37 protein-coding genes are annotated in these 40,500 nt (G+C 71.8%); 21 read left to right on the top strand and 16 right to left on the bottom strand.

Going from position 1 to position 40,500, the window contains the following annotated elements:
* The coding region (locus tag AC13HU_RS01715) for a hypothetical protein (RefSeq protein WP_483039882.1) at positions 1 to 333 on the bottom strand (333 nt) is incomplete at its 3' end.
* Between the two features lie 53 nt (positions 334 to 386).
* Complete coding sequence (gene nucS, locus AC13HU_RS01710; protein ID WP_483039881.1) at positions 387 to 1,049, bottom strand: endonuclease NucS; 663 nt, start codon at positions 1,047 to 1,049, stop codon at positions 387 to 389.
* Positions 1,050 to 1,278: 229 nt separating this feature from the next.
* Here nucS and AC13HU_RS01705 point away from each other — a divergent pair, with 229 nt between their 5' ends.
* The gene (locus AC13HU_RS01705) at positions 1,279 to 1,671 is read left to right on the top strand and encodes an SCO5389 family protein (RefSeq protein WP_483039880.1); all 393 of its coding nucleotides are present in this window, start codon (positions 1,279 to 1,281) and stop codon (positions 1,669 to 1,671) included.
* A gap of 162 nt (positions 1,672 to 1,833) precedes the next feature.
* Here the strand turns inward: AC13HU_RS01705 and AC13HU_RS01700 are convergent, their stop codons facing one another.
* Complete coding sequence (locus tag AC13HU_RS01700; protein WP_483039879.1) at positions 1,834 to 2,859, bottom strand: LLM class flavin-dependent oxidoreductase; 1,026 nt, start codon at positions 2,857 to 2,859, stop codon at positions 1,834 to 1,836.
* 312 nt (positions 2,860 to 3,171) lie between these two features.
* Here AC13HU_RS01700 and AC13HU_RS01695 point away from each other — a divergent pair, with 312 nt between their 5' ends.
* Positions 3,172 to 3,483, top strand: coding sequence for an ATP/GTP-binding protein (locus AC13HU_RS01695; protein WP_483039878.1), 312 nt, complete (start codon positions 3,172 to 3,174; stop codon positions 3,481 to 3,483).
* Between the two features lie 80 nt (positions 3,484 to 3,563).
* Here AC13HU_RS01695 and AC13HU_RS01690 read toward each other — a convergent pair whose 3' ends face one another.
* From AC13HU_RS01690 to mce, 5 genes are all read right to left on the bottom strand, one after another.
* Positions 3,564 to 4,337 carry an ABC transporter permease gene (locus AC13HU_RS01690; RefSeq protein WP_483039877.1) on the bottom strand — a complete coding sequence of 258 codons (774 nt, stop codon included), beginning with the start codon at positions 4,335 to 4,337 and terminating at the stop codon, positions 3,564 to 3,566.
* Position 4,338: 1 nt separating this feature from the next.
* Positions 4,339 to 5,520 (bottom strand): ABC transporter ATP-binding protein, encoded by a 1,182-nt coding sequence (locus tag AC13HU_RS01685; protein WP_483039876.1) that lies wholly within the window; start codon positions 5,518 to 5,520, stop codon positions 4,339 to 4,341.
* Between the two features lie 109 nt (positions 5,521 to 5,629).
* The gene (locus tag AC13HU_RS01680; RefSeq protein WP_483039875.1) at positions 5,630 to 6,568 is read right to left on the bottom strand and encodes a cellulose-binding protein; all 939 of its coding nucleotides are present in this window, start codon (positions 6,566 to 6,568) and stop codon (positions 5,630 to 5,632) included.
* 105 nt (positions 6,569 to 6,673) lie between these two features.
* Complete coding sequence (gene scy / locus AC13HU_RS01675; protein ID WP_483039874.1) at positions 6,674 to 10,231, bottom strand: polarized growth protein Scy; 3,558 nt, start codon at positions 10,229 to 10,231, stop codon at positions 6,674 to 6,676.
* Between the two features lie 239 nt (positions 10,232 to 10,470).
* Positions 10,471 to 10,920, bottom strand: a complete 450-nt coding sequence (mce, locus tag AC13HU_RS01670) for a methylmalonyl-CoA epimerase (protein ID WP_483039873.1) — start codon at positions 10,918 to 10,920, stop codon at positions 10,471 to 10,473.
* A 137-nt stretch (positions 10,921 to 11,057) separates the two neighbouring features.
* On the opposite strand from mce, the gene AC13HU_RS01665 reads away from it, so the two are divergent.
* Both AC13HU_RS01665 and meaB read left to right on the top strand, forming a co-directional pair.
* The gene (locus AC13HU_RS01665; protein ID WP_483039872.1) at positions 11,058 to 12,269 is read left to right on the top strand and encodes an acetyl-CoA C-acetyltransferase; all 1,212 of its coding nucleotides are present in this window, start codon (positions 11,058 to 11,060) and stop codon (positions 12,267 to 12,269) included.
* 195 nt (positions 12,270 to 12,464) lie between these two features.
* On the top strand, positions 12,465 to 13,403 hold the full coding sequence (gene meaB / locus AC13HU_RS01660) for a methylmalonyl Co-A mutase-associated GTPase MeaB (RefSeq protein WP_483039886.1): 939 nt from the start codon (positions 12,465 to 12,467) through the stop codon (positions 13,401 to 13,403).
* Positions 13,404 to 13,480: 77 nt separating this feature from the next.
* Here the strand turns inward: meaB and AC13HU_RS01655 are convergent, their stop codons facing one another.
* Positions 13,481 to 14,800: an MFS transporter gene (locus AC13HU_RS01655; RefSeq protein ID WP_483039871.1), complete on the bottom strand. Its 1,320-nt coding sequence runs from the start codon at positions 14,798 to 14,800 to the stop codon at positions 13,481 to 13,483.
* Positions 14,801 to 14,870: 70 nt separating this feature from the next.
* Between AC13HU_RS01655 and AC13HU_RS01650 the strand changes: the two genes are divergently transcribed.
* Positions 14,871 to 15,857, top strand: a complete 987-nt coding sequence (locus AC13HU_RS01650) for an ArsR/SmtB family transcription factor (RefSeq protein WP_483039870.1) — start codon at positions 14,871 to 14,873, stop codon at positions 15,855 to 15,857.
* Between the two features lie 71 nt (positions 15,858 to 15,928).
* Here the strand turns inward: AC13HU_RS01650 and AC13HU_RS01645 are convergent, their stop codons facing one another.
* Positions 15,929 to 16,222 (bottom strand): MTH1187 family thiamine-binding protein, encoded by a 294-nt coding sequence (locus AC13HU_RS01645; RefSeq protein WP_483039869.1) that lies wholly within the window; start codon positions 16,220 to 16,222, stop codon positions 15,929 to 15,931.
* Entirely contained in the window at positions 16,219 to 16,599 is a 381-nt protein-coding gene (locus AC13HU_RS01640) for a DUF3817 domain-containing protein (RefSeq protein ID WP_483039868.1), read from the bottom strand. The genes AC13HU_RS01645 and AC13HU_RS01640 overlap by 4 nt, the downstream gene beginning before the upstream one ends.
* 248 nt (positions 16,600 to 16,847) lie before the next feature.
* On the opposite strand from AC13HU_RS01640, the gene AC13HU_RS01635 reads away from it, so the two are divergent.
* From AC13HU_RS01635 to AC13HU_RS01595, 9 genes are all read left to right on the top strand, one after another.
* Positions 16,848 to 17,711, top strand: a complete 864-nt coding sequence (locus AC13HU_RS01635) for a DUF2127 domain-containing protein (RefSeq protein WP_483039867.1) — start codon at positions 16,848 to 16,850, stop codon at positions 17,709 to 17,711.
* A 3-nt stretch (positions 17,712 to 17,714) separates the two neighbouring features.
* Entirely contained in the window at positions 17,715 to 18,353 is a 639-nt protein-coding gene (locus AC13HU_RS01630; protein WP_483039866.1) for an AIM24 family protein, read from the top strand.
* Positions 18,353 to 19,003, top strand: a complete 651-nt coding sequence (locus AC13HU_RS01625) for an AIM24 family protein (protein WP_483039865.1) — start codon at positions 18,353 to 18,355, stop codon at positions 19,001 to 19,003. The genes AC13HU_RS01630 and AC13HU_RS01625 overlap by 1 nt, the downstream gene beginning before the upstream one ends.
* Before the next feature lie 20 nt (positions 19,004 to 19,023).
* A complete protein-coding gene (locus AC13HU_RS01620; RefSeq protein ID WP_483039885.1) occupies positions 19,024 to 19,731 on the top strand; it encodes an AIM24 family protein in 708 nt (235 codons plus the stop codon).
* A gap of 116 nt (positions 19,732 to 19,847) precedes the next feature.
* The gene (locus AC13HU_RS01615; protein ID WP_483039884.1) at positions 19,848 to 20,330 is read left to right on the top strand and encodes a MarR family winged helix-turn-helix transcriptional regulator; all 483 of its coding nucleotides are present in this window, start codon (positions 19,848 to 19,850) and stop codon (positions 20,328 to 20,330) included.
* A gap of 98 nt (positions 20,331 to 20,428) precedes the next feature.
* A complete protein-coding gene (locus tag AC13HU_RS01610; protein ID WP_483039864.1) occupies positions 20,429 to 20,935 on the top strand; it encodes a MarR family winged helix-turn-helix transcriptional regulator in 507 nt (168 codons plus the stop codon).
* A 225-nt stretch (positions 20,936 to 21,160) separates the two neighbouring features.
* Complete coding sequence (locus AC13HU_RS01605) at positions 21,161 to 21,505, top strand: DUF3817 domain-containing protein (RefSeq protein WP_483039863.1); 345 nt, start codon at positions 21,161 to 21,163, stop codon at positions 21,503 to 21,505.
* Positions 21,506 to 21,625: 120 nt separating this feature from the next.
* Positions 21,626 to 23,353, top strand: a complete 1,728-nt coding sequence (gene icmA / locus AC13HU_RS01600; protein WP_483039862.1) for a coenzyme B12-dependent isobutyryl-CoA mutase large subunit — start codon at positions 21,626 to 21,628, stop codon at positions 23,351 to 23,353.
* A 122-nt stretch (positions 23,354 to 23,475) separates the two neighbouring features.
* Positions 23,476 to 23,646: a DUF397 domain-containing protein gene (locus AC13HU_RS01595; RefSeq protein ID WP_483039861.1), complete on the top strand. Its 171-nt coding sequence runs from the start codon at positions 23,476 to 23,478 to the stop codon at positions 23,644 to 23,646.
* A gap of 137 nt (positions 23,647 to 23,783) precedes the next feature.
* Here AC13HU_RS01595 and AC13HU_RS01590 read toward each other — a convergent pair whose 3' ends face one another.
* Positions 23,784 to 24,416 carry a TetR/AcrR family transcriptional regulator gene (locus AC13HU_RS01590; protein WP_483039860.1) on the bottom strand — a complete coding sequence of 211 codons (633 nt, stop codon included), beginning with the start codon at positions 24,414 to 24,416 and terminating at the stop codon, positions 23,784 to 23,786.
* 283 nt (positions 24,417 to 24,699) lie between these two features.
* On the opposite strand from AC13HU_RS01590, the gene AC13HU_RS01585 reads away from it, so the two are divergent.
* The 4 genes from AC13HU_RS01585 (at position 24,700) to AC13HU_RS01570 (ending at position 28,995) form a co-directional block, all read left to right on the top strand.
* A complete protein-coding gene (locus AC13HU_RS01585) occupies positions 24,700 to 25,674 on the top strand; it encodes a co-chaperone YbbN (protein WP_483039859.1) in 975 nt (324 codons plus the stop codon).
* A 610-nt stretch (positions 25,675 to 26,284) separates the two neighbouring features.
* The gene (locus tag AC13HU_RS01580) at positions 26,285 to 26,926 is read left to right on the top strand and encodes a DUF6230 family protein (protein WP_483039858.1); all 642 of its coding nucleotides are present in this window, start codon (positions 26,285 to 26,287) and stop codon (positions 26,924 to 26,926) included.
* Positions 26,927 to 27,041: 115 nt separating this feature from the next.
* Positions 27,042 to 27,656, top strand: a complete 615-nt coding sequence (locus AC13HU_RS01575; RefSeq protein ID WP_483039857.1) for a DUF6114 domain-containing protein — start codon at positions 27,042 to 27,044, stop codon at positions 27,654 to 27,656.
* On the top strand, positions 27,646 to 28,995 hold the full coding sequence (locus AC13HU_RS01570) for a hydrogenase expression protein HypF (RefSeq protein WP_483039856.1): 1,350 nt from the start codon (positions 27,646 to 27,648) through the stop codon (positions 28,993 to 28,995). Before AC13HU_RS01575 ends, AC13HU_RS01570 begins: the two co-directional genes overlap by 11 nt.
* 111 nt (positions 28,996 to 29,106) lie before the next feature.
* On the opposite strand, the gene pyk is transcribed toward AC13HU_RS01570, so the two are convergent.
* From pyk to pta, 3 genes are all read right to left on the bottom strand, one after another.
* Positions 29,107 to 30,525 (bottom strand): pyruvate kinase, encoded by a 1,419-nt coding sequence (gene pyk / locus AC13HU_RS01565; RefSeq protein ID WP_483039855.1) that lies wholly within the window; start codon positions 30,523 to 30,525, stop codon positions 29,107 to 29,109.
* Between the two features lie 64 nt (positions 30,526 to 30,589).
* The gene (locus AC13HU_RS01560) at positions 30,590 to 31,774 is read right to left on the bottom strand and encodes an acetate kinase (protein WP_483039854.1); all 1,185 of its coding nucleotides are present in this window, start codon (positions 31,772 to 31,774) and stop codon (positions 30,590 to 30,592) included.
* Positions 31,771 to 33,852 carry a phosphate acetyltransferase gene (gene pta / locus AC13HU_RS01555; protein ID WP_483039853.1) on the bottom strand — a complete coding sequence of 694 codons (2,082 nt, stop codon included), beginning with the start codon at positions 33,850 to 33,852 and terminating at the stop codon, positions 31,771 to 31,773. Before pta ends, AC13HU_RS01560 begins: the two co-directional genes overlap by 4 nt.
* Before the next feature lie 269 nt (positions 33,853 to 34,121).
* On the opposite strand from pta, the gene AC13HU_RS01550 reads away from it, so the two are divergent.
* From AC13HU_RS01550 to AC13HU_RS01540, 3 genes are all read left to right on the top strand, one after another.
* Positions 34,122 to 35,120, top strand: coding sequence for a 2-hydroxyacid dehydrogenase (locus AC13HU_RS01550; RefSeq protein WP_483039852.1), 999 nt, complete (start codon positions 34,122 to 34,124; stop codon positions 35,118 to 35,120).
* Between the two features lie 85 nt (positions 35,121 to 35,205).
* On the top strand, positions 35,206 to 36,231 hold the full coding sequence (locus AC13HU_RS01545) for an ATP-dependent 6-phosphofructokinase (RefSeq protein ID WP_483039851.1): 1,026 nt from the start codon (positions 35,206 to 35,208) through the stop codon (positions 36,229 to 36,231).
* 147 nt (positions 36,232 to 36,378) lie between these two features.
* On the top strand, positions 36,379 to 38,058 hold the full coding sequence (locus tag AC13HU_RS01540; protein ID WP_483039850.1) for a glycosyltransferase family 2 protein: 1,680 nt from the start codon (positions 36,379 to 36,381) through the stop codon (positions 38,056 to 38,058).
* Between the two features lie 30 nt (positions 38,059 to 38,088).
* Here the strand turns inward: AC13HU_RS01540 and glgB are convergent, their stop codons facing one another.
* Positions 38,089 to 40,242 carry a 1,4-alpha-glucan branching enzyme gene (gene glgB, locus AC13HU_RS01535; protein ID WP_483039883.1) on the bottom strand — a complete coding sequence of 718 codons (2,154 nt, stop codon included), beginning with the start codon at positions 40,240 to 40,242 and terminating at the stop codon, positions 38,089 to 38,091.
* Positions 40,243 to 40,500: the final 258 nt, after the last annotated feature.

Genomic DNA, 40,500 nt, shown 5'->3' with positions numbered 1-40,500 from the left:
GCCCACCACTCCGCCGACCACGCCCCCCACCACTCCGCCGACGACACCGTCCGAAACCGACAGTCGGACCGCCGGCGCGCCCGCCACCGTGCCGGACACGCCCACACCATCCGACACGCCCTCCGACCCGACCTCGGCCACCTTCGAGTCGCCGACCCCGTAGCCGAAGGACCGTCCCGCCCCGGGGCAGCGCACGGCGAGCAGCCCCGACAGGGGCGCGGGGAACTGCGCGACAAGCCCTCCACCGGCGGGTGGTCCGGGAGCCGACAGGACGGGGCAGCCCGGGCGGGCCGGGTGGACCACTTCCGGGGAACTGCGCGACAAGCCCTCCACCGGCGGGTGGTCCCTGAACCGGCGGAACCGCCCACCCTGGCGGGTCAGGGGCCCTAGAACAGGCGGAGCTTGTCGTCCTGGATGCCGCGCAGCGCGTCGTAGTCCAGCACCACGCAGTCGATCCCGCGGTCGGTGGCGAGGACCCGGGCCTGCGGCTTGATCTCCTGTGCCGCGAACACGCCCTTCACGGGCGCGATGCGGGTGTCGCGGTTGAGGAGTTCGAGGTAGCGGGTGAGCTGCTCCACCCCGTCGATCTCGCCGCGCCGCTTGATCTCGATCGCCACGGTGGTGCCGTCGCCGTCGCGGCAGAGGATGTCCACCGGGCCGATCGGCGTGGGGTACTCGCGCCGGATCAGGGTCCAGCCGGCGCCGAGGACCTCCATCCGATCGGCGAGCAGCTCCTGCAAGTGCGCTTCGACGCCGTCCTTGATGAGGCCGGGATCGACCCCCAGTTCGTGCGACGAGTCGTGCAGGATCTCCTCGATCGAGATGATCAGTTGCTCGCCCGCCTTGTTGGTGACCGTCCACACACCGTCGTCGCCCTCCTTGAGCGAGCACGGCGGGGACATCCAGTTGAGCGGCTTGTAGGCGCGGTCGTCCGCGTGTACGGAGAGGCTGCCGTCGGCTTTGAGCAGCAACAGCCGTGTGGCGGAGGGGAGATGGGCGGAGAGCCGACCGGCGTAGTCCACGGAGCAGCGGGCGATCACGAGGCGCATGGTGCGCAACGCTATCCGACCCCGCCCCCGCCCGGAAAATTGGCCGGTTGTGGGTGCTGCCGCCTGGTGCGGCTGCGCAGGTGACGCCTACGGTTGATGTACCGGGGCCGACATTCAGCAGCTTGGGGCGGCCTCCGGGCAACAGGTCCTCCCGCACGGCGCTTCCGGCCGTGCGTGGTGCCCGCAGACCCCCGTCCCCTTCGGACGCGTGGTCACGAGAGGAGTATCCATGTCGCTCGACGTCTCACCGGCCCTTCTCGAACAGGCCGAGCGAGGCGAGGTCGACGAGCAGGAGTTCGTCGACTGCGTCCGGACGTCCCTCCCTTACGCGTGGGAGATGATCAGCTCGCTGGTGGCGCAACTGAAGGTCGACGGAGGGGAGTTCGCCGACAACCAGGTGCCGCCGCCGAGTGAGAAGGAGCGCGGCCAGTTGCTTCGCGCGCTGGCCAGCGACGCGATACGCGGCGCGCTGCAAAGGCACTTCGGGGTGCGGCTGGCCTTCCAGAACTGCCACCGGGTGGCGGTGTTCCCCTGGGACCCGGCGGTGGAGCGCAGCTACGACAAGTTCACCTCGTTGCGGTCCCAAGTGCTCAACCAGTCGCCGGAGCTGCGGGACTGCTGAGCCGGCCGCGCTGATCGGCCCGTTCGCGGGGCCGGTCGGCGTCCCGCCCGCCGCTGGTGGGCGGCCCGGCCGTGAACGATCGACCAGGGGGCGGCCGGCCCGAACGATCAATGGCGCCGTGCACAACCAGGCGTGCTCCCGTGACCGGCTCTCCGCACCGGATCAGGCCAGTTCCGGGAGCACGTCGCCGCCCAGCCGGGCGACGTTCTCCATGGTCGCGTCGAGGTCGCCGGAGCCCTCGGCGAGCAGCGCGAATCGGGTGATGCCGGTGCGTTCGGCGGTGGCGGCCAGCCGGTCGGCGCACAGCCGCGGCGGCCCCACCGGGTGCAGGGCGCAGAGCAGTTCGGTGTATCCGTGCGGGTCGCGCATCGCGCGCGGGCTGCCGTCGTAGGTGAGGTGCGCGGACAGGCCCTGCTGGAGCCAGCCGGGCATCGCCTTCGCCAGCACCTCCACGGCGTCCGCGCGGGTGTCGGCGACCTGCACCACTCCCGCGGAGACGTGGTCGGCCGCCGTGACCGCGTCCGGCGGGTGCCCGGCGGCGAGCGCCGCCTGTTGCCACATCGCGACCATCGCCGCCTTGTCGTCGTCGCCGCAGTGCATCCCCAGCAGCATGGGCAGGCAGCGCCGGGCGGCCTCCCGTACGGTCCCGGGGGAGGTGCACGCCACCACCACGGGTGGGCCCGGCCGCCCGTCGAGTTCGTCCGGCCGCGGCACCACCGCCACCTCGCGGAAGGCGTACCGCGGGCCGCGGGCCTCCACTGCGGGCTCGCGCAGCCAGCGCATCAGCAGGTCGAGCGACTCGGGGAAGCCGCTCTCGAAGGCGTCCAGCCCGGTGCCGAAGACCTCCAGGTCCACCCATGGCCCGCCGCGTCCCACCCCGAGGGTGAAGCGGCCGCCGGAGGCGAGGTGCAGCAGCGCCGCCTGCTCGCCGAGCGCGACCGGATGGACGTTGGGCAGCACACTCACCGCGGTGCCGACCCCGATCCGGGAGGTGCGGCCGAGCATGATCCCGGCAAGGGTGACGGCCGACGGGCAGACGCCGTACGGCACGAAGTGGTGCTCGGCCAGCCACACCGAGTCCAGCCCCGCAGCCTCCGCCGCGTCGGCCGTGGATATCGCCCGGCTCAGCGCCTCGCCCTGGCCCTGACCGGGGAACTGGGCTGCGAGTACGAACGTCCCAACGCGCATCACGCACTCCCTCTTTTCCCGTCCAACGCCTGGCACGTGCCAAGGGCACGGCCTCTGCCGGGAGTTTTCATGATTTTCGGCAGCCGATGCGCGGGCGGTGAGCGGCGGGAGTGCGGCCGGTGCGCGGGCAACGGGCGGGCGGTGCACGTGCGGTGAGCAGCCGGTGTGCGGGCGGCGGGCCGCGCGCGGGTGTTCCGCCGGGCCCCGGTCGTACGCGTAACCTGGAGGGACGGTTCGGCCCCGGCGGCTCGGACCGGTCCGCTGTCGAACCAGTGCAGCCCGGGGCCTGGCCGGGCAGAGCGCGAGGTGTCCATGTCGCCGCGACGTAACCGCCCGTACAAGTCGGCGCCCGCGCAGGAGCGGGAGTCGGGCTTCGGCAGCGGCCAGACCGAGGAGTGGCAGGGCGAGGAGTGGGTGGTGCGGCCGATCGCCGGCAGCGCCTCCGCGAAGCACTACCGCTGCCCGGGCTGCGACCAGGAGATCCCGCCCGGCGTCGGCCACGTGGTGGCCTGGCGGGAGTACGGCGGGGTGGACGACCGCCGGCACTGGCACCGCGCCTGCTGGAACGCGAGGGACCGCCGCACCAGCAAGGTGCAGCGGTCCCGTAACGCACCGCGGTACTGAGCCAGCTTTCACTCGTTCGGGTGACGCGTCGCGTGGTCTGACGCACCGTCACGAACGCCTGGTGGTGCGCGGACCCGGGCTCAGGCGTCGCGGCGCTTGAGCACCACGTAGCCGCCGAGGAGCACCGCGATCACCCACAGCGCCATGATGCCGATGCCGCCCCAGGGGCCGTACGACGTGTGGTGGTCGGAGTCCGGCACCACCTGCATGATCTTCTGCCCGGCCTGGTCGGGGAAGTAGCGGGCCACCGACTTGACCTTCGGCACCGCGCTGAGGATCGGCGAGACCAGGAAGAAGAACGGCATCAGGATGCCCAGTCCCAGCATCGGGCTGCGCAGCATCGCCGCGGTGCCCACGCAGAACAGCACGACCAGCGTCATGTACAGCCCGGCGCCGAACACCGCGCGCAGCACGCCGTGATCGCTGATCGAGGCGCTGTGCGAGCCGAGCAGCGCCTGCCCGACGAAGAAGGTCAGGAAGCTGGTCAGCATGCCGACGACCAGGGCGAGCAGCCCGGCGACCGCGACCTTCGAGGCGTAGAAGTGACCGCGCTGCGGCACCGCGGCGAGCGAGGTGCGGATCATGCCGGTGCTGTACTCGCTGGAGATCACCAGCACGCCGAAGACGATCAGCGCGAGCTGGCCGAGGGTCATGCCGAAGAAGCTGGTGTTCGTCGGGTCGAAGGTCGCCTTGTCGGACGGCGACATCGAGCTCCACTGGCTGTTGAAGACGGCGCTGATGATCGCGCCCAGCGCGAGGGTGACCAGGAAGGCCAGCGCGAGTGTCCACACGGTGGAGCGCACCGATCGGATCTTCGTCCACTCCGACTGGAGGACGGCGGAGGTCGAGGCCATGTCAGTGCCCCTTCTTCTTGCCGTTGTCACGCCACTGCGCGCCCCACCCGGGGGCCGCGGGAGGTGCCGGCGGGACCGGCGGCGCCGCCTGACCACCCTGGCCCTGCTGCCCGCCCTGCCCCTGCGGTGCCCCCTGCCCGGGCATGGTGGGGGGTGCGTACGGCGAGGTGCCGTAGGGCGAGGCGCCGTACGGTGGCTGGCCCGCGGGCGCACCGGGCTGCCCGGTACCGCCGCCCGGCACCGGAGCCCCGGGCCCGGCGACCGGCCCGGGGCCGATCTGGCCGTGCGCGTGGTACTCCACCGACTCCGCGGTGAGCTGCATGAACGCTTCCTCCAACGACGCCCGCTGCGGGCTGAGTTCGTGCAGCACCAGCTGATGCTGCGCCGCGAGTTCGCCGAGCGCGGCCGCGTCGCCGTCCGTGATCTCGAACGCGCCGTCGCCGGTCTCCACCGCGGTGTAACCGGCCTTGCCCATGATGTCCTTGAACCGCTCCTGCTGCGGTGTGCGCAGCCGGACGTAGGACCGCGAGTTCTTCTCGATGAAGTCGGACATCGACGTGTCCGCCATCAGCCGGCCGCGGCCGATCACGATCAGGTGGTCGGCGGTCAGCGCCATCTCGCTCATCAGGTGGCTGGAGACGAAGACCGTGCGGCCCTGGGCGGCCAAGCCCTTCATCAGGTTCCTGATCCAGTGGATGCCCTCCGGGTCCAGTCCGTTGACCGGCTCGTCGAACATCAGGATCTCCGGGTCGCCGAGCAGCGCTCCGGCGATGCCCAGCCGCTGGCCCATGCCGAGCGAGAAGCCCTTGGAGCGCTTCTTCGCCACCGCGCTCAGGCCCACCGTCTCCAGCACCTCGTCCACCCGGTGCTTGGGGATGCGGTTGGACTGCGCCATGCACAGCAGGTGGTTGTACGCGGTGCGGCCGCCGTGGATCGCCTTGGCGTCCAGCAGGGCGCCGATGTACTTCAGCGGCTCGCTGAGCTGTGCGTAGTGCTTGCCGTCGATCCGGACGTCGCCACTGGTCGGGTTGTCCAGCCCCAGCAGCATCCGCATCGTCGTGGACTTGCCCGCGCCGTTCGGCCCGAGGAAGCCCGTCACCACGCCGGGGCGCACGGTGAAGGTCAAATGGTCGACTGCGGTCTTGTCCCCGTACCGCTTGGTGAGCCCCTGCAACTCAATCATGGGCCCGAGGTTACTTCAGACGGCACAACCCCCGCCCGAGGAGGGGCGGGGGTTGTGGAAAACGTGCCGCCGGCCGGGGCGGAGCCGTCGGCCGGGGCGGAACCGCCGGTCAGCGGGACTGCTGGGCCGGGACGCCGCGCGAGACCGGCTCGTCGTCGGCGGGGGAGGTCGCCGCGGCGACGGCCGCACCCGTGAGCGTGGCCAGCATCTCGCGCACGTTGGTCAGCTGCGCGTTGATGCTGTCGCGGCGGTTGGTGAGTGCCGCCAGCTCGCGCTCGGACTCGCTGCGGATCCGGTCGGCCTTCGCGTTCGCGTCCGCGACGATGTCCTCGGACTGGCGCTGCGCGGTCTCCACCGTCTGGCGGGCCCGGCGCTCGGCGTCGGTGCGCAGCTTCTCCGCCTCCAGGCGCAGCTGTTCCGCGCGGTGCTCGATCTCCGCCAGCCGCTTCTCCGCCTTCGCCTGACGGGACGCCAGGTCCCGCTCGGACTGCTCGCGCCGCTTGGCGAGGTTGGTCTCGAAGTCCGCGGCGGCCTGGGCGGCCTTGGCGCGGGTCTCCTCGAACAGCGCATCGGCCTCCTCACGCTTGGCCGAGGCGTCCTTCTGCGCGTCCGCGCGCAGCTGCGTCGCGTCGCCCTTCGCCTTGTCGACGATCCGCGAGCCCTCGTCCTCGGCCTTCGCCTTCCGGTCGGAGGCGTAGGACTCGGCGTCGCTGCGGACCTGGGCGGCGGCCGACTCGGCCAGCTCGCGGTGCTGCTCGGCCGCGCGGCGGGCCTCCTCGCGCAGGTCCTTCGCCTCCTCCTCGGCGAGGCGGAGGATCTTCTCGACACGGGCACCGAGACCGGCGTACGACGGCTCGGAGTCGGTGACCTGGGCCTGGGCGTTCTGGGTTTCGAGGTGCAGTTCCTCGATTCGCTTCTCCAGCGCGGTGATCCGGGTCAGCGCGCTGTCACGGTCGGCGACGAGCTTGGTGATGCGGTCGTCCACCTGACCGCGGTCATATCCGCGACGCACGAGCTCGAAGCCGAAGGGGGAGGAAGTGTCGCTCATGGGGTTCCTGTCGATGATTCAGACCGGTGAGGTGATAGAGGGAATCCTAGGGGGCGCGGCGGCGTGTCACCGAGCCATTGCGTATTCGGTATGGAGAATGTCCGCTCAATCGAGTGGAGCCTCGTCGGAACGCTTGCCGCTTGTACGGGTGGTGGGTGCGCCCGCGCCGGCCGCGACGGCGCTCTTGCCGGACCCGCCGCCGGGCGCCTCGAACGACTCCAGCGCCTCCAACACGTCCTGGACACGGGAGATTTCCGCGTTGATGTCCTCTCGGCGGCGCACCAGGACCTCCAACTCCCTTCTGCCCTCCGCCACGATGCGCTCGGCCTCGGCGCGTGCCTCGCCCTTGACCCGCTCCGCCTCGCGTTCGGCCGTGGACTTCTTCTGCTCCGCCTCCTTGAGCAGGCCCTCGACCTTCTTCACGGCGGCGATCCGCACCTTGCTCGCCTCGGACGTGGCGGTGCTCTTGATCTCGGCGGCCTTCGCTTCCGCTTCCCCCAACTGCTCGGTCGCGGCGGCCACCAGCTTGTCGACCCGCTCGCCGACCACCTTCATGGCCTCGGCGGCTTCCTTGCGGGCCCGCTCGTGCAACTCCTCCACCTCGGACTCCACCCGGCGGCGCAACTCCGCAGTGCGGTTCCTGGTGTTGGTGGCGTCGTTGCGCGCCTCGCCCAGTAGCGTATCGGCGTCGGTGCGGGCCCGCTCCACCGTCCCGTTGCCCTCGTTGGTGGCCTCGTTGACGATCCGCTCCGCCTCGGTGCGGGCCGCGCCGACCATCGCGTCGGCCTGCTGCTCCGCCGCGGTCTGCGTCTTGACCGCCTCCGCCTGCGCCTTGCCGATCAACTCGTCGGCCTGCTCGGCGGCTTCGCTGCGCCGCTTGTTCGCCGCCTCGCGTGCCTCGTCCAGGATGCGCTGGGCGTGCGTACGGGAGTCCTCGGCGGTCCGTTCGGCGTTCGCGAGCGCGTCCCGGGCCTGGGCGCTGAGGCGTTCGGCCTCCTCGCGTGCCTTGCCGACGAGTTGGTCGGCCTGGTTCGCCGCGTCGGTGCGCATCCGGTTCGCGTCGTCGCGCGCCTCGGAACGCAGCCGGTCGGACTCCTCGATCGCCTCGCCGACCGTACGGTCGGCCAACGCGCGGGCCGCCTCGGCCTCCTCGGCCGCCTCCCGGCGGACCCGGGACGCGTCCTCACCGGCCCGCTCCCGCTCGGAGTTGGCGTCGGAACGCAGCCGGTCCGCCTCGCCCTGTGCCTCGGCGCGCAGCCGCTGGGAGGCGTGCTCCGCGGCCGACCGCAGCCCGGCGACCTCCTCCTCGGCCTCCTGACGCAGCCCCGCGACCGACTCGCGCACCTGCTGCGCGGTGCCCTCGGCGGTGGCCACCAACTCCGCGGCCCGCTGGTCCGCTTCGGCGACCAGCCGGTCCGCCTCGACGCCGGCGTCCTCCACCCGCTTGCGGGCGGCGGCCAGCAACTCCTCGCTCTCCCGGCGGGCTTGGGTGCGCTCCTGCTCGGCCTCGGTGCGGGCCGCGCCCAGCACCTCCTCGGCCTCCCGGCGGCGGCGGGCCGCCTCCTCCTGGGCCGCGCCCAGTGCCTCGGCGGCCTCCACCGCGATCCGCTCGGCGGCGGCCGCGGCCTCCGCGCGCAGCCGGTCCGCGGTCTCCTGCGCCTCGGTCCTGCGCTGCTCGGCGTCGGCGGCTGCCTCGGCCTGCAACCGTACGGCGACGGACTCGCCCTCCGCGCGGCTCTGCGCCGCGTCCGAGGCCGCCTCGTCGCGCAGCCGTACCGCCTCCGCCTCGGCCTGCTCCTGCACGACGCGGACCCGCTCGGCCGTCTCGCCGCGCAGCCGCTCGGCCTCCTCGCCGGCCTCCGCGCGGACCTGGTCCGCTTCGGCGCTGGCCTCGCGCAGCACCTGCTCGGCACCGGCGACCCGCGCCTCGGCCTCCTCGCGCAGCCGGACCAGGTCGCCCTCGGCCTCCTCGCGCATCCGCGCGGTGACCGCCTCGGCCTCGGTACGGGCCTGCTCGGCGGTCCGCTCGGCCGCCTCCTTGGCCGCCTCGGCCTGCCGCCCGGCCTCCGCGTGCAGCTCGTCGGCCTCCGCGCGGGCCTGCCGCAGTGCCTCCTCGGCCTTGGTGTTCAGCGCCGAGGCCCGCTCCACGGACTCCGTGCGCATCCGGTCGGCCTCGGCGGCCGAGCCCTGCCGCACCTCGTCGCCGTCGGCCTTCGCCTTGGCGAGCAGCTCCTCGGCCTTGCTCGCGGCCTCCTCGATCTGCTGTACGGCCTCGCGCCGCGCCTCGCCGCGGATGCGCTCGCCCTCGGCGACCGCGTCGGCCCGCAACTGCTCGGCCTCGCCGCGCAGCCGCCGGGCCTCCTCCTGGAGCTCGACGGTCCTGGCGCGGTACTCCTCGGTGTCGTCCTGGGCGGCGCCGCGCAGCTCCTGCGCCGACGCCTCCGCCTCGGCGCGCAGCCGCTCGGCCTCGTCGGCGGCCTCGCGCCGGATGCGCTCGGCCTCGTCGGCGGCTGCCTTCGTGGTGGAGCGGGCGTCCTCGGACGCCTTGGTCAAGATCTCCTCGGCGGACCTGGCCGCCTGGGCGAGCTGCGCGGCGGCGTCCTCGGTGGCCTTGGCGCGGGCGGTCTCCTGCGCCTCGGTCCTGATCCGGTCGGCCTGCGCGCGGGCGTCGGTGACGGTCTGCTCGGCCGCCTCCTTGGCCGACTCGGCCTCCTTGGTGGCCTCGCCGACCATGCGGGCGATCTCGGCGCGCGCGGTCCTGGTGCGCTGCTCGTTCTCGCTCTCGGTGGCCGCCAGCCGCTTCGCGGCGCCTGCCGCGGCCTCCTCGCGCAGCCGCTCGGCCTCGGTGCGGGCCTGCCGCAGCGTCTCCTCGGCGGCCCTGGCCCGCTCGTCGGCGAGCCGGGACAGCTCGGTGGCGCGGGTCCTCGCCTCGTCGGACTCGCTGCGGGTGGTGGTGCGCAGCTGCTCGGCCTCGGTGGTCGCCTCGGTGGCCTGCGCGGAGGCGGTGGCCAGCAGCCGCTCGGCGTCCGCGCGCGCCCGGCGCAGCAGCTGCTCGGCCTCGGTGCGGGCCGACTCGGCCTCCGCGGTCAGTCGCTGGCTGGTCTGCTCGGCGATCCGGGTCGCCTCGGCCCGGGCGGCGGTCAGCGCCGCCTCGGACTCCGCGCGGGTCTCGTCCAGCAGCCGCCGGGCCTGCGACTCGCTGCGGGCCCGCAGCTGCTCGGCCCAGGCCACGTTCTCGTTGACGTGGGTCTCGACGGTGGCGCGCCGCTCGGCCAGCTCGTCGTCGAGCTGGCGGCGGCGGGCGATCGCCTCGGTGTGCCAGTCCGACTCGAACCTGGCCTGGTGCTCGGCCTGTTCCTGGAGCAGCCGCTGCGTCTGGGCGCGGGCCTCGCGCAGCTCCCGCTCGGCGTCGGCGCGCAGCTGGTCGGCCTGGATCTGGGCGTTGCGCAGCAGCTGGTCGGCCTGGTGGCCGATGTTGTCGTAGGCGGGACGGGTGGCGAGATTACGGCGCGCCTCGTGCAGCTTGGCGCGCAGCACCTCGACCTGGTAGCCGAGGTCGTCGGCGTGATCGACGGCCTTGCCGCGCTCGGTACGCAGCCGGTCCATCTCGGCTTCGAGTCGAGAGAGCTGGTCGTCAGCCCGGTAGCTGTCGTTGCCCCGCACTCTGCGGTCCCATCGGTCTCCTGGCGTACTCACCCGCCAACCGGGTGAGATTCTCCGTAACTCGGTTGAAGAGAACAGAGCTGTACGAAGAATGGTGTCAGATCAACGTCACAGAGCGGGAGCGTACCCAGGAGCGTGCTCCCGGCCGCCCACCCCGGTCGGCCTCGGTCACTCTACCGGGCGGCACCGGGGTTGGGTCAGTGGTCTCGGGCCTGTTCGGCGGTCCCGAGGCCGGATCGCTACGCCTCGTCCTCGGCGTCGGGGGTGCCCGGGGCGGAGGTGACCAGCTCGGTGAGCACGCCGTGGCAGTCCTTGGGGTGCAGGAAGGTGATCCGCGAGCCCATGGTGCCGTGCCGCGGCTGCTCGTAGAGCACCCGCACACCCTTGTCGCGCACCGCCTCGGAGTCGGTGTCGACGTCCCCGGTGCCGAAGGCGATGTGGTGCACACCCTCGCCGTTCTTCGCCAGCCACTTCCCGACCGCGGAGTCCTCCCGGGTCGGCTCCAGCAGCTGGAGGTAGGAGGCGCCGCCGTCGTCCGTCCCGCTGATCCTGATCATCGCCTCGCGGACGCCCTGCTCCTCGTTGACCTCGCTGTGCTCCACCTCGAAGCCGTACGTGGCACGGTAGAACTCGACGGTCGCGTCCAGGTCGAAGCAGGCGATCCCGATGTGGTCGATGCGCGTCAGCATGCACACAGTTCACCGCACCGGCATGTGGTCACGCAACGTGCGCGCCGTCACACGTTCCGCCTCGTGACCCGGCGACTACCGGTCAGTACATTGACGGTAACCCTCGTTAACTTCTCTTCAGCCGAAGGGGCCGCAGCATGACCAGTCAGGAAGCCCGCACCTCCGTGATCGTCGCCGGCGCCCGCACCCCGATGGGGCGGTTGCTCGGCAGCCTGCGCACGTTCTCCGGCGCCGACCTTGGCGGCGCCGCGATCAAGGCCGCGCTGGACCGGGCCGGCATCGCCGGCGACCAGGTGGAGTACGTGATCATGGGGCAGGTGCTCCAGGCCGGCGCCGGCCAGATCCCGGCCCGGCAGGCCGCGGTCAAGGGCGGCATCCCGATGAGCGTTCCCGCGCTCACGGTGAACAAGGTGTGCCTGTCCGGTCTCGACGCGATCGCGCTCGCCGACCAGCTGATCCGGGCCGGCGAGTTCGAGATCGTGGTGGCCGGCGGCCAGGAGTCGATGACCAACGCGCCGCACCTGCTGCCCAAGTCCCGCGCGGGCCACAAGTACGGCGCGATCGAGATGCTCGACTCGATGGCGCACGACGGGCTGACCGACGCCTACGACGAGATCGCGATGGGCGCGTCCACCGAGCGACACAACACCCGGCTCGGCATCGAGCGCGCCCCGCAGGACGAGTTCGGCGCGCTGTCGCACCAGCGCGCCGCGGCCGCCCGGAAGAACGGCCTGTTCGACGCCGAGATCACCCCGGTGGAGATCCCGCAGCGCAAGGGCGAGCCGGTGATCGTCGCCGAGGACGAGGGCATCCGCCCGGAGACCACCGCGGAGTCGCTGAGCCGGCTGCGGCCCGCCTTCGCCGACGCGAACGGGGCCGGCACCATCACCGCCGGCACCTCCTCGCAGATCTCCGACGGGGCCGCCGCGGTCGTCGTGATGAGCCGCGCCAAGGCGGAGGAGCTGGGCCTGTCCTGGATCGCCGAGATCGGTGCGCACGGCAATGTGGCGGGGCCGGACAACTCCCTCCAGTCCCAGCCGTCGAACGCGATCAAGCACGCGCTGCGCAAGGAGGGGCTGACCGTCGACGACCTCGACCTCATCGAGATCAACGAGGCGTTCGCCGCGGTCGCCGTCCAGTCCATGAAGGACCTCGGCGTGACACCGGAAAAGGTGAACGTCAACGGCGGCGCGATCGCCCTCGGTCACCCCATCGGCATGTCCGGCGCCCGTATCGTGCTGCACCTGGCGCTCGAGCTGAAGCGGCGCGGCGGCGGCACCGGAGCCGCGGCCCTGTGCGGCGGCGGCGGCCAGGGCGACGCCCTGATCCTCCGGGTGCCGGGCAACTGACGGGAAAAGGGTGCCCACGGTCGGCTGACGGAAGAACGGTGGCTACGGGCGAGTGAGCCAAAGGTCGCGCCGGTGTCGAAAGGAAGAACACGCGCAGTGAGCGAGGGACGAGCGAGCGAGCATGATCGACCGTCGACACCGGGTCAAAGCGACCGGCGGCGAACCGAGCCACAAAAAGCAGCGGACGTCCAGACGCTGGTGGAGCAGGCGCGGGAGGGGCGGCCACGGGCGGTGGCGCGGCTGATCTCGCTCGTGGAGGGCGGCTCCCCGCAGTTGCGCGAGGTGATGGCGACGCTCGCCCCGCTGACCGGCGGAGCCTACGTCGTCGGGCTGACCGGCTCACCCGGCGTCGGCAAGTCCACCTCGACCTCGGCGCTGGTCACGGCGTACCGCAGGTCCGGCCGCCGGGTCGGGGTGCTCGCGGTCGACCCCTCCTCACCGTTCTCCGGCGGAGCCCTGCTCGGGGACCGGGTCCGGATGTCGGAGCACGCGTCGGACCCGGGCGTCTACATCCGCTCGATGGCCACCCGCGGCCATCTCGGCGGCCTGGCCTGGGCCGCCCCGCAGGCCATCCGGGTGCTGGACGCCGCCGGGTGCGACGTGGTGCTGGTGGAGACCGTCGGTGTCGGCCAGTCCGAGGTGGAGATCGCCGCGCAGGCCGACACCTCCGTGGTGCTGCTCGCCCCCGGCATGGGCGACGGCATCCAGGCCGCGAAGGCCGGCATCCTGGAGATCGGCGACGTCTACGTGGTGAACAAGGCCGACCGCGATGGCGCCGACGCCACCGCCCGCGAGCTGAACCACATGCTCGGCCTCGGCGAGGCCCGCGCGCCCGGCGACTGGCGGCCACCGATCGTCAAGACGGTCGCCAGCCGCGGCGAGGGCATCGACGAACTCCTCGACGCCCTCGACAAGCACCGGGGCTGGATGGAGGAGCACGGCACCCTCGTCGAGCGGCGCCGTACCCGCGCCGCCGGCGAGATCGAGAACATCGCCGTGACCGCGTTGCGCCGCCGGATCGGCTCCGTGCACGGCGACGCCCGGCTGTCCGCGCTGGCCGGGAAGGTGATCGACGGCGCGCTCGACCCGTACGCGGCGGCGGACGAGCTCATCGCGGGGCTGACACAGTCGTAACGCGGGGCCGGCGGACGCGGGGCCGGCGGAGTCGTGGTGCGGCGGGGCCGACGGATGCGTGGCCCCGGCCCAGGGCCCTACGCCGGTTCGCCTGCCGCGGACGCCGCCGATTCCCGCACCGCACCGGTCCTGCGCACCGACCTGAGCACCATGAACACGCCGGCCGTCCCGATCAGCCCGGCGCCGGAGATGACCGCGTACGGCGGGACCACCTCGGCGACCGCGCCGCCGACCATCAGGCCGACGCCCTGGAGCGTCATCAGGCCGGTGCCCAGCAGCGTCATCGCCCGGCCGCGCATGTCCACCGGCACCGCCTGCACGAACCAGCGGTCCATGCCGAGCGCGTAGGCGCCGCACAGCCCGGTGAGCACCAGCAGCCCGACCGACAGCGGCAGCGGGGGATGGACGAAGAAGGCGGCCATCGGCAGCAGCGAGACGGCCGCCAGCGGCAAGGTGATCCGGGCCCTGGCCTCCGGGCCGAGCAGCGACCCGGCCGCCATCTGACCGACGACGGTGCCGGCCGGCATCGCGGCCAGGAAGATGCCGTAGCCGACCGACCCGGCGCCGGTCGCGGCCGCGAACGGCACCGCCACACCGTCGGCGACCCCGAAGAACATCGGCGGCACCCACCACATCAGCAACAGCGCCCTGATCCGCGGGTGCGACAGCAGCCGGCCGCTCGCCGCGAGCGACTCGCGCATCAGTGACGTCCCCCCGGAGCCGCGGGCCGGCCGGCGCAGCGTGCCGAACCGCAGCAGCAGCGCCGAGCAGAGGAACGTGCACACGGTGATGTAGAGGGTCTGCCGCGGGGTGAACCAGGCGACCACCAGACCGGCCACGCCGAAGCCGATGATCTGCGAGGACTGGGAGACCATCGAGATCAGCGAGCGGCCCAGCACGAACAGGTCGCCGGCCAGGATGTCGGACAGGCTCGCCCCGCGGGCGCCGCCGAACAGCGGCGAGATCATCGAGACGCCCATCCGCAGCACCAGCAGCGCGGCGATCGGCATGCCCGGGATCACCATCAGGGCGACGCAGGAGGCCGACAGCAGGTCGCAGGTGACCAGGACCCGCCGGGCGGGGGCGCGGTCGGCGATGCCGGACAGCAGCAGGCCGCTCAGCGCGTACGGCAGCGTGGTCAGCGCGAAGACCAGCGCCGTCAGCAGCGCGGAGCCGGTCTGCCGGAACACCATGACCGCCAGGGCGACTTCGCAGAAGACGGTGCCGAGCATGGAGAGCACGTGGGCGGCGAACATCGCCCGGAACTCCCGGACCGCGAACACGGCGCCGTATCCGGCGCTCGTGTTCTTCTCCCCTTGGGTATCGGGGGAGTTGTCCGAGCCCGCCTGCGAGGAGTGGTTCTCCTCACGAGGCGGGTGCTCGCTGTCCGTTGTCATGACATCACACTGGTGGCACTGGCCCCACCCGTCGTAGTCTTTCGGCTGCCGCCGAATCTTGGGGGATGTGATGTCGTTGCGCGTGCGTTTCGCGGCCGAGGAACTGCTGCGCTGCCGCTTCGCGATATCACCGCTGCGCGAGGCACAAGGGGCGATCAGGGCCCTCTCCCACCCGGACCGGCACGGCTACCACCTTCCGTGGCTGCGCCAGGTCCGTACGGTCGCCGCCGGTCTCGATCTGACCGCGTTCTGGTTGCTCGCGCCGGAGAACGGCCACGGCCCCGACTTCCTCCACCCCGTCCCCGCGATGCCGTTGGCCGCGCTGGAGGACGAGATCGCCGCGATACGGGCCACCGACCCGGAACTCGCCCGGCGGCAGATCGCCGAGGCACTGACCCAGACCCCGGGCGCGAGGGACTCCCGCCGTGGCCGCGCCATGCTCGCCGACCCGGCCGGCACCGTACGGCAGTTGGCGGGGCAGTACGAACACGTGTGGTCCGCGCTGCTCGCGCCGCACTGGCCGCGGCTGCGGGCCGTGCTGGAGGCGGATGTCGCCTACCACGCACGGCGGTTGGCCGACGGCGGCATGCAGCGGCTGTTCACCGGGCTGCACCCGCTGCTCAGTTGGTCGGAGGGGGCGCTGACGGCCGGCGGCGCCCTGCCGGAGGCGCGGGTGCCGTCGTCCAGCGGCCTGGTGCTGGTGCCCAGCGTCTTCTTCTGGCCCGAGGCGGGCAGCGCGTTCGACCCGCCGTGGCAGCCGACCGTCGTCTACCCCGCCCGCGGGGTCGGCGGCCTGTGGGCGCGCACCGGGCCCAGCGCGTCCGACGCGCTGGTCCGGCTGCTGGGCGCCAACCGGGCCGCGATCCTCACCGGCCTCGACGCGCCCACGACCACCACCGCCCTCGCGCACCGGCACGAGCTGGCGATGTCGTCGGTCTCCGCCCACCTCGCGGTCCTGCGCGACGCCGGGCTGCTCAGGTCCCGCCGCTACGGCCATCAGGTGCTCTACGAGCGCACCCCGCTGGGCATCGCGATGGCGACCGGCGGCCTGCTCTGAGCCGAGGGCGCGGCATCACGCCCGCACACCCTCGCACCCTCGTGACGTCACGCGGTCACGCCGTCATGACGTCACTGCGTCAGCAGCCGCTCCACCGTCTCGACCTTCGAGCTGAGCCCGTCCGTCACCGACGGCCGGATGTCGGCCTTGAGCACCAGGGACACCCGGGGCGCGCGGGCCTCGACGGCGGCCACCGCGCGCCGTACGACGTCCATCACTTCATCCCACTCGCCCTCGATCGAGGTGAACATCGCGTCGGTACGGTTCGGCAGCCCGGACGCGCGGACCACGCGTACGGCGTCCGCCACGTATTCCCCGACGTCCTCGCCGACGCCGAGCGGGGTCACGGAGAAGGCGACGATCATGCGGAGGTCACCGGCTCGGCGTCCGAACCGGCCTCGGCCTCGGCTCCGGCCTGCTGGGCCGCCCGCGCCGTCGCCACCGCGCTCTCGCACTCCCGCGCCAGCATCCGCTCCGCGAAGAAGCCGCCGGTGGGCAGCACCGACAGCACCAGGTACAGCGCCGAGCGGCCCAGCGGCCAGCGCGCCCGGTTCCAGGCGTCGGCCCAGAAGAGCACGTAGATGATGAACAGGATGCCGTGCACCATGCCCATCACGGGCACGGCGTTGAAGTCCGTGGTGCTCTTCAGCACCACGCACACCAGCAGGATCACGAAGGACGCCGCCTCGGGGGCGGAGATCAGGCGCAGCCTGCGCAGAGCGGCGGCGGTCTTCAGTTCCACGGGAACCTCGCTGTCGGAACGGTCGTGCGGTGGCGGACGGACGGATGCGAACCTCTTGTGAAGGCGATCACAAACTCTTCTCCATTATCACCGGACCGTATCGATGACCCGTGCCCGGGGTCGGCAACCGTGCGCGGAGCGATAACGTCCCTCTCCACGGAGCGGTGTTCAGCAACGGCGCCGGCGTACCGCCCCGCCACCTGTACCTTCCGTTTCCGAGCGACGATCACCCACGGGGGCCGACACCGATGAGCAGAGACTGGGACCGCAGACACTGCGCCAGCAAGGGCCACATCACCTACGCGCCCGACGAGCCGGGCCTGCGCGAGCGGCTTCAGGCGAGGACCGCCGTAGGCACCGTCTGGCGCTGCCTGCGCTGCGGGGACTTCGTGCTCGGCGATCCGCACGGCTCGGGGCCGGCCGAGGAGGCTCCGCTGGTGCCGCGCGGCCGGGCGCTGCGCGACCTGTTCATCCTGCGCTTCCTCGCCGTCGAGCGGGTGCTGCGCGGGCTGCTGGTGATCCTGGCCGCCTGGGCGGTGTGGAAGTTCTCCAACTCCCAGGACGCGGTGCGCCGGCTCTTCGAGGACGACCTCACCGTCTTCCGCCCGGTCGCCAACCACTTCGGCTACGACCTGGACCACTCCCCGGTCGTCGGCACCATCCAGAAGACCTTCGACTACAAGAAGTCGACCCTGCACGTGGTGGCCGGCGGCCTGCTCGGATACGCCCTGATCGAGACGGTCGAGGGCATCGGGCTGTGGTTCGGCAAGCGCTGGGCGGAGTACCTGGCGGTCATCGCCACCGCCGCCTTCCTGCCGATCGAGGTCTACGAACTCACCGAGAAGATGAGCCCCTTCAAGGTCGGCACGCTGGCGCTGAACGTCGTCGCGGTTCTCTACATCCTCATCGGCAAGCGGCTGTTCGGGCTGCGGGGCGGCCACGCGGCGTTCGAGGCGGCCCGGCGCGGGGAGTCGCTGATCGAGGTCGAGGCGGCGGCGGGCGCGGTGGACACCGCGGGCACGCCGGTCGGCGGCGGGGCGGTCGGCGGGCAGGGCGACGGCGTCAAGGCGCCGCTTCCGGTCCGGCGCCGGTCGTCGGCCGATACCGTGTGAACCATGGCCAACTTCCGGTTGCAGGGCACCCGCGTGCTCGCCGTCGACCTGGCGGGCGACGCGGTCAAGGCGAAGAACGGCGCCATGGTCGCGTACGACGGCGAGATGACGTTCAAGAAGATGACCGGCGGCGGCGAGGGCCTGCGCGGCCTGATGACCCGCCGCATCACCGGTGAGTCGATGGCCGTCATGGAGGTCAAGGGCCACGGCACCTGCTACTTCGCCGACCGCGCCACCGAGATCAACCTGGTCGGGCTGAGCGGCGAGAAGCTCTACGTCGAGGCGTCCAATCTGCTGGTCACCGAGCCGTCGCTGCGCACCGGCACCACCTTCACCGGGCTGCGCGGCGCCTCCCAGGGCAACGGCCTGTTCACCACCACCGTCGAGGGCACCGGCCAGGCCGCGATCATGTCCGACGGTCCCGCGATAGTGCTGCGGGTCAGCGCGAAGACCCCGCTCGTCGTCGATCCCGGCGCGTACATCGCGCACACCGGGGGCCTGCGGCAGCAACTCCAGGCCGCGGTCGGCTGGCGCACGCTGATCGGCGAGGGCTCCGGCGAGAGCTTCCAGCTCCGCTTCGAGGGCGAGGGCCTGGTGTACGTCCAACCCAGTGAGCGCACCACCGTCGGGGGGCAGCTCTAGTGCCGTTCACCCGGATCAACTCGAAGATGGTCGAGGCCGACATCGTGCCCGGGCAGCGGGTGTTCAGCCAGCGCGGCGCGATGCTCGCCTACCGCGGCCGGGTCGCCTTCACGCCCAGCATCACCGGCGGGCAGGGCGGGGTGATGTCCATGATCGGCCGCCGCGTCGCCAACGAGGCCACCCCGCTGATGACCGTGGAGGGCGCGGGCTCGGTGATGTTCGGCCACGGCGGCCACCACATCCACACCGTGGACCTCACCGGCGAGACGCTCTACGTGGAGGCCGACCGGCTGCTGGCCTTCGACGGCTCGCTCCAGCAGGGCACGATGTTCATGGGCTCGCAAGGCGGCGTGATGGGCGTGATCCGCGGCCAGGTCACCGGCCAGGGCCTGTTCACCACCACGCTGGCGGGCAAGGGCTCGGTCGCGTTCATGGCGCACGGCGGCATCATCGAACTCCCGATCACCGGGCGCGGCCCGGTCCACGTCGACCCGCAGGCGTATGTCGCCCACCGCGGCGACGTCCGCAACAAGCTGACAACCGCGCTCGGTTGGCGCGAGATGGTCGGCCGCGGCTCGGGCGAGGCGTTCCAACTGGAGCTGTCCGGCAACGGGATGGTGTACGTGCAGGCGTCGGAGGAGAAGCTGTGACCTATCCGCCCCCGCCCCCGGTGCCGCCCTCGGCGCCGCCCACGCCGCCGGCCGGGCCGGTGATCCACGACGCGTGGACGCTGCCGTCGAACGACAACGTCAACCCGTACGCCTTCAGCGTGGACCTGGACGGCCAGTGGTTCCTGCAGAAGGGGAAGATGATCGCCTTCTTCGGGCAGATCGGCTTCGAGGCGATCGGCGCGGGCCCGCTGGACCACCTCATCGCGGAGAACTTCCACTCGCCGATGCACGCCGCCGAGTGGGTCGTCGCGCAGGGCCGCGGCAAGATGCTGCTCGCCGACCGGTCGTACGACATCAACTCCTACGACCTCGACGAGGGCAACCTCACCATCCGCTCGGGCAACCTGCTCGCCTTCCAACCCGGCCTGTCGCTGAAGCAGTCGATCATCCCGGGCTTCCTCACCCTCATCGGTACCGGCAAGTTCGTGGCCGCCTCCAACGGCGCCGTGCACTTCGTGGAGCCGCCGATCCGGGTCGACCCGCAGGCGCTCGTCGGCTGGGCCGACTGCCCCTCGCCCTGCCACCACTACGACCACGCCTACCTGCGCGGTGTGCTCGGCGGCATCCGGGCGATGACCGGGATAGGGGGCGCGTCGGGCGAGGAGCACCAGTACGAGTTCGTCGGCGCCGGGCAGGTGCTGCTCCAGTCCACCGAGTCGGTGCTCGCCGGACGCGCCACCGGCGCCGGCCCCGAGCCGGGTACGTGACGACGTGGCGCGTCGTAACCTTCGCGACCACGCACTCGTTCCACAGGGTGACCACTCGGCTACCCTGACGATCATTCGAGGGTGCAACTCCCGGTAGCATGGGGGCCATGGGGACCATGGAGACTGAGACCGCGGACGATGCCATCACCTGGCTCAACGAGGACGAACAGCGGGCCTGGCGGCTCCACTTGGACGTCAGCCGCCTGCTCATGTACCAACTTGAGCGCGACCTCCATCCGTTCGGCCTGACCAACAACGACTACGAGATCCTGGTCAACCTCTCCGAGGCCGCCGACCGCCGGATGCGGATGAGCGATCTGGCGAAGCGCACGCTCCAGTCGAAGAGCCGGCTGTCCCACCAGATCACCCGGATGGAGACCGCCGGCCTGGTCCGCCGGGAGGACTGCGAGTCCGACCGCCGCGGGCTGTACGCGGTCCTCACCGACCAGGGCTGGGCCACCATGCGCGAGGTCGCCCCGCGCCATGTCGCCGCGGTCCGGGAGCACTTCATCGACCTGCTCGCGCCCGGGGCGATCTCCGCCTACCGCGAGGCACTCCAGCCGGTGGCCGAGCACCTCCGCGCCGAACGCTTGCGGTAGCGACGGGCGGGGCCGACCGAAGCCGCCCGGTCAAGGCGGAAGTGCCCACAAGATGGACACCGGTGCCCAGTATGTGACCGACGGGTAGGCTCGGGACCGTGCCGAAGCCGTTGAGCCTGCCTTTCGACCCCATCGCCCGCGCCGACGAGCTGTGGACGCGGCACTGGGGCGGCGTGCCCTCGATGTCCGCCATCACCTCCATCATGCGCGCCCAGCAGATCCTGCTCGGCCAGGTCGACGCGGTGGTCAAGCCGTACGGCCTCACCTTCGCCCGGTACGAGGCGCTGGTGCTGCTCACCTTCTCCAAGGAGGGCGAGCTGCCGATGTCCAAGATCGGCGAGCGGCTGATGGTGCATCCCACCTCCGTGACCAACACCGTCGACCGGCTGGTCTCCGCCGGCCTCGTCGACAAGCGCCCCAACCCCAACGACGGCCGCGGCACCCTCGCCTCCATCACCGGCAAGGGCCGGAAGATCGTCGAGTCCGCGACCCGTGACCTGATGGCGATGGACTTCGGCCTCGGCGTCTACGACGAGGAGGAGTGCGGCGAGATCTTCGCGCTGCTGCGCCCGCTGCGGATAGCGGCGGGTGACTTCGAGGGCTGACGCCCGAGCGGCAGGAGTGGGCGGCCGACGGAGGAGGTCGCCCGCGGAGGCTGTGAGCAGGAGGACCGGGCGACAAGGGGTGTGGGCTGACGCCCGAGCGGCAGGAGTGGGCGGCCGACGGAGGAGGTCGCCCGCGGAGGCTGTGAGCAGGGGGACCGGGCGACAAGGGGTGTGGGGTCCGCCCCGGAGTCGGGGGGAGCTTCCGGGCGGTTTACGCTCGTACCCATGAAATCCAGCGTGTTGACCCGCTACCGGGTGATGGCCTACGTGACGGGTGTGCTGCTGATCGTGCTCACCCTCAGCGTCATCGGGGAGTACGTGCTCCACATCGACGGCGCGAGCACCGCCACGGGCATCGTGGGCTTCGCCCACGGCTGGCTCTACGTCGTCTACCTCATCTTCGCCTTCGACCTGTGCACCAAGGCGAAGTGGCCGCTCAGCCGGATGGCCTGGGTGCTGCTGGCCGGCACCGTGCCGACCGCGGCGTTCTTCGTCGAGCGGCGCGTCACCCGCGAGCTGACCCCGAAGGTGATCCACGCCGAGAAGGCCGCCGAGCCGGTCGAGGTCTGATTGATTTTTCGCTCTGACCTGCCGCTTCGCCGCAGGTCAGAGGCACATCCCTCGGGGTTCACCCGGGTGCTGGGCGGCTTCTCGTCGACATTTAGTAGGACGTCCAAGTAAATTTGACGCATGGACGCCCACGAGATCGAGACAGGCCGCCGGCGCTGGCAGGCGCGCTACGACTCAGCGCGCACCCGGGACGCCGATTTCACCACCCTCTCCGGCGACCCGGTGGAGCCGGTGTACGGGCCGCCGCCCGGCGCCGACGTGCCCGGGTTCGACCGCATCGGCTGGCCGGGGGAGTACCCCTTCACCCGCGGCCTGCACGCCACCGGCTACCGCGGCCGGACCTGGACCATCCGCCAGTTCGCCGGCTTCGGCAACGCCGAGCAGACCAACGAGCGGTACAAGATGATCCTGGAGGCGGGCGGCGGCGGTCTCTCCGTCGCGTTCGACATGCCGACGCTGATGGGCCGCGACTCCGACGACCCGCGCTCGCTCGGCGAGGTCGGCCACTGCGGGGTGGCGATCGACTCCGCGGCCGACATGGAGGTCCTCTTCGGCGGCATCCCGCTCGGCGACGTCACCACCTCGATGACGATCTCCGGCCCGGCCGTCCCGGTCTTCTGCATGTACCTGGTCGCCGCCGAACGCCAGGGCGTCGACCCCGGCGTGCTCAACGGCACGCTCCAGACCGACATCTTCAAGGAGTACATCGCGCAGAAGGAGTGGCTCTTCGCGCCCGGCCCGCACTTGCGGCTGATCGGCGACCTGATGGAGCACTGCGCGAGCTCCGTCCCCGCGTACAAGCCGCTGTCGGTGTCCGGCTACCACATCCGCGAGGCGGGGGCGACAGCCGCGCAGGAGCTGGCGTACACCCTCGCCGACGGCTTCGGCTACGTGGAGCTCGGCCTCTCCCGCGGCCTGGACGTCAACACCTTCGCGCCCGGGCTCTCCTTCTTCTTCGACGCGCACCTGGACTTCTTCGAGGAGATCGCCAAGTTCCGCGCCGCCCGCCGGATCTGGGCCCGCTGGATGCGCGACGTGTACGGCGCCACCTCGGACAAGGCGCAGTGGCTGCGCTTCCACACGCAGACCGCGGGTGTCTCGCTCACCGCCCAGCAGCCGTACAACAACGTGGTGCGCACCGCGGTCGAGGCGCTGTCCGCGGTGCTCGGCGGCACCAACTCGCTGCACACCAACGCGCTGGACGAGACGCTGGCGCTGCCCAGCGCGCAGGCCGCCGAGATCGCGCTGCGCACCCAGCAGGTGCTGATGGAGGAGACCGGGGTGGCCAACGTGGCCGACCCGCTCGGCGGCTCCTGGTACGTGGAGGCGCTGACCGACCGGATCGAGGCGGACGCGGAGAAGATCTTCGAACGGATCAGGGAGATGGGCGCCAAGGCGGCGCCGCTGGGGGCGACTTCCGGGCGAAGCTCCGAGGCGGAGTACTCGATCGGGCCGATCACCTCGGGCATCCTGCGCGGCATCGAGGACGGCTACTTCACCGGGGAGACCGCCGAGTCCGCCTTCCGCTACCAGCGGGCGCTGGAGAAGGGCGAGAAGAAGGTGGTGGGCGTCAACTGCCACACCGGCTCGGTCACCGGCGACCTGGAGATCCTGCGGGTCAGCCACGAGGTGGAGCGCGAGCAGGTGCGGGTGCTGGCCGACCGCAAGGCGGCCCGCGACGACGCGGCGGTGCGCGCCGCGCTCGACGCGATGCTCGCCGCCGCCCGCGACGGGTCCAACATGATCCAGCCGATGCTGACCGCGATCCGGGCCGAGGCCACGCTCGGTGAGGTCTGCGGTGTGCTGCGCGACGAGTGGGGTTCGTACACGGAGCAGGCCCGCTTCTGATCGAGCGTCACCCGAACAGATCAACGCCCCCTTCCTCAAGCCGAGTTGATCACGGGATGCTACTGGCGGCAACGCCCGTAATCTCGTACGCACTCAACCGGCATCTCCGAGGAAGGAACCTCGTGTCCCTCGAAGCGACCGTCGGTGACGACGGGATGATCTACATCCGCGAGACAGAGCGGCCCGAGGTGGTGGCGGTGACCACTCCCGTGAAGTGGGAGGCGTTCGTGAAGGGAGTCAAGGCCGGCGAGTTCGACCACTTCGTCGCCGGTGTGGAGGTGGAGGCGGGCTGACGGGTGCGTTCGGCGGCCGGGCGGGATCGGCGGTCGGGCGGCCGGACTCGGGCCGGGCGCCGGGCGCTGGTTGGCAGTTGGCGGTCGCCGCGCCCCGGGCGCGGGACGAACCGGCCGGACGGCCGGCTCCGCCGGGTTCAGCAGCCCGGCTTCGCGGTCAGGCCGTCCACCAGCAGCCGGGCCAGCCGGTCGGCCCACTCCTGGTCGACCGGCTCCGAACTGACCATCACACGGTGCACCACCGCGCCCGCCACCACGTCGAAGATCAGGTCGTCGCGAGCCGGGTCCGCGGTGCCGTCGTCGCCGGGCAACTCGCCGCGCGACTGCGCGCGGGCCCGGCCGAGCAGCACCAGATGCTTCTGCCGGTCGACGATCGCCTCCCGGATACGTTCGCGCAGCGCCTCGTCGTGGCCCGCCTCGGCGACCACCGCCATCAACGAGGTCCGGGTCTCCGGGCGGTTGAGCAGTTCGGCGAAGCGCAGCACCACGCCCTTGATGTCGGCCCGCAGGCTGCCGCGGTCGGGCAGTTCCAACTGCTCCTCGAAGAGCGCCGCGAGCGCGTCCACCACCAGCTCGTTCTTGCCCGCCCAGCGCCGGTACAAGGTGGTCTTCGCCACGCCGGCGCGGGCCGCCACGTCGCCGAGGGTCAACCCGCCGAAGCCCAACTCCACCAGCGCCGCGCGGGTCGCGTCCAGGATCGCGCGGTCGGCTCGGGCACTTCTGGGCCGGCCGGTGCGTTTGTTGGAGTGGGCCGGCGGAGTGGGGGACATAGGCCGGACCATACCGGCCAGTAGCCTTCGTGGACCGGGTGATCGTTGTCACAACACCCGCCACTGCACGGCCCCTGCCCGGCAGTTACGCTACGACTCGTAGCGAAAGGGTGGACCGTGCAGGCCCACCGACGCGACAACCACACCGTGCGGACGGGGATTCCGTACCGAGCGCATACCGCGGCGGCGTACCCGCCGTGGCGGGGACCATCACCCGCACCCGCAATCCGGCGGGTCCCGGGGTCTGTACACGCTTTGCTCCGCGAGGGGGGAGGATTGCCTCATGCAGCCACGGAACATGTCCATGAGCGGCGTGGTCGACCTCGCCGCCGTGAAGGCGGCCACTGAGGCCAAGGCGAAGGCCGAGCAGGCCAGGGCACAGCGCCAGGAGGCCGGCCCGGGCGCCACCCCCGCCTCCCCGCTCGTCATCGAGGTGACCGAGGAGACCTTCGAGAGCGATGTCCTGCAGCGCTCCGCCGAGGTCCCGGTCGTCATCAGCTTCTGGGCCGATCAGGCCGAGCAGAGCAAGCAACTCAACGCGGTGCTGGAGCGGCTGACCGGCCAGTACCGGGGGCGCTTCGTCCTTGCCACGGCCGAGGTCTACGCCAACCAGATGCTCTTCCAGCAGTTCGGCGTCCAGGGGGTGCCGGCGGTCTACGCGGTGCTGGCCGGGCAGGCGATGCCGCTCTTCCAGGGCGCCGCCCCCGAGGAGCAGATCACCGAGGTGCTCGACCAGGTGATCGCGGTCGCCGAGCAGCGGTTCGGCATCGTCGGCGCCGAGGTGGACCCGGGCGACGTGGTCGAGCAGCCCGCCGAGCCGGCCCCGCCCCGCCCCGCCACCCCGCAGGAACTCGCGCTCGGCGCGGCGCACGAGGCGCTGGACGCGGGCGTCCTCGCCGGTGCCATCGAGGCGTACAAGAACGTACTGGCCGGCGAGCCGGCCAACGCCGAGGCCAAACTGGGCCTGGCCCAGGCGGAGTTGCTGCAACGGGTGGAGGGTGCCGACGCGCAGCAGGTGCGGCAGGCGGCGGCCGGCGCGCCCGGTGACGTCGACGCCCAACTCGCCGCGTCCGACCTCGATCTGGTCGGCGGTCACGTCGAGGACGCCTTCGGGCGGCTGGTGGACACCGTGCGCCGCACCGCGGGCGAGGACCGCGACCGGGTGCGGCTGCGGCTGCTGGAACTGTTCGAGGTGATCGGCCCGGACGACCCGCGGGTGGCCGCGGCGCGTACCGCACTGGCCAGGGTGCTGTTCTGACCCGCGCGGTGGGCTTCGCGTACTCAGGGTTTTAGCGACACGGCGGCCGCACTTTATCAAACCGTGACAATGGGCGGCCGCTGTTACTTCCGGTAGGAAGCCCACCCCCCTTTGCCAGTTGTTGTCCGGTGATGCCGGATTAGCTCTCCCCAGATTTGGTTACGCAGCGTCATATTAATCGGTCTGGCGATCATGTTGGTGACGCTCTGCCGTTACTCGCTGGTAACGAACCCCCTTGTGCACCGGCCCCGAATGGACCACGATCGGCCAAGCTCGGTCCCGTAACCGTGCGTCCGGTCGCCAGCCGGTGCGACGGCAACGGGTCCCCACCGGGCGGGGTGCGCGGTGATCGCCGCTGCCCCGGGACAGGGGGGTCTCCGTCCACGGATGGAACCGGATGGAGCCTGTCCCGCAAGGTTGCGCGAGAGCGTGGCCAGTGGTTGTCGCTCGGGGGTGATCGCCGACGTTCGGACACCGCCGTCCGTAACTCCCCTGGGAGGGACGGCCCGCCGACCACCGGCGCTCTCCTTTCCGAGGACGTAGCACTTCTCCCATCCCGGGCCGGGCTCGAACGATCCGGCCGGAGATGTACGTCCGAGAAGGAGGAAGTATGGAGTCGCTCGTTCGTGGCGGTACCAGATGGCGGCGGTTCGCCGTCGTCATGGTGCCGAGTGTCGCGGCCACGGCCGTGATAGGCGTGGCACTGGCTCAGGGGGCGCTGGCCGCGTCCTTCAGCGTGTCGGGCCAGGAGTTCAAGGTGCACGCCGACACCTTGAACGGCAAGGGGTTCGTGCAGTACGGCAATGTGGATGTGCAGCACGGCGGTAAGTCGGCCGTGCCGGTCGCCGTTTCGGCCTTCAAGTCGGCCACCATCACCGGCCTGTGCCAGTCGGTGGTCGTCCCGGCGCCGATCATCGGCGACGTGACGCTGAAGCTCACCGCCGGCAACCACGGCAAGAAGGTCCAGGCGAGCAACCTCTACATCGACCTGAACCAGCTCGATGCGGACGCGACCTTCTACGACATCAACATCGGTGTCGCGGCCGGTGACACCGACCCGAGTTACGCGAAGCCCGAGTCGTCGGTCACCAGCACCGAGGCCGGTGCCTCGTCGTTCGCACAGGAGGCCAAGGCGGCTGTCCTGACGAACGTGAACCAGACCGCTTGGGCGACCAGCGCCGGCACCTTCAAGCTCGCCGGCCTGAGCATGAGCGTGAAGAAGGGCTCCGGCTCCGGAGTCGAGTGCTACTAGGCGTCTTCGCGACAGCCACGCCACGTGGCCACGGGCGAGTCGCGCCGGACGCGGCTCGCCCAGGCCACCGAACGAATCCCCACCGCACCAAGCCAGTCCCAGGGAGCTGTTTTCGATGAGCGCCGAGTCGACAGGACTGAGTGCCCGGTTCCGCTACGGACGTCTGGCGTTCCGTCACTGGAGATGGCAACGCCCCTTCTGGGCCGGACTGCTGACCCTCGTGTCGGGCCTCCCCATCACGTACTTCCCGTACGCGGACCTCACGCTCGGCCAGCTGACCGTGCGGATGTCCACCACCACCGGGTCCGCCTCGCTGATCATCGGTGTGCTGCTGTTCGTACTGGGCCTGACCATGTGGTTCCAGCCCGTGGTGCGGATCTTCGCCGGGGTCGCCACCATCATGCTCGGGCTGGTGTCGCTGGTGGAGTCCAACGTCGGCGGCTTCCTGATGGGCTTCGTGCCCGCGCTGCTCGGCGGCGCGCTCGCCCTGTCCTGGGCGCCCGGCGTCCCGGCGACGGACGAGCCCGGTGAGAAGGCCGAGTTGCCCGACGGCGACCCGGGCCCGGCGGGCGAGGACGAGGGCATTCCGGACGCCACGCGCCTGGACAAGCCGTTCGTGCCCGGGCAGGTGCATGGCGCCGGGTACCAAGGCGCCGAGGAGCCGGTGCTCGCCGGCGGCCGCGGCGACGAAGAGACCACCAAGGAGAACGGGAGGCACCGTGCTGGGTGACGACGCTCAGCCGGCCACGAGCGACGGGCCACGCGTCAGGGCGACCTCGGGGCCGCGCCACGCGGCTCCGCGCAAGTCGCTGCTGACCAAACTGCATGTCCCCGCCGGAAAGGCGGTGGCGCTCGCCGCGATGCCCACGGCGGTGCTGATGGGCATGGGTATGACCCCGCATCTCGCGCAGGCCGACGAGCCCTCGACCCCGTCGTTCGCACCCGGTGCGTGCGTCACCCAGTCCGACACGCCGTCTCCGACGGCGAGCGGGCAGGACGCCAAGGACACCAAGGACGGCAAGAAGGCGGACAAGGGCGGCAAGGACGCGAAGTCCGGGTCGTCCGGCAAGGACGGCGGCGCCAAGGACGGCACGGGCACCCCCTCGCCGTCGGCCGGCCCGCAGGGCGACAAGCCGGCGCCGACCGCCAGTCCGACCGCGCCCGCTTCGGGCGACAGCGCGGCCAAGGGGTCCAAGTCCGCGGCCACCACCGCTCCGACACCGACGCCGAGCCCGACCTCGTCGTACAACCCGCTGGACCCGCTGGGCCTGGGCGACCTGCTGAACGGGCTGCTGGGCGGCGGCGCGAAGTCCGACCCGGCCCCCGCGCCCACCACGGCGAACCCGACCCCGGCGCCGACCACCTCCGCGCCGAAGCCGGACCCTTCGCCCACCAGCGGTTCGGGTGCGGGCGGTTCGACGGACGGCGGCAAGAAGGCCGGCAAGGCCGCGAAGGACAAGGGCAGCACGGACGCCGCCAAGAAGGCCACCAAGGCCCTCAAGGACGCCACCGCGACCCCGAAGCCGACGGCCACCCCGTCGCCCTCGTCCACGGCCGGCTCCGACGGCGGCAAGCAGGGCTACCCCTGCCCGACGTACGACGCCAAGGCGCTCGACGACGCGAAGACCGAGGGGGGCATACCCCTCCTGCCGGACCAGCCCTGGACGCTCAAGAGCAGCATCCTGACCCTGCACGGCCTGAGTTACGACGGCATCGTGCAGGTCAAGACCGCCGGCGGTGAGGTCAAGGACGTCCTGAAGTTCACCACCACCGGCATCGACATCGGCGACCTCGACCAGTTCGTGGTCGGCCCGAACGGCAAGGGCCATACCGAGGTCAAGGCCGCCAAGGGCTCCACGTCCACGATCACCGGCGGCACCACGACGCTCTACACCGAGTCGCTCAGCGGCAATCTGCTCGGCCTGATCCCGATCACGTTCACGCCGAAGGCCCCGCCGCCGCTGACCCTGCCGGAGCTGTTCTTCACCGACGTGACGGTCATCAACGCCGGCCAGTTCGGCGGCAACCTGCACATCCCCGGCATGCAGGTGCTGCCCGGCCAGCCGTAGCGGTCAGTCGTAGCGGCAGGTCGGCCGGCTGCGGCCGGTCCGCGTCCCGCGCACAGGAAGCGGCCACGTACCCCCTCCCACAGGGGTGCGTGGCCGCTGGTCGTCGCGCCGTCAGTTCCCGAGGTGGTGCACCCGGACCAGGTTGGTGGTGCCGGGGACACCGGGCGGGGAGCCGGCCGTGATGATGACGGTGTCGCCCTTGGCGTACTCCGACAACTTGAGCATCTCCCGGTCGACCAACTCCACCATCGCGTCGGTGTTGTCGACGTGCTCGACCACGAACGTCTCGACGCCCCAGGTCAGCGCGAGCTGGTTGCGGGTGGCGGGGTCGGTGGTGAAGGCGACCACCGGCTCGGGCACCCGGTAGCGGGCCAACCGGCGGGCGGTGTCACCGGACTTGGTGAACGCCACCAGGGTGCGCGCGTCCAGGAAGTCGGCCAGCTCGGCCGCCGCACGGGCCACCGCGCCGCCCTGGGTACGGGGCTTCTTGCCCGGCGCCAGCGGCTGGAGCCCCCGGCACAGCAGTTCCTCCTCGGCCGCCTCCACGATCCGCGACATCGTCTTGACCGTCTCGATCGGGTACTTGCCGACCGAGGACTCCGCCGACAGCATCACCGCGTCCGCGCCGTCCAGGATCGCGTTGGCCACGTCGGACGCCTCGGCGCGGGTCGGCCGGGAGTTGGTGATCATCGACTCCATCATCTGGGTCGCCACGATCACCGGCTTGGCGTTGCGCCGGCACAGCTCGATCAGCCGCTTCTGCACCACCGGCACCCGCTCCAGCGGGTACTCCACCGCGAGGTCGCCGCGGGCCACCATCACGGCGTCGAACGCCATGACGACGTCCTCCATGTTCTCCACCGCCTGCGGCTTCTCCACCTTGGCGATGACCGGGACCCGGCGGCCCTCCTCGTCCATCACCCGATGAACGTCGCGCACGTCCTTGGCGTCGCGGACGAAGGAGAGCGCGACCATGTCGACGCCCATCCGCAGCGCGAACCGCAGGTCGTCGATGTCCTTCGCGGACAGCGCGGGCACGTTCACCGAAGCGCCGGGCAGGTTGATGCCCTTGTGGTCGGAGATCACGCCGCCCTCGACCACCAGCGAGCGGACCCGGGAGCCCTCGACCTCGATGACCCGCAGGGCCACGTTGCCGTCGTTGATGAGGATCGGGTCGCCCTGCGAGACGTCGCCGGGCAGGCCCTTGTAGGTGGTGCCGCAGATCGTCCGGTCGCCGGGCACCTCCTCGGTGGTGATGACGAACTCGTCGCCGGCCACCAGCTCCACCGGTCCGTCGGCGAAGGTGGCCAGCCGGATCTTCGGCCCCTGGAGGTCGGCGAGGATGCCGACCGCGCGGCCGGTCTCCTCGGCGACCTTGCGCACGCGCTGGTAGCGGCTCTCGTGCTCGGCGTGGCTGCCATGGCTGAAGTTGAGTCGGGCCACGTTCATACCGGCGTCGACCAGCGTCTTGAGCTGGTCATACGAGTCGACGGCGGGACCCAGGGTGCAGACGATCTTGGCTCGGCGCATGGGCATTATCCTATCGGTTTGTTCCACTCCGGAATAATCTGGGGCTGCGTGGCCGTGCCTGCCATCAGCCGTCCGCTTCGGGACCTCGGGCGCCGGCCCTCACGCCTGCCAAGGCATAAGTATCCCGCGCGATCTCGAACTCCTCATCAGTGGGGACCACCGCCACCGCCACCCGGCCGGCGGCGGTGGAGATCAGCCGGGCGCCCGAGGCGCGTACCGCGTTGTGCACCGGGTCGAGCGCGATGCCCAGGCCCTCCAGGTCCTGGAGGGCGGCGGCGCGGACCGCGGCGGAGTTCTCGCCGACGCCCGCGGTGAAGGCGATCGCGTCCACCCGGCCGAGCACCGCGGTGAACGCGCCGATGTAGCGGCGCAGCCGGTGGATGTAGACGTCGAAGGCGAGCCGGGCGGCCGGGTCGCCCTCGCCCATCCGGCGGCCGATCTCCCGCATGTCATTGGCGCCGCACAGGCCCAGCAGGCCGGACCGCTTGTTGAGCAGGGTGTCGACCTCGTCGGTGCTCATGCCGCCGACCCGCTCCAGGTGGAGGACCACCGCCGGGTCGATGTCCCCGGAGCGGGTGCCCATCACCAGGCCCTCCAGCGGGGTCATGCCCATCGAGGTGTCCACGCAGACCCCGCCGCGTACGGCCGACGCCGAGGCGCCGTTGCCCAGGTGCAGCACGATCACGTTGACCTCGCCGGGCTCCTTGCCGAGCAGCGCGGCCGTGGCCCGGGAGACGTAGGCGTGCGAGGTGCCGTGGAAGCCGTAGCGGCGGATGCCGTACCGGTCGGCGGTGGCCGCGTCGATCGCGTAGCGGGCCGCGGCCTCCGGGATGGTGGCGTGGAAGGCGGTGTCGAAGACCGCCACCTGCGGCAGGTCGGGGCGCAGTTCGCGGGCGACCTTGATGCCGGTGATGTTCGCCGGGTTGTGCAGCGGGGCGAGCGGCACCAGCTGCTCGATCTCGGCGACCACCTCGTCGGTGATCAGGGTCGGCTCGGTGAAGCGGGTGCCGCCGTGCACCACCCGGTGCCCGACCGCCGCCAGTTCGGGCGAGTCCAGGCCCAGGCCCTGCTCGCCGAGTTGCCGGGCGACCAGCCGCAGCGCCTCGGCGTGGTCGGCGACGCCGCCCTCCTCGCCGATCCGCTCCACCACGCCGGAGGCGGGCCGGGAGTGGTCGGCCATGTCGAGCAACTGGTACTTCACCGACGAGGAGCCGGAGTTGAGCACGAGTACGCGGGTCGCCGCTGTCACCGGGGGTCCCCCTGGGCCTGGATCGCGGTGATCGCGACCGTGTTGACGATGTCCTGCACCAGCGCGCCCCGGGACAGGTCGTTCACCGGCTTGCGCAGCCCCTGCAGGACCGGGCCGACCGCGACCGCGCCGGCCGAGCGCTGCACGGCCTTGTAGGTGTTGTTGCCGGTGTTGAGGTCGGGGAAGATCAGCACCGTGGCCTGGCCGGCCACCGCGGAACCCGGCAGCTTGGCCGCCGCGACCACCGGGGAGACCGCCGCGTCGTACTGGATCGGGCCCTCGACCAGCAGGTCGGGCCGCTGCGCGCGGACCAGGTCGGTGGCGGCCCGCACCTTGTCCACATCGGCGCCCGAGCCGGAGGTGCCGGTGGAGTACGACAGCATCGCCACCCGCGGCTGCACGTCGAAGCGCGCCGCGGTGCCCGCCGCCTGGATCGCGATGTCCGCCAGCTGCTCGGCGTCCGGGTCCGGGTTCACCGCGCAGTCGCCGTAGACCAGTACCCGGTCGGCCAGGCACATGAAGAACACCGACGAGACGATGGCCGCGCCCGGCCGGGTCTTGATGATCTCGAAGGCCGGGCGGATCGTGGCGGCCGTGGAGTGCACCGCGCCCGACACCATGCCGTCGGCCAGGCCCTCCTGCACCATCAAGGTGCCGAAGTACGACACGTCGGCGACCACGTCGTACGCCAGCTCGTAGCTGACGCCCTTGTGCGCGCGGAGCTTGGCGTACAGGGCGGCGAAACGGTCCCGCAGCGGCGAGGTGTGCGGATCGACGATGTCCAGCGCCGGGTCGTCCAGGCCGATGCCGAGGTCGCCCGCCTTCTTGCGGACCACGTCCTCCTCGCCGAGCAGGGTCAGCTCGCACACGCCCCGGCGCAGCAGCACCTCGGCGGCCCGCAGGATGCGCTCCTCGCTGCCCTCGGGCAGCACGATCCGCCGTTTGTTGGACCTGGCCCGCTCCAGCAGCGCGTGCTCGAACATCATCGGGGTGACCCGCGCGGAGCGGGCCACCGACAGCCGGCCGGTCAGCTCGGCGGTGTCCACATGCGTCTCGAACAGGCCGAGCGCGGTCTCCGCCTTGCGCGGGGTGCCCGCGCCGAGCTTGCCGTCCAGGCCGAACAGCTCGGTCGCGGTGAGGAACGACCCGGTCGGCACCGCCACCACCGGTGTGCCGGGGGCGAGCCGGTGGGCCAGCTGAAGGATGTCCGGGCCGGGCTTCTCGCCCAGCGTCAGCAGCACACCCGCGATCGGCGGCGACCCGGCCGAGTGCGCCGCCAGCGACCCTATGATCAGATCGGCGCGGTCGCCGGGGGTGACCACCACGCACCCGGTGGTCAGCGCGGGCAGGAACGTCGGCAGCATCGCACCGCCGAAGACGAAGTCCAGCGCGTCCCGGGCCAGCCCCGCGTCGTCGCCGAGCAGCACCTCCGCGCCCAGCGTCTCCACGATCTGCCGGACCGTCGGCGCGGACAGCGCCGGCTCGTCGGGCAGCACGTACACCGGCACGTCCAGGCTGCGCCGCAACTGCTCGGTCGCCGCGTCGAGCTGCGCCGGGTCCACCCGGTTGGCGATCATCGCGATCACGTCGCAGCCGAGGTTGGTGTAGGCGTGGTGGGCGTTGCGGACCTCGGCGACCACCGACTCGGCGAGGTGGTCGCGACCGCCGATCACCGGCAGCACCGACGCGCCGCACTCGTTCGCCAGCCGGGCGTTGACCCCCAGCTCGGCGGGCAGGTTCGTGGCGGCGAAGTCCGAGCCGAGGATCAGCACCGTGTCGTAGCTCTCGGCGACCCGCAGATAGCCCTCGACGAGCCGGGCGGTCAGCGCCTCCTGGCCCTGTTCGGCCTGGAGCGCGGCGGCCTCCTCGTATCCCATGCCGAAGACCGTCGCCGGGTCCTGGGCGAGCCGGTAGCGGCCGCGGAGCAGCTCGAAGATCCGGTCGGGGGTGTCATGGACCAGCGGGCGGTAGATCCCGACCCGGTCCACCTGCCGGGTCAGCAGCTCCATTATTCCGAGTTCCACTACCTGGCGGCCGTCGCCACGGCCGATGCCCGTGACATAGACGCTGCGCGTCACCCCTGTGCTCCGTTCCTGCCGTACCTGTGCCGCGGGCCGGTCCCCGGCCCGCGTGGTGTGAATAGGTGCGTACGTGCGTACGTACAGCAGACGCTAACGCGCCAACCGGGCGAATGCCCGACGAGGGCGGGGCATACCGGGGTCGCGTCGGGGGACGGGCGGTGCACTGGGCCGTTCGGGCTCCGCGGCCGGGCGCGGCCCGACGGGTCCGGCGGGGCGGACCGACTGCGCACGTAGGGTGAGGGGGAGCGGAGAGGGAGGGCGGTGCCATGGAGGTCCTGGCCACCGGAGTGCAGCGCGACGAGCGGCCCCTGCTGGAGCGCGCCTTCGCGCCGCGGCACGAGGTCCGCTGCCTGGAGACCGTCCTGACCGCCGACACCCTCCCGCTCGCAGTGGGCTACGAAGCGGTGTCGACCAGCGTCAACGCGGTTCTGGACGGGCCCGCGCTGGAGACGCTGGTGCGCGGCGGCACCCGGCTGATCACCCAGCGCTCCACCGGCTACAACAACATCGACCTCGCGCACGCCGAGCGGCTGGGGCTGACCGTGGCCCGGGTGACCCGCTACTCCCCGTACGCGGTGGCGGAGTTCGCGTGGGCGCTGGCGATGGCGCTCAACCGCCGGATCGTGCGGGCCGCTTCGCGCACCCGCGACTTCGACTTCCGGATGGACGGACTGCTCGGCCGCGACTTCCACGGCCGCACCGCCGGAGTGATCGGCACCGGGCGGATCGGCGCGGCGTTCGCCGCGATCGCCCGCGGCTTCGGTATGCGGCTGCTCGGCTGGGACATCTCGGTCAACCCGCAGTGCCAGGAGATGGGGATGGAGTACGTCGAGCTGGACCGGCTGCTGCGCGAGTCCGATCTGGTCAGCCTGCACGTGCCGCTGATGCCCTCCACCCACCACCTGCTCGGCGTCCGGCGGTTGGCCGAGCTCAAGGACGACGCGATCGTGGTCAACACCAGCCGCGGCGCGCTGATCGACGCCGAGGCGCTGGTGGACACGCTGCGCGAGGGCCGGCTCGGCGGGGTGGGGCTCGACGTGTACGAGGAGGAGGCCGGCGTCTTCTTCTACGACAAGTCGCTCGAGGTGATGACCGACGACACCCTGGCGCGGCTGCTGACCTTCACGCATGTGCTGGTCACCTCGCACCAGGCGTACTTCACGGTGGACGCGGTGGAGGAGATCATCGCGGCGACCGTCCGCAATGTGGACGACTATGTCGTCGGGCGGATCACGGAGTGCACGCTGATCCCGAAGTCCCCGTGACGCCGGGGGCCGCCCGACCCGCCAGGCGGTGCGGACCCGCGCCCGCCCCGCGAACCGCTACCCGTGTCTCCTGGAGAGATCGCCCATGCGAATCGGAGTGCTCACCGCCGGCGGCGACTGCCCCGGCCTCAACGCCGTCATCCGCTCGGTCGTGCATCGCGCGCTGACCGGCCACGCGGACGAGGTGATCGGCTTCGAGGACGGCTTCGTCGGCCTGCTGGAGGGCCGTTTCCGTGAGCTCGACCTCAACTCCGTCAGCGGCATCCTGGCCCGCGGCGGCACCATCCTCGGCTCGGCCCGGCTGGAGCGCGCCCGGCTGCGCGAGGCCGCCGACAACGCCGACGAACTGTGCGCCGAGTACGGCATCGACGTGCTGATCCCGATCGGCGGCGAGGGCACTTTGACCGCCGCCCGGATGCTCTCCGACGCCGGGATGCCGGTGGTCGGGGTGCCCAAGACGATCGACAACGACATCAACGGCACCGACCGCACCTTCGGCTTCGACACCGCCGTCACCGTCGCCTCCGAGGCGATCGACCGGCTGCAGACCACCGCCGAGTCGCACCAACGGGTCATGGTGGTCGAGGTGATGGGCCGGCACGCGGGCTGGATCGCCCTGGAGGCGGGCATGGCCAGCGGCGCGCACGGCATCTGCGTGCCCGAGCGGCCCTTCGACCCGGCCGACCTGGTGGGCATGGTCGAGAAGCGCTTCGCCCGCGGGAAGAAGTTCGCGGTGGTCTGCGTCGCGGAGGGCGCGCACCCGGCGAAGGACACCATGGACTACGACGTCGGCGCGATCGACAAGTACGGCCACGAGCGCTTCACCGGCATCGGCACTACCCTGGCCGGCGAGTTGGAGACCCGGCTGGGCAAGGAGGCCCGCCCGGTCATCCTCGGCCACATCCAGCGCGGCGGTGTCCCCACCCCGTACGACAGGGTGCTGGCCACCCGCTTCGGCTGGCACGCGGTCGAGGCCGCGCACGCCGGTTCGTTCGGCCACATGACCGCGCTGCACGGCACCCGGATCGTGATGGTGCCGCTGGCCGACGCCATCACCCACCTCAAGACCGTTCCCGAGGACCGGATGGAAGAGGCCGAATCGGTGTACTGACCGCCGGGGCCGTTCACTTGAGGCCCGCTACCCGAGTCCGTCGTCCGCGGACCTTCACGCGCCGGTCAAGTCCCGTACAACTCTTCGCCACGTTCGGCAGTCTCCCATGCAAAGCACTGTTCAAGCGGTGCGTGGAGGGGAATTGCCGTGCTGAAGGCCAGTATTGTCGTACCCGTTTACAACGCCGGAGAGTACATAGACCGTTGCGCTCCGTCGCTGACCGGGCAGACCATTGGGCCGGACGCCTATGAGGTCATTTACGTCGACGACGGTTCCACCGATGACTCGGCAAAGCGGCTGGCCCGGTTGGCCGAGGAGTTCACGCACGTCAGAGTGCATGAGCAGGAGAACTCCGGCTGGCCGGGAAAACCCCGCAACGTGGGGATCAGGCTGGCCCGGGGCGCGTATGTGCACTTCGTCGACCAGGACGACGAACTCGCCCCCGACGCACTGGAACGGCTGCACGCGCTCGCGGTGCGCAACGGCTCCGACATCGTGTTCGGAAAGGCGCACGGCGAGATGCAGGGGCCCGGGAACATCTTCCGGCACACCCGGGAGCGCTGCTCGGTCCAGGACACCGAACTCTTCGAGACGCTCACCCCGCACAAGATGTTCCGCCGCGACTTCCTGCTGGAACACGGCATCGAATTCCCCGAGGGCCGGGTCCGGTTGGAGGACCAGCTCTTCCTCGCCCGCGCCTACCCGCTGGCCAGGACCGTCTCCATCCTCGGCGACCGCCCCGTCTACCACTGGCAGCGGCGCGGCGACGGCGGCAACAACAGCAGCCGGCCGCCCAGCCCCGAGGACTACTACGGGCACCTGCGCAACGTGGTGCGCGCGGTCAAGGAGCGCTCCGAGCCCGGCGAGGTCCAGGACCGCATGCTGCGCCGCAACTACCGGGTGGAGATCCTCCGTCCGGTCACCGAGCCCCGGGTGCTCCAGCGCACCGGCAAGCAACTGGAGCGCCACTTCCGGATCGTCCGCGACCTGGCCCGCGAGGAGTTCCCGCCCGGTGTCGCCGCCGGACTGCCCGGCATCGCGGGGCTGCGGGCCCACCTGCTGGAGCAGGGCAACCTCGACGGGCTGGTCGCACTCGGCCGCCGTTCCCAGGACATCCGGCTGCGCGTCGAGGTCGGCGCCGCGCGCTGGCACGGCGGCCGGCTCACGCTGCCGCTGCGGGTCTGGCTGGCGCACGCCGACGGCAGCCCGGTCACCCTCGCCCGGCAGGCCGACGGCCGCCTCCTGCTCGACCCCGGGCTGCTGGCCGACATACCCGGCCAGGACACGTGGGAGGTCAAGGACCCCTTCGCGTACGCGCACGGCGAGGTGCTGGTCAAGGACCCCCGGCGGACCCTGTACTGGTACCCGGAGAACGACCTGCGCCCGCGGCTGGAGGACGTCGGGGACGGCCGCTGCCACGTCGTACTCGCCGCCGACACCGTCATCGACCCGCTCACCCTCGCCGGCGGCGGCCCCCTGGACCCCGGGCGCTACGAACTGTGGCTGGACGTCCAGTCGCTGGGCGTGGGCCGCCGCCCGCGGGTGACCCTCCCCGCGAGCGCCCGCAGCGCCGGCCACCCCGGTCGGCACGCCGCCCGCCTCGCCGTCGTCGGCACCCCGCCGCGCATGGTCGTGGCCGGCTGGAACGGCCCGGGCGGCCAGCTCCAACTGCGCGTCTCCCCGCCGCAGAAGACCTCCCTGCGGCGCGCCGTCCTGATGCGGGCAGCCGCCGACGAGCGGCTGCGTTCCCCCGCGAAGGCCGTCTTCCGCCGACTGCCGCCGTCCGCCCGCGCCCACCTGCGCCGCACGCTGCGACCCGACGTCTGACCCGCGGGCGGCCGGCGCGGCGCGGCCGGCTCAGTCGATGGCCGGCCGCAGCCAGAGCGTGGCGAGCGGGGGGACGGTGACCGCGATGCTGTGACGGCGGCCGTGCCAGGGGGACGGCTCGCTCTTGAGCTGCCCCTCGATCCGCACGCCGCTGCCGCCGTAGCGGGCCTCGTCGGTGTTGAGCACCTGGGTCCAGACGCCTTCGGGGCAGCCGAGCCGGTAGTCCTGGCGCACCACCGGGGAGAAGTTGCTGACGCACATCAGCGGGCGCCCCGCGGTGTCGTACCGCAGGAAGGACAGCGTGTTGTCCTCGGCGGCGCCGCCGTCGATCCACTCGAAGCCGCCCGGGTCGGTGTCGCGCTGCCACAGCGCGGGCGTCGCGGTGTAGACCGCGTTGAGGTCGCGCACCAGGTCGCGCACCCCGCGATGGTCGCCGGCCGCGGAGTAGGTCTCGTCCAGCAGCCACCAGTCCGGGCCGCTTTCGTGCGACCACTCCGCGCCCTGGGCGAACTCCTGCCCCATGAACAGCAGTTGCTTGCCCGGATGGGCCCACATGTAGCCGAGGTAGGCGCGGTGGTCGGCCCGCCGCTGCCACCAGTCGCCCGGCATCTTCTCGACCAACGCCCGCTTGCCGTGCACCACTTCGTCGTGCGAGATGGGCAGCACGTAGTTCTCGCTGTAGGCGTACACCATCGAGAACGTCATCTCGTCGTGGTGGTACTTGCGGTGCACCGGCTCGTGCGCGACGTACTCCAGTGTGTCGTGCATCCAGCCCATGTTCCACTTCAGGCCGAAGCCGAGGCCGCCGAAGCCGGTCGGGCCGACCTGGTGGGTGGGGCGGGTGACGCCGTCCCACGCGGTGGACTCCTCGGCGATGGTGACCGCGCCGGGGCAGCGCCGGTAGACCGTGGCGTTCATCTCCTGGAGGAAGGCCACCGCGTCCAGGTTCTCCCGGCCGCCGTACACGTTGGGCAGCCAGTCGCCGCCCTCCCGGGAGTAGTCGAGGTAGAGCATCGAGGCGACCGCGTCGACCCGCAGGCCGTCGATGTGGAACTCCTCGCACCAGTACACCGCGTTGGCCACCAGGAAGTTGCGGACCTCGGTGCGGCCGAAGTCGAACTCCAGGGTGCCCCAGTCGGGGTGCTCGGCACGGCGCGGGTCGGCCGGTTCGTACAGCGGCTCGCCGTCGAACCGGGCCAGCGCCCATTCGTCCTTCGGGAAGTGCGCCGGCACCCAGTCCATGATCACGCCGATGCCGGCCCGGTGCAGCGCGTCCACCAGGTACCGGAAGTCGTCCGGCGAACCCAGCCGCGAGGTCGGGGCGTAGTAGGAGGTGACCTGGTAGCCCCACGAGCCGCCGAAGGGGTGCTCGGCGACCGGCATCAACTCCACGTGGGTGAAGCCGAGTTCCTGCACGTAGCCGGGCAACTGCTCGGCCAGGCCGCGGTAGTCCAGGCCCGGCCGCCAGGAGGACAGGTGCACCTCGTACACCGACAGCGGGGCGCGGTGCACCGGGATGTCCGCGCGGTGCGCCATCCACTCCGCGTCGTCCCAGTCGTACGCCGACCGCGTGACGATCGACGCGGTGGCCGGGGGCAGTTCGGTGGCGCGGGCCATCGGGTCGGCCTTCATGCCGCGCGAGCCGTCCGGCCGGGTGATCTCGTACTTGTAGGCGGTGCCGGCACCGATCCCCGGCACGAACAGCTCCCACACACCCGAGGAGCCGAGCGAGCGCATCGGCAGCCCGGTGCCGTCCCAGAAGTTGAAGTCCGCGGCCAGCCGCACCCCGCGCGCGTTCGGTGCCCACACCGCGAACCGGGTGCCGCTCACCCCGCCGTGCGTCATCGGCTCCGAGCCCAGCGCCTTCCACAGTTGCTCGTGCCGGCCTTCACCGATCAGGTGCAGGTCCAACTCGCCGAGCGAGGGCAGGAACCGGTACGGGTCGTCGACCACCTGCTCGCCCGCGTCGTACGTCACCGCCAGCCGGTACTCCGCGGGCACGTCCGCGAGGGGTAGGACCGCCGAGAACAACCCGTCGCCCTCCGGCGCCAGTTCGGTCCGCTCCCCGTCCACGACCACCGCCACGGATCGGGCGAACGGGCGCAGCGCCCGTACCCGCACGCCGTCGTCCGTGCGGTGCGCGCCGAGCAGCCCGTGCGGGTCGTGGTGTGCGCCGTTGACCAGCCGCCACTTCTCGTCAGGGCCGAGCCCGGAGCCGTCGTCGGCAGCGGCGCCCTTGCGTTCCGGGGTAGCCGGCACCGTCCCGGTGGGTCGGTTCTGTTCGTTCCGGACCACCTCCCCGGTGGGGGGTTGCTCGCGCAGTTCCCCGCGCCCCTTTGGGGCGCCGTTGTGCTCCGAGGTGGGCCCGGAAGATCCCGTCCCGGTGGAGTGGTTCTGTTTGTTCCGGACCACCTGCCCGGTGGGGGGTTGCTCGCGCAGTTC

It is taken from the genome of Streptomyces sp. NH27, from assembly GCF_056859195.1.
This window is presented reverse-complemented; position numbering and strand designations above follow the sequence as displayed.

What these genes read in the sequence shown, in the direction of transcription:
- nucS (WP_483039881.1), bottom strand. Translation starts at nt 1,049, where the DNA reads ATGCGCCTCGTGATCGCCCGCTGCTCCGTGGACTACGCCGGTCGGCTC.
- AC13HU_RS01705 (WP_483039880.1), top strand. Translation starts at nt 1,279, where the DNA reads ATGTCGCTCGACGTCTCACCGGCCCTTCTCGAACAGGCCGAGCGAGGC.
- AC13HU_RS01700 (WP_483039879.1), bottom strand. Translation starts at nt 2,859, where the DNA reads ATGCGCGTTGGGACGTTCGTACTCGCAGCCCAGTTCCCCGGTCAGGGC.
- AC13HU_RS01695 (WP_483039878.1), top strand. Translation starts at nt 3,172, where the DNA reads ATGTCGCCGCGACGTAACCGCCCGTACAAGTCGGCGCCCGCGCAGGAG.
- AC13HU_RS01690 (WP_483039877.1), bottom strand. Translation starts at nt 4,337, where the DNA reads ATGGCCTCGACCTCCGCCGTCCTCCAGTCGGAGTGGACGAAGATCCGA.
- AC13HU_RS01685 (WP_483039876.1), bottom strand. Translation starts at nt 5,520, where the DNA reads ATGATTGAGTTGCAGGGGCTCACCAAGCGGTACGGGGACAAGACCGCA.
- AC13HU_RS01680 (WP_483039875.1), bottom strand. Translation starts at nt 6,568, where the DNA reads ATGAGCGACACTTCCTCCCCCTTCGGCTTCGAGCTCGTGCGTCGCGGA.
- mce (WP_483039873.1), bottom strand. Translation starts at nt 10,920, where the DNA reads ATGCTGACGCGCATCGACCACATCGGGATCGCCTGCTTCGACCTGGAC.
- AC13HU_RS01665 (WP_483039872.1), top strand. Translation starts at nt 11,058, where the DNA reads ATGACCAGTCAGGAAGCCCGCACCTCCGTGATCGTCGCCGGCGCCCGC.
- AC13HU_RS01655 (WP_483039871.1), bottom strand. Translation starts at nt 14,800, where the DNA reads ATGACAACGGACAGCGAGCACCCGCCTCGTGAGGAGAACCACTCCTCG.
- AC13HU_RS01650 (WP_483039870.1), top strand. Translation starts at nt 14,871, where the DNA reads ATGTCGTTGCGCGTGCGTTTCGCGGCCGAGGAACTGCTGCGCTGCCGC.
- AC13HU_RS01645 (WP_483039869.1), bottom strand. Translation starts at nt 16,222, where the DNA reads ATGATCGTCGCCTTCTCCGTGACCCCGCTCGGCGTCGGCGAGGACGTC.
- AC13HU_RS01635 (WP_483039867.1), top strand. Translation starts at nt 16,848, where the DNA reads ATGAGCAGAGACTGGGACCGCAGACACTGCGCCAGCAAGGGCCACATC.
- AC13HU_RS01630 (WP_483039866.1), top strand. Translation starts at nt 17,715, where the DNA reads ATGGCCAACTTCCGGTTGCAGGGCACCCGCGTGCTCGCCGTCGACCTG.
- AC13HU_RS01615 (WP_483039884.1), top strand. Translation starts at nt 19,848, where the DNA reads ATGGAGACTGAGACCGCGGACGATGCCATCACCTGGCTCAACGAGGAC.
- AC13HU_RS01605 (WP_483039863.1), top strand. Translation starts at nt 21,161, where the DNA reads ATGAAATCCAGCGTGTTGACCCGCTACCGGGTGATGGCCTACGTGACG.
- icmA (WP_483039862.1), top strand. Translation starts at nt 21,626, where the DNA reads ATGGACGCCCACGAGATCGAGACAGGCCGCCGGCGCTGGCAGGCGCGC.
- AC13HU_RS01590 (WP_483039860.1), bottom strand. Translation starts at nt 24,416, where the DNA reads ATGTCCCCCACTCCGCCGGCCCACTCCAACAAACGCACCGGCCGGCCC.
- AC13HU_RS01585 (WP_483039859.1), top strand. Translation starts at nt 24,700, where the DNA reads ATGCAGCCACGGAACATGTCCATGAGCGGCGTGGTCGACCTCGCCGCC.
- AC13HU_RS01580 (WP_483039858.1), top strand. Translation starts at nt 26,285, where the DNA reads ATGGAGTCGCTCGTTCGTGGCGGTACCAGATGGCGGCGGTTCGCCGTC.
- AC13HU_RS01575 (WP_483039857.1), top strand. Translation starts at nt 27,042, where the DNA reads ATGAGCGCCGAGTCGACAGGACTGAGTGCCCGGTTCCGCTACGGACGT.
- pyk (WP_483039855.1), bottom strand. Translation starts at nt 30,525, where the DNA reads ATGCGCCGAGCCAAGATCGTCTGCACCCTGGGTCCCGCCGTCGACTCG.
- AC13HU_RS01550 (WP_483039852.1), top strand. Translation starts at nt 34,122, where the DNA reads ATGGAGGTCCTGGCCACCGGAGTGCAGCGCGACGAGCGGCCCCTGCTG.
- AC13HU_RS01545 (WP_483039851.1), top strand. Translation starts at nt 35,206, where the DNA reads ATGCGAATCGGAGTGCTCACCGCCGGCGGCGACTGCCCCGGCCTCAAC.